We start from the raw sequence: 56,579 nt of genomic DNA on the forward strand, positions 1-56,579 counted from the left end.
TACAGCGCCACGCTGCCGCTGCTGCGGCCCGAACTGGCGCCCACGGTGAGCATGATCGACGACCAGCGCAAGATTGCCCTGTCGCGCCTGGGTGACAAGCTGCGTGTGGCTGGCACCATCGAGCTGGGCGGTTTTGACTTGGCATTGGACACGCCGGTGGCGCGTGCGCGTTGCGAGCTGCTGGTCAAGCGCATCGAGCAGGTCTTCCCGGGGGTGATGGACACGCGCCTGCCCGAAGAGGGGGGCAATCCGGAGTTCTGGTGCGGCCTGCGCCCGGCAACGCCGACGAACATCCCGATGATTGGCCGCACGCCCGTGGGCAAGCTGTGGATCAACGCGGGCCACGGCACGTTGGGCTGGACGCATGGCGCGGGTTCGGGCCTGGCCATGGCAGAGCTGATCCACGGGGAGCGCCCGGCCATGAACTTCCGCTTCTGCGGGGAAGCAGCGCTGCCTGGGCGGCGGGCTGCGGCACCGGTGGGGGCGCTGGCCTGAGGGGGCACTTCGCCGAGAGGCTCTGGGGGCCAAGCCTGCCGCCGCGAGAGACGCTCGCCCGCGTAAACGGCTCCCAAACACAGAAATAGGCCCGCAACAGCACCCTCGGCAGCTTTGGCCGACAATCGTGGGCCTATGCCGTCCCCCAAACACTCTGCCGAGTCGCCTGCCGAAGACTACTACCCCGCGCCCGAAGCGCCCAACGCCCAGAGCTTGCGCGCTGCGCTGGGGCGTTTCGCCACGGGGGTAACGATTGTCACGGCCAAGGCTGGCAACGGCCGTCTGGTCGGTTTGACGGCCAACTCTTTCAATTCCGTCTCCCTCAACCCGCCGCTGGTGTTGTGGAGCCTGTCGCGCACGGCAGCGTCCATGGCCACCTTTGCCGAGGGCTCGCACTACGCCATCAACGTGCTCGGCGCGCACCAGCGCGAGCTGGCCGAGCGTTTTGCCACCAAGGGTGTGGACCGCTGGCAGGGCGTGCGCTACCAGGAGGGCGCAAGCGGTGCCCCGCTGCTGGAAGGCACCGTGGCGGTGTTCGAATGCTTCAACCGCAGCCGCTATGACGAGGGCGACCACGTCATCTTCGTGGGGGAGGTGGAGCGCTGCGCGCACCGCACGCACGTGCCGCCGCTGCTCTACCACGGCGGGCGTTTCTACACCGAGCACCCGCTGTGAGCCAGGCCCTGACCGCGCCCGCCCGCAAATCCCATCTCGACGGACTTGCCATCACCTTGCTGGTGGTGTGTTGCGCCTTCTGGGGTTTTCAGCAGATCCTCATCAAGTCGACAGTGGGGGAAGTGCCGCCACTGTGGCAGGCGACGCTGCGCTTCTGGGGCGCCACGGTGTTGCTGTGGCTGTGGTGCCGGCGGCGTGGCGTGGCCTTGTTTGCGCGGGACGGCACCCTTTGGCCTGGCCTGCTGGCCGGGTTGCTGTTTGCGGGCGAATTCACGGGTATCTACCTGGGCCTGATGCACACCACCGCGTCTCGGCTCACGGTGTTCCTCTATACCTCGCCCTTCGTGGTGGCGCTGCTGTTGCCGCGTTTCGTGCCCAGCGAAAAGCTGCGCACCGTGCAATGGATTGGACTGTGCCTGGCGTTCGCGTCGGTGGCCGTGGCGTTCAGCGAGGGGCTGAGCAACGGCAAGCCCTCGCAGTTGCTGGGTGACGCCATCGCCTTGGCTGCAGGCACCTTGTGGGGCCTGACGACCCTGACCATCCGCACCACGCGCCTGGCCACGGCCAGTGCGGAAAAAACGCTCTTCTACCAGGTGGCCGTGACGGCGGCGGTGGCGCCGCTGTTTTCGCTGGCGCTGGGTGAGCCCTGGGGTCTGAGCTATTCCGGGCACGCCTGGGGGTCGATCTTCCTGCAGACGGTGGTGGGCGCTTTTGCCAGCTACCTCACCTGGATGTGGATGCTGCGCCACTACCCGGCCACGCAGATGTCGTCCTTCGTGTTCCTGACGCCGGTGTTCGCCCTGCTGTTCGGCGTGGGGCTGCTGGGTGAGCCGCTGACGCTGAAACTGGTGCTGGCGCTGGTGGGCGTGGCGGTGGGCATCCTGCTGGTGAGCCGCCGCCAGTTGCGTTCCTGAAGCGTCAGGCCAGGTCCACGGCCTCGAAGGCGGGGTGGAGCTCGTCCACCCAATGGTCGACCTCGGTGGTGCCAATCTGCAGGTGCCGCAGGCATGGCTCGCCGTGCAGGCGCCAGTCGGCGGGTTCCGCCACGCCTTCGTGCTGCTGCACCAGGTATTCCGCGATCAACCCCATCGCCACCAGGTGGCGAATGGCGTCGGGAAAGCGCGCGTCTTGCAGGGCCGAGAAGTCGTGGTGCAGGCGGATGGCCACCGCCACCTCGGCAGGCAGGTGCCAAGTGCGTGCCACGATGGCACCCACCACGGCATGGTCTGTGCGGTGGTTGGCGTTCTCGGTCTGGGTGAAGGTGCGGTCCTTGCGGGCCAGCGCCTCGGTGATGGTGCTGCCGTAGCCCTTGACGCCGCGCAGCATCACCGGCATGCCCACGTGGCAGAACAGCCCGAAACTGTAGGCCAGCCCGGGGTTCATGCCATAGAGCTGGTGCCCGATGTGATCGCAGGCGATGGCCCGGCGGGTGGAGCTTTCCCAGAAATGCCCCAGCAGCGGTGACTGCACCTGCAGGGCGTGCCGGTTAAGGAAGCCGGTGAGCAGCTGCACGGCGGGGCGCAAGCCCAGGACGGTAAGGGCCTGACCTACGGTGTGCACGGGCTGGGCCAGGGCGTAGAGCGGGCTGTTGGCCTGGCGTATCAGGGCGGCGGCCATGGCCACGTCAGCACTGGCAATGCGGTCCAGTTCGGTGACGTCCGGTTCGCCGTGCGCGGTGGCTTCCTGCAACTGGCGCAGCAGCTCGGGGCAGGGCGGGATGATGATGTCGCGCACCGGGCCGGTCTTGCGGGCGCGGTCGAGTTCGTCCTGGATGTGTTGGGTCACGGCTTGCGGCAAAATCGAGAAAAAAGATAAAAACAGGCATCCGAGAACACCTCTAGTGCACACATTGTGCACGTTTTCATGAGGACGGGGCGTGAAATCGAGGTGCTCACCTTGCACCACCTGGGCGCGCAGCGCACCTTTTGCGTACTTTTTGAGTCATTTTTGTATTCAATCCTGTGAAAAGTTTGCGTACAAACTTGGCACGGGGATTGCATGAGGGCGTGCATGAGCCACGCCACCTCCTCTCCGCCGCTGGAACTGATCGCACTGACGAAGCGCTACGCCAACGGTGCCACCGCCGTTGACCGTATTGATTTGCGGATACCGGCAGGCAGTTATTGCTGCCTGCTGGGCCCTTCCGGGTGTGGCAAAAGCTCCACACTGCGCATGATCGCCGGGCACGAGGTGGTGACGGAAGGTGACATCCTGCTGGGCGGGCGCAACATCACCGACTTGCCTGCCGCCGAACGCGGAACGGCCATGATGTTCCAGAGCTACGCGCTCTTTCCGCACCTGAGCGCGCTGGACAACGTGGCCTTCAGCCTGAAGATGCGCGGCATGGGCGCGGCCGAGCGCCGGGCGCAGGCACAGGCCCTGCTGGAGCGCGTGGCCATGGGGCACCTGGCCCAGCGCAAGCCGGGCGAACTGTCGGGCGGGCAGCAGCAGCGCGTGGCGTTGGCGCGCGCGCTCATCATGCGGCCGCAGGTGCTGTTGCTGGACGAACCCCTGTCCGCACTCGACCCCTTCCTGCGCGTGCAGATGCGCGCCGAATTGCGCAGCTGGCAGCGAGAACTGGGGCTCACCTTCATCCACGTGACCCACTCGCAGGAAGAGGCCATGGCCCTGGCCGACCAGATGGTGGTGATGAACCATGGCCGCATCGAACAGGCGGCCAGCCCGCGCGAGGTGTTCAACCAGCCAGCCACCGAATTTGTGGCCAGCTTCATGGGCGGGCATAACGTGTTCGACAGCCCGGACGGGCGCGTGGCCGTGCGTGCCGACCGCCTGGCGGTGCACCTGGATCAGGCCGAAGCGCAGTGGGGGCCGCACGCCCATGGGCAGGTGCGCGACATCGAATACCAAGGCACCTACGTGCTGCTGGGCGTGGAGCCCGCGCAGGGCGGCCGCAGCATCCAGGTCAGCTTGTCCGAGGCTGATTTCCAGCGCGTGCCAGTGGCCGTGGGGCAGCCGGTGTGGCTGTCGTGGCAAGCCGAACAGGCCCACCCGCTCAAGCCCGCGCAGCCTTGATTCCTTTCCTTCAACCGCTGCCTGACGGTCTCAGGTCTTTCATCCCACAAGGAGTGCACGTCCATGTCGAACACCGTTGACAACACCAGCGCCGAACCTCAGCGCCGCCAACTGCTCAAGGGCGCGGCGGCCATCCTGGCCACCGGCATGTTCCCGGCCATCCACGCGCAAGAGAAGGTGACGCTGCGCTACCTGGGCACCGCGGTCAACCAGGACAAGGCCATTGCCGAGAAGTTCGAGGCCGACACCGGTATCAAGATCCAGTACGTGGCCGTGACCACCGACGAAGTCACCAAGCGCGCCATCACCGCGCCCAACAGTTTCGACCTGATCGACACCGAGTACTTCTCGCTCAAGAAGATCATTCCCACCGGCAACCTGCAGGGCATCGATACCAAGCGCATCAAGAACGCCGACAAGATCACCACGCTCTTCACCAAGGGTGAAGTGGGCGGCAAGAAGGTGGGCGACCAGGGCACGGCACCCAAGAAGGTGATGTACCTGGACAAGCCCGGCAGCAAGGCGTTTTCTGCCGCGCCCACGCAGTTCATGACGCTGATCCCCACCGTTTACAACGCCGACACGCTGGGTATCCGCCCCGACCTCATCAAGCGCCCCATCAGCTCGTGGGCCGAACTGCTCAACCCCGAGTTCAAGGGCAAGGCCGCCATCCTCAACATCCCGTCCATCGGCATCATGGACGCGGCCATGGTGGTGGAGGCCATGGGCCTGTACAAGTACCCCGACAAGGGCAACATGACCAAGGCCGAGATCGACCTGACGATCAAGACGCTGATCGAGGCGAAGAAGTCGGGCCAGTTCCGCGCGCTGTGGAAGGACTTCAACGAAAGCGTGAACCTGATGGCATCGGGCGAGGTGGTGATCCAGTCGATGTGGAGCCCGGCGGTGACGGCGGTGCGCACCAAGGGCCTGGACTGCGTGTTCCAGCCGTTGAAAGAGGGCTACCGCGCCTGGGCGGCGGGCTTCGGCATTCCGAAGACGCTGTCGGGCAAGAAGGCCGATGCGGCCTACGAGTTCATCAACTGGTTCCTGGACGGCTGGGCCGGTGCCTACCTGAACCGCCAGGGCTACTACAGCGCCGTGCTGGACACCGCCAAGGCCAAGATGGAGCCCTACGAGTGGGCCTACTGGATGGAGGGCAAGGCAGCCACCAAGGACATCAAGAGCCCCAACGGCGACCTGTTGGCCAAGGCGGGCAGCGTGCGCGACGGCGGCAGCTATGAGCAGCGCATGGGCGGCATTGCCTGCTGGAACGCGATCATGGACGAGAACGAGTACATGGTTCGCAAGTGGAACGAGTTCGTGGCGGCGTGATGGACACCCCCTGCGCCGCTTCGCGTCTTCCCCCTGAAGGGGGACGCTCCCAGTGGCCCGGCAAAGCCGGTTCCACGGGAGCCCTGGGTGGACGCCGATCTGGCCGGGGGGTGCACCCCTGGTGGCAGGCGCTGCCGTTTTCGGCGGTGTTCGTGGTGTTTTTCCTCGTGCCCCTGGGGCTGGTCGTCATGGTCAGCTTCTGGGACTTCAACGAATACGAGTTGCTGCCAGCGTTCACCTGGCGCAACTACGTGTCGATGTGGGAGGGGTGCGGCCGCCTGACGGACCACGGCGATTTCTGCGTCACGCTGTCCACCTACCTGTCAACGCTGAAGTTCACGCTGCTGGCCTGGGGGCTGACGCTGGTGCTGGGTTTTGCGCTGGCGTATTTCCTGGCATTCCACGTGCGCAGCGCGGGGATGCAGACGCTGCTGTTTGTGCTGTGCACGGTGCCGTTCTGGACGTCCAACGTCATCCGCATGATTTCGTGGGTGCCGCTGCTGGGGCGCAATGGGTTGGTGAACCAGGCGCTGCAGGGCGCGCACCTGACCGAGGCGCCGCTGGACTGGCTGCTGTTCTCGGACTTTTCGGTGCTGCTGGCCTACGTGCACCTGTACACCATGTTCATGATCGTGCCCATCTTCAACTCGATGATGCGCATCGACCGTTCGTTGCTTGAAGCCGCCAGGGACGCGGGTGCCAGTGCCTGGCAGACGCTGTGGAACGTGGTGGTGCCGCTGTCGCGCACGGGCATTCTCATCGGCTCCATCTTCATCGTCACCATCGTGATGGGGGACTTTGTGACGGTGGGCGTGATGGGCGGACAGCAGATTGCGTCCATCGGCAAGATGATTCAGGTGCAGACCTCGTACCTGCAGTTTCCGCTGGCGGCGGCGAATGCGGTGGTGCTGTTGCTGACGGTGCTGATGATCATCTGGGGCCTGACCCGGGTGGTCGATATTCGCAAGGAGCTGTGAGGGTGCTGTCTTGCTGTCACGCTGTGTGGGCGGGCTGCGGCATGCCTGGCCCTGCGGGGGCTCATCCAGGGTGGTCGGCTTTGCCGACTGCGCTGTGTCTGACGGCCTGGGGCTGGCGCGGCGGAACTCACTGCGCGTTTCTGGCGAAACGCTCCGCTCGAACAGCCGCCGCGAGTCAGTTACGAAGCGCGCTACGCGCGCCCAGCCCCAGACCGCCAGACACAGCCACCCCGGAAAATCGCCCTCACAGGGCCAGGCCTACCGCAGCAGCCAACACTGTTGATGCACAACCAGTGGTGTGCCTGTACTTCGTCGGCCAAGACGGGCCAGCCCAGGCTTTGGCGCGCCGTTGCGAGGTGCCGAGAAGCGCAGATGCCGTGGCCAGCGCGCGCAGCGCGCTTCGTCCTCATATTTGCGGCGGCTGTTTGAACGGAGCTCACAAAGTGAGCGCAGTGAGTTCCGCCGCGTGGCCACGGCGTCGAGCATCGCAGGGAAGCCCCTGCTTTGCAGGGGCCGCCTCGCGTCAAGCGCCGGGGCCTGGGCTGGCCCGTCTTGGCTCGCCAACCAACTGCAAGCACCCTGACAACAATCGAAGTGGAATGGATAACTGACATGTCCAGAGTTCGCGAACCCCGCGCCCCCGGCTTCTGGCCGCTGGCCATCCTGTTCGGCCTGTTCGTGCTGTTCCTGTACGGGCCCATGCTCACCATCTTCGTGCTGAGCTTCCAGGGCCCCGAAGGCGGGCTCACCTTCCCCATGCGCGGCACCTCGCTGCACTGGTACCGCCAACTCGCCGAAGGGCTGGGCGTGGTGGATATTGGTGCAGCTTTCAAACGCTCGCTGGCGCTGGGTGGCACGGTCATGGTGCTCACGGTGGTGCTGTCTCTGCTGGCGGCGCTGGCCTTTCGCAAGCGGCTGCGTGGCGGCAACGCGGTGTTCTACGTCACCGTGGCCAGTCTGATCATGCCGTCCATCGTGGTGTCGCTCGGTATCGGTCTGCAGTTCCGCCTCATCGACACGGCCCTGCGCAGCGTGTTCGAGCACTGGGAAATGACCGCCTGGCTGGAAGAGTTCAACACCAGCCTGGGCCTGTTCAGCTCCGCTCTGGGCGCACACCTCACCTGGACGCTGCCATTCGGCCTGCTCATCATGTTCGCCGTGTTCAACCGCTTCAACCCGGCTTACGAGGAAGCTGCGCGCGACCTGGGCGCCACGCCATGGCAGACCTTCTGGCATGTGGTGATGCCGCTGATCGCGCCTTCGGCCATTGGTGTGGGCATGTTCGGCTTCACCCTGAGCTGGGACGAGATCGCGCGCACCTCGCAGGCCATCGGCGACGTCAACACCCTGCCGCTGGAGCTGCAGGGCCTGACCACCACGGTCACCACGCCCGCCATCTACGCGCTGGGCACGTTGACCACGGTGGTGTCCTTCGCCGTCATGGGATTGGCGATACTCGCCACATGGGCACTCAGAAAACGTCAAAGAAGCCAGGCTTGAGCATGGAGACAGAAACCCCCACAGCTGCCGCGACAGACGCGCAGATGTACGAACGCATCGTCTCGGCGGTGCTGGATCACCGCTTGCTGCCCGGCACCAAGCTGGTGGAAGACCGGCTGGCAGAGGCCTTTGGCGTGTCGCGCACACGCATCCGGCCCGTGCTGGTGCGGCTGGCCAACGAGAGCCTGGTCACCATGATCCCCAACCGGGGTGCCTTCATCGCGCAGCCCACGCCGCAGGAGGCGCAGGAAGTGTTCGAGGCGCGGCGCCTGATCGAACCCACGTTGGTGGAGCGCTTCCTGGAGCGTGCCAGCGACGCGGACATCGCCAGCCTGCGCGAGCTGATCGACGCCGAGGAAGCCGCGCGCGCCGAGGGCGAGCAGCAGCGTGCCATCCGCCTGTCGGGCGAGTTCCACCTGCGCATTGCCGAGGTGTCGGGCCATGCCACGCTGGGGCGCATCCTGCGCGAACTGGTGTCGCGCACCTCGCTCATCCTCATGACCTATGGCCCGGCGGGCAATGTGCAGCGCCAGCACGCTGCCACCTGCGGCTGCGACGAGCACCGCGCGCTCATCCAGGCCATGCGCCTGCGCGCCACGCCTGAGGCCACGCGGCTGATGCGGGAACACCTGTTGCGCATCGAAGCCGGGCTGGTGTTCCCCGACAGCGCGCCTGGCACGGGCGACCTGGCTGACATCCTGCGCCTGTGAACACAGCATGACGCGACGCCTCCTCATCATCAACCCCAACACCTCGGCGGACATCACCGGCGCGGTGGCCAGCCTGGTGGCACAGGCCAGCCCGCCAGACGTGGCCGTGCAGGCGGTGACCGCGCGCTTCGGCGCCCCCTACATTGCCAGCGAGGCCAGCTACGCCGTGGCCGCGCACGCCACATTGGATGCCTGGCGCCACGCCACGCAAGGGCAGGCTGGCGGGGCGGTTGGCGGGCCGGACGGCATCGTCATTGGCTGCTTTGGCGACCCGGGGCTGCATGCCCTGCGTGAACTGGCGGCCTGCCCGGTGACCAGCCTGGCCGAAGCGGCGCTGGCCGAGGCCGCACGCCATGGCCGTTGCGCCATTGTTACCGGCGGGCATGCCTGGAAGCCCATGCTGCAACGTCTGTTGCCCGCGTTGGCCTGGGGTGAACAGGTGCAGGACATTGAAACCGTGGAGCTCAGCGGCGCGCAACTGCGTGCCGACCCTGTTGCCGCGCAGGATCTGCTGGTGGCGGCCTGTCACCGGGTGCTGGCGCGCCAGCCATTGGAGGCCATCATCATCGGCGGGGCCGGGCTGGCGGGCATGGCGGCGGCCATGCAGGCGCGCGTGCCCGTGCCACTGATCGACAGCGTGGCCGCAGCAGCCAACTGGGTCTGGCAGGCCGAGCCGTCGGCAGGCCAGGGCTGCCCGGCCTGGCTGGAGGGCGCCGCAGCCTGATTCAGCCGTTGGGGCTGCCCGCGTGCCGCTGCTGGTGTGCGTTGGCAAAGGCCACGTACCACGCCAGGCAGCCGGGGTTGGCCATGGCGTCGCGGTTGACCACCTTGTTCAGCGGCTGGCCCAGCAGCAGTTTCTTGATCGGCAGCTCCTGCTTCTTGCCGCTCAGGGTGCGCGGTATTTCGGCGACTTGCACGATCTCGTCGGGCACGAAGCGCGGCGACAGCGTGCTGCGGATGGCCCCAGCGATACGTTCGCGCAAGGTGTCGTCCAGCGTCACACCCGGGCGGAGCACCACGAACAAAGGCATGTAGCTTTCGCGGCCCAGGTACTCCAGGTCGACCACCATGGCGTCCAGCACCTCGGGCAGGGCTTCCACGGCGGCGTAGATTTCGCTGGTGCCCATGCGCAGGCCGTGGCGGTTGATGGTGGCGTCGGACCGGCCGTAGATGACGCAGCCGCCGTCCGCGCCCACCTTCAGCCAGTCGCCATGGCGCCAGACGCCGGGGTACATGTCGAAGTAGCTGGAAAGGTAGCGCTGCTTGCCTTCGTCGTTCCAGAAGTACAGCGGCATGGACGGGATGGGCTGCGTGCACACCAGTTCGCCCACCTCGCCGACGAGGGGGCGGCCATCTTCGCTCCAGGCCTCCACGGCGCAGCCCAGCTGGCGGCATTGCATTTGGCCCGGCACCTCAGGCAGTTCGCGGTTGCCACCGATGAAAGCCCCGCAGAAGTCGGTGCCGCCCGAGATGTTGCACCACCAGACAGAGCCCCCACGCTCCTCCGCTGCGCGGGTCGCTGCCCCCCGAGGGGGCTGATTCGCCTTGGGGCGGCCCTGCGGCGAATCGACCTCGTTCCCACCTGTTGACTCCAAACTGGCGAACTGCGCGCTGCCCCAGCGTTGCACGTCCTCGGCCAGGGGGGAGCCGGTGGTCCCCAGCGCGCGGATGCGGTGCAGGTCAAACCCATCAGCCCGCAGAGCCTGCAGGTCCACGCCCGCCTTCATGCAGTTGGTGTAATAGGCCGCGCCAGCGCCAAAGAAGGTGACCTTGTGCCGCGCGGCAAAGCGCCACAGCACGTTCCAGTCGGGCTGTTCCTTGCTGCCGCCGGGGTTGCCGTCGTACAGCACGATGGTGGCGCCCGCAGCCAGGCCGGTCACCTGGGCGTTCCACATCACCCAGCCCGTGGAGCTGTACCAGTGGAAGCGTTCGCCCAAGCTGTTGGCAGCAAAGCTGGGCCCCACGTCGTTGTGAAGCACCATGGCCGACAGCAAGGTGAGCAGGATGCCGCCGTGCCCATGCACGATGGGCTTGGGCAGGCCAGTGGTGCCGCTGGAGTAGACCACCCACAGCGGGTGTTCGAACGGCACCCACTCGGGCTCGAAGGCGGCGGTGGCAGCGTTGTCGCGGTCGGTCAGGGTGTCGAAGTCGGCGGCGCCGGGCACGCGTTCGGCGGCGTAGGGGGTGCGCAAGGTCACCACGTGCTGCAGGCTGGGCAGGCCGTCGCGCAGTTCGGCCACGGTCGCCGAGCGGTCCATCGGGCGCCCGCCGTAGTGCACGCCGTCGGCGGCGATCAGCACCTTGGGTTCGATCTGGCTGAAACGGTCCAGCACGGCGGCGGTGCCCATGTCGGGCGCGCACACGCTCCAGACGGCGCCAATGCTGGCGCAAGCCAGGAAGGCGACCGCCGTCTCGGGCACGTTGGGCAGGTAGGCGGCCACGCGGTCGCCGCGCTGCACGCCCATGTCCTTCAACGCCAATGCCAGGGACGCCACCTGGCGGCGCAGGTCGGGCCACTGCAGCATGCGCACCCGGCCGCGTTCGTCCTCGCTGATGATGGCGGGTTGCCCGGCAGCGTGCGCCGCGTCACAGTGCCGCAGCACCTGCCGGGTGTAGTTCACCTGCGCGCCGGGGAACCAGTGGAACTCGGGCATGGGGCCACCCGTCAGCACGGCGCTGTGCGGCGTGGGCGACTGAAGCTCAAAGTAGTCCCAGATGCTCTGCCAGAAGGCGCTCAGGTCGGTGGTGGACCAGCGCCACAGGGCGTCGTAGCTGTCGAACGTCAGCCCCCGCTGCTCGCGCAGCCAGTTCTGGTACAGGCGCATCTGGGGCACGTAGGGCGGCGCGGGGGTGGCGCTGGCGGTTTGCATCTTTGGGTCTCCTCAGCGGGGAGCATAGGGCAACGGTCAATACTGTTTCTATCGCCTGGGTGTCAGGGGCGCAATACCCTGGCTTGCATGCCCTTGTTTTGTGCAGGCAGAATCTCGCCACTTTCCAAACTTCGAGGAGTGAGATTCACCATGTTCCAATGGACAGAAAAATCCGACGCGGCCCTGCAGGCGGGCGGCGTCATCGGCCCCGATGAGCGTCTGCCCTGGCCGCAGACCACCGTCATGGGTGTGCAGCACCTCATCGCCATGTTCGGCGCCACGGTGCTCGCGCCCATCCTCATGGGCTTTGACCCCAACGTCGCCATCCTCATGAGCGGCATCGGCACGCTCATCTTCTTCGTCATGACCGGCGGCAAGGTGCCCAGCTACCTGGGTTCCAGCTTCGCCTTCATCGGCGTGGTGATCGCGGCCAGCGGCTACGCGGGGCAGGGGCCCAACGCCAACATCGGCGTGGCGCTGGGCGGCATCATCGCCTGCGGTTTGCTGTACTTTGTCATCGGCGCCATCGTGCAGGCGGTGGGCACGGGCTGGATCGAGCGCTTCATGCCCCCGGTGGTCACCGGATCGGTGGTGGCGGTCATCGGCCTGAACCTGGCGGGTATCCCCATCAAGAACATGGCGCCCACGGGTTTTGACGCGTGGATGCAGGGCGTCACCTTCGTGTGCGTGGCGCTGGTGGCGGTGTTCACCAGCGGCATGGTGCAGCGCCTGCTCATCCTCATGGGTCTCATCATTGCCAGCGTCATCTACGCGGTGCTCACCAACGGCATGGGTCTGGGCAAACCCATGGACCTGAGCGGCATTGCCAACGCGGCGTGGATCGGCCTGCCCAACTTCAGCGCGCCGGTGTTCAGTGCCAACGCCATGCTACTGATCGCGCCCGTGGCCATCATCTTGGTGGCCGAGAACCTGGGCCACATCAAGGCCGTGACCGCCATGACCGGCAAGAACCTGGACCAGTACATGGGCCGTGCCTTCATGGGCGACGGCGTGGCCACCATGGTCGCGGGCAGTGCCGGGGGCACGGGCGTCACCACCTACGCCGAAAACATCGGCGTCATGGCCGCCACCAAGATCTACTCCACCGCCATCTTCGTGGTGGCGGGCACCATGGCCATCGTGCTGGGTTTCAGCCCCAAGTTCGGTGCCGTCATCCAGGCCATTCCGCTGGCCGTCATGGGTGGCGTGTCCATCGTGGTGTTCGGGCTCATCGCCATCGCGGGTGCCAAGATCTGGGTGGACAACCGCGTGGACTTCTCCAACAACAAGAACCTGCTGGTGGCCGCCATCACCCTGGTGTTGGGCACCGGCGACTACACCCTCAAGTTCGGTGAATTCGCGCTGGGCGGCATCGGGACGGCCACTTTCGGGGCCATCCTCCTGCACGCGCTGCTTAACCGCAAGAGCTGACCAGTCGCGCGCCACACCAAGGCCTGCTCGCCCGCCGGGGCGGCAGGCCTTTTTTCTGTGCGCAGGCTTCGTCAGGGTAAACCCGCTGGGCCGCAGTAACCGGCTATTACCCCTTGTGCCACCTGCCCGCCAACAATCAAGGCCTGATCCACGCTATCCAAGGAGACTCCGATGGGCAAGAGGCTGTTGATGATTTGCGGCGACTACTGCGAAGACTACGAAACCATGGTGCCCTTCCAGGCACTGCAGGCCGTTGGTCACACGGTGCACGCGGTGGCTCCCGACAAGAAAGCCGGCGACTGGATCCATACGGCCATCCACGACTTCGAGGGCGCCCAGACCTACAGCGAGAAGCCCGGCCACCGCTTCACGCTCAACGCCAACTTTGCCGACGTGAAGCCCGAGAGCTACGACGGCTTGGTGATCCCCGGCGGGCGTGGCCCCGAGTACCTGCGCATGCACGCCAGCGTGGTGGCCATGGTCAAACACTTCACCGGCAGCGGCAAACCAGTGGCGGCCATCTGCCACGGCGCCCAGCTGCTGGCTGCCACAGGCGACATCAAAGGCCGCACCATCTCGGCTTATCCGGCCTGCCAGGTGGAGGTGGAGCTTGCGGGCGCCACATACGCGCCCATCGCGGTGGACCAGGCGGTCACCGACGGGCCTTTCGTCACCGCGCCAGCGTGGCCAGCACACCCTGCGTGGATTGCGCAGTTCCTGGAGGTGCTGGGCACCCGTATCAGCCACTGATGCCAAAAACCGCCCGGGCGGCGCACAATGCGCGCTGGATCACCGCGCAGGAGTGTCGTCATGTGTGAAATCTTCATCAGTGCCGATCCCGACAGCTACGCCAGCCGTACCCGCTCGGTGCGGTTGCATGGCGTGGTCACCAGCATCCGGCTGGAGAACCTCTACTGGGATGTGCTGGCCGAAATCGGCGAGCGCGACGGCATGACCGTGGTTCAGCTGATCGAGAAGCTCTATGACGAACTGGTTGCTGCACGTGGTGAAGTGGGCAACTTCGCGTCCTTCCTGCGGGTGAGCGCCCTGCGGTACATGGCCTTGCAGGCACATGACCGCATCCCCATGGACAAGGCCGTGCCCATCCGCTCGCTCGACGCCCGCGCTGTCCTGCAGGCGCTGCCGTCACATTGGGCACTGACCCCTTCGGGGGCCCGGCACCACGGAGATGCCGGACCACCCGCCGATCAGTCGATCTTCACGTACTCGTAGTCCACCGGCTGCTGGTTGATGCCCATGCGTGGCGGGGCGATCCAGCTGGCGTATTCGCCGGGCTGGTGGCAGGGCTGCATCAGCGAGTTGATGAAGGCCATGTCGGCGTCGTTGGGCAGCCATTCGCCCTGGCCAGCTTGCCACTCGGCTTCGGTGAGCAGGCGGCCGTCGGGGCTGATGCGGTGGCCCGCGAACTCGCCGATGCGGCGGTTGAAGCCCTTGTGCGGCTGGGTGATGCGGAAGTCGATGCCCGCCTTCTCGATCACCTTGTTCCAACGGTCGATGCCGCCCTGGCAGTCGGCGATGTAGTCGTCCAACAGGCGGCTGTTGATGGCGCGCAGCGCAGGCACGTCTTCCTTCACCAGCTTGCCATCCACCACGCGCTCCACGGCGTAGGTGTCGTTCTGCAGTTCGTGGTCGTCCTTCAGGTTGGCTTCGTTGAAGCGGCCCTTCAACCCGGCGCTGAAGGCGTCGGCGGCGTTGGACGAAATCTCGGAGCCGAACAGGTCGCGCGTCACGCTCATGTGGAAGTTGGCCTTGCGCTGCAGCAGCGGCAGGTCCACCACGCCCAGCTTGCGGATGGCTTCCACGTCGTACGGGTCTTTGATGCCTGCCTTGACCATGGCGTTGCAGGTGGCCTCGATGGTGCGGCCCACGCCGGTTTCGCCCACGAACAGGTGGTGCGCCTCTTCCGTCAGCATGAAGCGGCAGCTGCGGCTCAGCGGGTCGAAGCCGCTTTCGGCCAGCGCGGCCAGCTGCATCTTGCCGTCGCGGTCGGTGAAGTAGGTGAACATGAAGAAGCTCAGCCAGTCGGGCGTGCGCTCGTTGAAGGCGCCCAGGATGCGCGGGTTGTCCTGCTGGCCGCTGCGGCGCTCCAGAAGGGCCTGGGCTTCCTCGCGGCCGTCCTTGCCAAAGTACTTGACGAGCAAGTACACCATGGCCCACAGGTGGCGGCCTTCTTCCACGTTCACCTGGAACAGGTTGCGCATGTCGTACAGGCTGGGCGCGGTCTTGCCCAGGTAGCGCTGCTGTTCAACGGATGCAGGCTCCGTGTCGGCCTGGATGACGATGAGGCGGCGCAGCAGCGAACGGTATTCACCGGGCACCTCTTGCCAGGCGGGCTCGCCCTTGTGGCGGCCGCAGGGAATGGTGCGGCCTTCCACCTTGGGCGCCAGCAGAATGCCCCAGCGGTACTCGGGCATCTTCACGTAACCGAACTTGGCCCAGCCCGCCGGGTCCACGCCCACGGCGGTGCGCAGGTACACGTCAGCTTCCTGGAAGCCGTCGGGCCCCATGTCCTTCCACCAGTCCAGGTAGCCGGGGTGCCAGCTTTCCAGCGCGCGCAGCAGCGTGCGGTCCGACGACAAATCCACGTTGTTGGGAATGGCGTCGTCGTAGCTCACTTCAACAAAACGGTCACTGTTGACCGACTCTGGGGCTTCGATCAGGGTGTCTTCCTGGCTCATGCGGGTCTCCTGGGTGGTTGATATGCACTTTAGTGCTTCTGTCTTTGAAGCGATGTGCAGTATCGTGCTTAATTTTGGGCGGGGATTTGAGCCAGATCAAACCGCGTGCAAAAGACCAGGTGCTTTGCACGGCCGGTGCGGCGGCGTAAACTTGAGCGCATTCAGGAGCTTTTCCCGGTGAACATCCTTTCCATCGCCCAGTCGGGCATGCAGTCTGCGCAGCTTCGGCTGGACAGTTCGGCCCACAACGTGGCCAACCTGCCCACCGAGGGCTTCCGCCGCCAGGAGGCGGTGGCCGAGGCTGTGCCCGAAGGCGGCGTGACCACGCGCCTGCAGAAAGCGCAGCAGCCCGGCGTGAATCTGGAAGAGGAAGTGGTGGAGCAGATGTCGGCCAGCTTTGCCTACAAGGCGAACCTGCAGGTGTTGCGCGTGGCCGACCGCACCATGGGTGCCTTGTTGAACGAAAAAGCCTGAACCCAAAAAAGAAACGCCGGCATGTAGCCGGCGCTGAAGTATTCTGCATCTCTGGGGACGCTGGATTTCTGTTGTTCGAGTTTGGGTTGTCTCCTCGGTCCTCTCGCGTGTGACTGTCAGGGCGCACCCTCCAGTCAGCGAGTGGTTACATTCTAGGTACATGCACCAAGCCTGGGCATAGGGAATAACCCGGTATTTTCGTGATTCATGCTGTCGGACGTCTGACAGCCCCTACACGCCCGACAAGATCCAGCGTGCCGCCTTCTCGGCCATCATCAAGGTGGGGCTGTTGGTGTTGCCGCTGGTGATGGTGGGCATGGCACCGGCGTCCACCACACGCAGCCCGGCAATGCGCCCGCCGCGTCCGTCGCGCACGCGCAGGTGGCTGTCCAGCACGGCGTTCTGGTCGCCATCGGCCCCCATGGCGGTGGTGCCCACGGGGTGGAAGATGGTGGTGGCGATGTCGCCCGCCAACCGGGCCAGTTCCTCGTCGCTCTGGTATTGCAGCCCGGGCTTGTATTCCTCGGGCTGGTACTTGGCCAGGGCCGGTTGCGCCACGATGCGCCGCGTCAAGCGCAGGCTGTCGGCGGCCACCTGGCGGTCTTCAGGGGTGCTCAGGTAGTTGGGCGCAATGGCGGGCGCGTCTTGAAAGTTGGCGCTGCGTATGCGCACGGCGCCCCGGCTGGTGGGGTTGAGGTTGCACACGCTGGCCGTGAAGGCCGGGAAGCTGTGCAACGGCTCGCCGAAGGCATCCAGGCTCAACGGCTGCACGTGGTATTCCACGTTGGGGTCGCGCATGTCTGGCGAGCTGCGGGTGAAGGCACCCAGCTGGCTGGGCGCCATGCTCATGGGGCCGCTGCGGCGCAGGGCGTATTCCAGCCCTATCCTGGCCTTGCCCCACAGGCTGTTGGCCAGGGTGTTGAGCGTTTTCACGTTGCGCACCTTGAACACAGCGCGAATCTGCAGGTGGTCTTGCAGGTTGCCGCCCACGCCGCGCACGTCGGCCTGCACGGCAATGCCGTGTTGTTGCAGCAGATCTGCCGGGCCGATGCCCGACAGCTGCAGTATTTGCGGTGAGCCAATGGCGCCCGCGCTCAAGGTCACCTCGCGCGTGGCGCGCACGGTGTGCAGCTGGCCGTCGCGCACCACTTCGGCACCCGTGCAGCGCAGGCTGCCGTCGGCGGCGGTTTCCAGCAGCAGGCGTTTCACCTGCGCGCCGGTCCATACCGTCAGGTTGGTGCGCTGGCGCACGGGGCGCAGGAAGGCCTTGGACGCATTCCAGCGCCAGCCCGCCTTCTGGTTCACCTCAAAGTAGCCCACGCCTTCGTTGTTGCCACCGTTGAAGTCACCGGTGGCGGGAATGCCCGCCTGCTGCGCGGCCGCGGCAAAGGCGTCCAGGATGTCCCAGCGCAGGCGCTGCTTTTCCACGCGCCATTCCCCGGTGCTGCCCAGTTGCCGGTTGCCGTGCAGGGCGGCAAAGGCGGGGTCGCTCATCCCCTCGTGTTCCGCGTCAAGCCGGTAGTGGTTCTCGTGGGCCTTGAAGTCGGGCAGGCAGTTCGACCAGGACCAGGATGCGTCTCCCGTCAGGCGGGCCCACTGATCGTAGTCGCGCGCCTGGCCCCGCATGTAAATCATGCCGTTGATGCTGCTGCAGCCACCCAGCGTCTTGCCGCGCGGGTAGCGCAGGCGCCGGCCGTTCAGGCCGGGGTCGGCCTCGGTCTGGTAGAGCCAGTCGGTGCGCGGGTTGCCTATGCAGTACAGGTAGCCCACGGGGATGTGGATCCAGTGGTAGTTGTCGGGCGGGCCCGCTTCCAGCAGCAGCACGCGCCGGGCCGGGTCGGCGCTCAGGCGGTTGGCCAGCAGGCAGCCAGCGGTGCCCGCACCCACCACGATGTGGTCAAAAGTCAAGGCGTCGTCCACATGGTCTCCTCAGTGGTATCTGAACTTTGTATAGGAAGGCTTGCCAATTTACCCATAAGCCGGGCATTGCACCAGTCAGAATTTCTTGGGCGTGACATAAATCCTATTAATATCGGTTGGTGGACATCCCCGCCTTGCGCATCTTCGTCACCGTTGCCCGGGAGGGCAGCCTTTCGCGCGCCGCCGAACGCCTGCACTTGACGCAACCCGCCGTCAGCCTGCAAGTGAAGACCCTGCAGGAGCGGCTGGGCCTGCGCCTGTTCGAGCGCACACCGCGTGGCATGCGCCTCACGCCAGACGGCGCGGCGCTCCTGCCCCTGGCGGACCGTGTGCTGGAGGCGCAGCGCGAATTCGTGGGCGGTGCGCAGCGGTTGCACTCGCAGGTGCGCGGCACGCTGTCCATCGGCACCATCCTCGACCCCGAGTTCACCCGCCTGGGCGCCTTTCTGCGGCAGCTGGTGGAGTCCGCCCCGCAGGTGGAGACAGTGCTGCGCCAGGGCATGAGTGGCGAGGTGCTGGCGCGGGTGGAGGCAGGCGAGCTGGACGTGGGCTTTTACCTGGGCGACCCGAACGAGGGCCGCCCGGCCGAGGCGTATCGCGTGCGCCTGCTCACGCCCTTCACCTACCGCGTGCTGGCGCCGGCCGGCTGGGGCCCACAGGTGCAGGGGCAGGACTGGCGGGCCCTGGCCAGTCTGCCGTGGATCGAGACGCCCGCCGCCTCGGCCCACCACCGCTTGCTGCACAAGGTGCTGGCGCCGCAAGGCCTGCGCGTGCGCCGCGTGGCCCAGGTGGACCAGGAGGCATCCATGCTGGACCTGGTGCGCTCCGGCGTGGGGCTGAGCCTGGTGCGCGATTCGGTGGCCATCCGCGAGGCGCAAGCGCGCGGCCTCGTCATCGCCGACCGGGTGCAGCTGGATTGCGTGCTCAGCTTCATCTGCCTGGCTGGGCGGGAGCAGGAGCCCGCCATTCAGGCGGCCTGGGCGGCGCTGGAGGGGGTGTGGGGGTGAGCTGACCCGGACGGCTTATCCGAATAACTCCGCGTGGGTGCCCGTGCGAACAAACACAACCAACCCATGCTTGCCAATATCGTCAAGCGTGTAGATCAGCAAAAAGTCGCCGCCGATGTGGCATTCCCTATGGTTGGCCCAGTTTCCGGTCAGCGGGTGGTCCAGCCATTCAGGCGGAAGCGGTCCGTCATTGGAAACCAGCAGCGTCATGGCTGCTTTCAGGCGGTTCATGTCATACCGGCCCGAATGCGACAGGCGTTGCCAGTCTTTAAGAAATTCCTTGGTGTAGTCGGACGCGCGAGGCAGGGCTGCCCGCTTACTGGTTGCCGGTTTCTTCAAGCTCATCGATCAGGGCGTTGGCAGTGGCAAAGCGGGCGCGGCGGTTCTGAACGATATCGTTGGCTTCGGCCATGGCGGCGCGGGTGGTGGCGTTTGGAGCTTTCAAGGCAAAAGGCAATTCCTTGTCAGCCACCACACGTGTAAGAAAGACCCGCACCGCGTCAGAAACCGTCAGCCCCATGGATGCCAGCGTCTCTGTTGCCTGAGCCTTGATGTTCTCGTCCACACGAACGTGGACCATGGTGGTTGCAGCCATAGCGGCCTCCTGATGCGATCGTATGAGATACATTGTATCTCTCATCAAAATCCTGCGCGCATATCGTTTTTTGATACGCAAGGCCTGCAGCATAGGGGCAAACCAACTACGGAACGCCCATGCTGTCACACCAACTCCTTGCTGCCACGCCGCTAGCGGGCGAATCTGATTCGCCACAAATGCTACTTTGCTGTAGCATGGGCCGAACAGCAGCGGGGAGGGAGCGGAAATGAGGTTCGCGGAACTGCCAGAGGCCGTGAGGGTGCTTTGGGCCAAGAGCGGGGAGCCGCAGGGGCATGGCTTGCTGGCCCATATGTTGGACGTGGCTGCCGTGGCCGAAGTCCTGCTTCAGCATGAGCCGCGCAGCACAGTCAACGCCATGGCCCAGCAGTTCGGCACGGGCGAGGATGTGTTCATCCGTTCTGCGGCGGCGTTGGTGGGCCTGCATGACTTTGGCAAGTCCATAGCCGGTTTCCAGACCAAGTGGCCGCCAGGGAAATTGCGTGTCGAGTCCACCGGGCTCAAGTTTTCCAAGACCGATGCAAACTACGCCGACCATGCTGCGGCCAGTGCGGCGTTGTTGCCGCCATACCTGTGTGCAACCGGGGCGGCGAGGGGCTGGGTTCTAAGTGCGTTGCAGGGCATCAGTGCCCACCATGGCTACAACCTCAACGTCACCGAAATCAAGGCAGCAACGTCGCCTTTTGAAGAAAAGGCCTGGGCGGCTGCACGGCAGGCGTTGTTCGCGGCCTATTGGCAGACGTTATCTCCCCAAGGTGTGCCCATGGGTGAGAGCCTGCCGCTTCCTGCAGTGGAGTGGCTGGCGGGCCTGACCAGTGTGGCCGACTGGATTGGCTCCAACGTTGACTGGTTTCCACTGGGCGAGCGTGCAGATTCGCTGGCAGACCACTTCGCTGAAGCCCGTTCCCGTGCCGAGGAGGCGTTACAACAGATTGGATGGACTCAAGCGCAACCGCTGTTGACAGAAGATAAGGGTGCGGACGATTTGATAGGGCGCATCGTTGGACGGACAGGCCTGGGGGTACGGCCCCTGCAGGCAGAAGGTGACCGCCTGCTGTCGGGGGCTGAGGGGCCGACGTTGTTGCTGGTTGAGGCCCCCATGGGCGAGGGCAAGACCGAACTGGCCTTCCTGGCCCACTTGCGTCTGCAGGCAGGCAATGCCCATCGGGGGTTGTACGTGGCATTGCCTACCCAGGCAACCGGCAACGCCATGTTCGACCGGGGCCTCACATTCCTGCGCGCTTTTGGCGAACAGCAGCGCCTGGACATACAGCTTGTGCATGGAGGCGCCATGCTGGATGAACGTGTGCAAAGACTCAGAGGCATCTACGGCGAGCGCAAGGACGACGTGTCTTGTTCGGCATGGTTCTCGCAGCGGCGCAGACCCTTGCTGTCGCCCTACGGTGTGGGAACCATTGACCAAGCCTTGTTTGCCACGCTGAACGTCAAGCACCACTTCGTCAGGCTGTGGGGCTTGGCCAACCGTGTGGTGGTGTTGGATGAAGTTCATGCCTACGACACCTACACAAGCGGTTTGATTGAGGCGCTACTGCGCTGGCTCAAGGCTCTGGGTTCCTCGGTGGTGCTGATGAGCGCCACCTTGCCGGAGAACAAAAGGCGTTCTCTTATGGCCGCTTGGGGCGTCAATGCGGATCAAGTGCCTGAATTGCCGTATCCCCGTTTGGTCATGGCCGACTCTCAAGGCGTGCAGGGTGCCACCTTCGCTGCGCGCACCTTGCCTGCCATCAGCTTGCACGCCGTGGCTGAGAGCGTCGAGGCCCTGGCGCAATGCGCACTGCAACAGCTTGAAAACGGCGGGCACGGCGCGGTGATTGTCAACACCGTTGACCGGGCTCAAAAGCTGTATCGCCAGTTGCAACCATTGCTGGGTGCGGACGTTCGTTTGATGTTGTTTCATGCCCGCTATCCCGCAGACGAGCGTGGCCAGCGTGAACGTGACGTGCTGGCGGCGTTTGGCCAGTCAAATCCATCTGTTCAACGGGAGGGCCGGGTGCTGCTGATTGCTACCCAGGTGGTGGAGCAAAGCCTGGACATTGACTTTGACTTTCTGATCACAGACTTGGCGCCTGTTGACTTGATCCTGCAGCGAGCGGGGCGCTTGCACCGGCATCAACGCACACGGCCCGCGGCGCACGCCCAGGCGCGGCTGTACGTTGCGGGGCTGGCACCCGAGCATTTGCCCGAACTGAAAAGCACCGCCTGGGAGTTCGTGTACGACCCGTACATCTTGGGCCGCACCTGGGCCTTGTTGTCGCGTGAGAGTGTCTTGACCCTGCCCGGAGACATCGACCGTCTGGTGCAGGCTGTTTACGGCGACGACCCCCTGCCCGAAGACTTGGATGCCGAGGCGCTTACCTACATCACGCAAGAAGCCTATGGCAAGCGGCTGGCGCACGAAAAAGACGAACGGCAAAAGGCGGTCAACATTGCCGTGGATGCCAAGGCCGAGCCGCAGCTCGCGTACCTGCAGCTACCGCGTGGAAGCGAAGAAGGCGAAGGACTGGGGCTGGTCAACAAAACCCGTTTGGGCGACGACGCCATCACCGTGGTGCCGGTGTATGCCGTCGAAGGCGGGTGGAGCGTTACCCCGGAGGGTGAGGCGTTTGATCCGCAACGGCCCATTGCTGATGCGTTGGCTCGTCGTCTGTATGGCCGCCAACTGAAGATCAACCGCAAGGGGCTGGTGGCCCACTTCGCAGCCGTGACCGCCCCTCCAGCTTTCGCTGAACACCCGTTGTTGCGTCATTTGAAGCCGATGGAGTTGTCCGCCGATGGTTTTACGGTCGCAGGTGATTGGCGTGTGCAACTTAACCAAGAGCTTGGTTTGACATATGGCGCGAACACTTCCAAGGAGGGAAATGCATGAGTCCTGGTTTCAACTTGTTGGACGAGCCTTGGCTCCCCGTTCGCATGGCGGATGGGCAGGTCAAGGACGTGGGGCTGCTGGAGTTGTTTGACCAGATCGAGCACGTCAGCGCATTGGCCGAAACCTCTCCGCCCAGTCTGGTGGCGCAGTACCGCCTTTTGCTGGCCATTACCCACCGTGCGTTCACGACGGAACACGGGCCATGGACCGAAGCGCACCGTGCCAAGTGGTTCCGCGAAGGGTTGCCTCAGGGCGTGGTTCAGGCGTATCTGAACAAATGGCGTGACCGGTTTTGGTTGTTCCATCCAGAACATCCGTTCATGCAGGTGGCAGCTCTGGCCGCGTTGCCAGAAACCAAAGACAAACTCAAGCCCTGGACCCAAATTTCCTTGGCCAGTGCGAATGGCAACACGCCAGTGGTGTTTGACCACTCCAGCGACGACGCGCCCCGTGCCATCCTGCCAGGTGTGGCCTTGCGGGAGCTGTTGGGCTTTTTGCAGTTCACGCCTGGCGGCTTGGTGCAGACATTGCGGGTTTCTGACAATGCCGGGCCGCTGAGCAATACCGCAGCGGTGGTGCCTGTCGGCGCCAACCTGCAGCAAACCCTTCTGCTGGCCTTGCATCCCGGCAGCACCAACAGTGATTTGCCCGCATGGGAGCGTGACGCACCGCAGCGCCATGAGCTTGTGGCCGAACCGGCCTTGCCAACCGGAGCCAACGACCGCTACACCCGCCTGAGCAGAGCGGTGCTTTTCCAGAGAACGCCTACAGGCCGCGTGCAGTGGTTGCATTTCGCCGTAGGCATGGCCATGGCCGACGACCAGAACGCGCCAGACCCGATGGCGAACTTTCGCGCAGGTAAAGACAAATTGGTGCGTGTCACCTTCACCGAGGGCAAGGCGTTTTGGCGGGATCTGCCAGCCCTGGTTCCAGATGCTGAAGGCAAGTTGAGCAAGCCCGCGACTGTGTTGGGTCTGGCAGCCAATCTACGGCTGATGCTGGGTGACGACAGTGACCAGCCCTTGCTTGTCGCCGGGTTGGCCAGCGACCAGGCCAAGCTTTTGCGTTGGCGATGTGAGCAGATGGCGTTGCCCCCGGCTTTGCTCAGCGACACCCGGCTGGCGGGGTTCCTTCGAGACAAAGTCCGTCAAGCCGAGGGACTGCACGATCGCATCAGGTCCCTGGGAACCACCATGTTTGCCGAAACCATGCCCGACCCGGACAGCAAGGACACCCGTGCCCGCGCCCGTGCCCTGCTGGATGGGGGCGCGGCCACGTCCGTGTTCTTCTCGCACGCCGAAAGGGCGTTGCCGCAGTTGCTGCAGCACATTGCCCACACAGATGCGGAAGAGGCAGAGAACCATTGGTCGGCCCGCTTGCTGGAGGCAGCGCAAGTCAGTTGGACGGTGCTGGCACAGCAGCTTGGGCGCACACCCCAAGCCATTCGGGCAGAGGCCCGGGGGTGGCCGCGTTTTCAAGGCGTGCTGCGCGAGTTCAGACCCGCCAGCCCCATCACTCAACCACCAGAGGAGGCGCAAGCATGAGTGACTTTGCCAACGACTTTTTGAAGCACTTGGCGGCGTTGTCTGAACGCCAGCCGGGTGCCCTGGCGGCGCTGCGCCGAAGCCTGGGGTTTGCCCCGGGAGCCTATCCGCCAGCGTATCCGTATGTGGAGCGTTTTGTGGCGGCAGAAAGCCATGCCAACCACCCACAACGCTTGGCACTGTATCTGGTGGCGGGGTTGTATGCCATGCACCCGCACCAAGCGTCCGCCAGCTTGGCCAGCAGTCTGGCCCAACTGATGCGCCAGCGCGGCAAAGACCAGGGCAGCAGCATCGAGAAGCGTTTCGTGGCTTTGCTGGGCGCCGATGCAGAGGACTTGCCCAACCACCTGCGCCAGATCGTCAGCCTGCTGTCTGCCGATGGTGTGGGCCTGAACTACGCCACGCTGCTCAACGACCTGAGTTTCTGGCTGAACACGGGCCTTGACCCGGAAAAGCGCGACCGTATCCGTCAACGCTGGGCCAGAGACTTTTACCGTGCACTGGCACCCGCCACCGAAGAACCATCCACTGTCAACCAAGATTGAGAGGCCTGTCATGCCCCTGTTTGTTGAATACCACCTGATCCAAAACTTTGCACCGTCCAACCTCAATCGCGACGACACAGGTGCACCCAAGGACGCCTTGTTTGGCGGGCACCGCCGTGCGCGGGTGAGCAGCCAGTGTTTCAAGCGCGCCATACGTTTGGCGTCCCAAGAACACGAACTGGTGGCGCCACAGTATCGTGGTGTGCGAACAAAGAAGTTGCTTGCGCTGCTGCAAGCCAAGTTGCCCGGACGTGATGCACAAGAAGCCCGAGGGAAGATTGAAGCCGCATTGGCGGCGGCAGGCCTCAAGCTCAAAGACGACGGGCAGACCGAGTACCTGTTGTTCCTGGGCGAAGGGGAAATTGCCGGTTTGGCGGAACTGATCGAACAGCATTGGGATGAGTTGGTTGCCAGCCCAGCAGGTGGCGAGAAGAAGGGCAAGAAAGAAGCCAAAGCCAGTGCGCCAGATGAGGTGAAGAAGAAAGCCAAGGCGCTGCTCAACGGTGGCAAGGCCGTGGACGTGGCACTGTTTGGGCGCATGCTGGCTGACATGCCCGAGGTGAACCAGGATGCAGCCTGCCAAGTGGCGCATGCCATCAGCACCCACAGGGTGGAGCGGGAGTTTGACTACTTCACTGCCGTGGATGACGTGGGCGGGCCGGAGGAAACCGGCGCCGGCATGATTGGCCAAGTCGAGTTCAACTCCGCCACGTTCTACCGCTATGCAGTCGTGGATGCCACCAAATTGCTGAAGAACTTGCAAGGCGACCAGGACTTGACCTTGGCCGCGCTGGAGGCGTTCACGCAAGCCAAGGTGCGTGCCGTGCCCACGGGCAAGCAAAACACCTTTGCGGCGCACAATATGCCCGCGTTTGTTGGTGTGTGCCTGCGGCATGCCGCGCCCTTGAACTTGGCCAATGCCTTTGAAAAACCCGTCGCGCCTGGGCGCGATCAGGCACTCAGCAGCCAGTCGGTGGCGGAACTTGCCAAGCACGAAGCATTGTTGGCTGGTGTGTATGCCGATCCGCGTGACCGTTGGGCTTATCTGGACCTGAGCGGTGCCTGGCCAGAGGGGCGGGGCGAGCAGCAGGCCAACCTTGCAGCCTTGGCCAGTTGGGTGAAAGAACAGGTCGCAGCGGAACAGGGGCGCTGAGCATGGCCACCTTGCTGCTGCGTTTGCAAGGGCCCATGCAGTCGTGGGGCACCACCAGCCGCTTTGACGAGCGCGACACGCAGTTGGAGCCCTCCAAATCGGGCGTCATCGGGTTGGTGTGTGCGGCCCTGGGCCGTGATCGTGCCGAACCCGTGGACGATCTGGCACGCTTGCGCATGGGCGCGCGCGTGGACCGCGAAGGCGTGCCCATGCGCGACTACCAGACCGCCACCGGTGTGATCAACGCGGAGGGTAAGGCCAAGGCGGATCGAACGGTCATCAGCCCGCGTTACTACCTGGCTGATGCCGTGTTTCTGGTGGGGTTGGAGGGGAACGACCAAGCGCTGCTGGAACGCATTTACTCAGCGTTGCAGGCACCCTACTGGCCGTTGGCCTTGGGGCGCAAGAGCTTTGTGCCCAGCATGCCGGTGGCCTTGTCCGACGCATTGTTGCCGCAGGAACTGCCCGCCGCGCTGCGCTCCTGGCCAAGGCTGGTGCCTGGTGATGAACAGCAAACGCTACGCCTGCTGTTGGAGCATGCAACAGAAGGCGCCGTGCGACTGGATCAGCCCGTAGGAACTTACAGCGACCGGCGCTTTGGGCCGCGTTTTGTCAAACAGGAAATGCTGCATGTACCTGACACGATTGATTCTTGATCCCCGGTGTGCGCAAGCACGCCGGGACTTGGCAGACGCCTACGACATGCACCGCACGCTGTCGCGCGCCTTTGTGATGGGCGATGCCGAACAGCCAACGCGCTTCTTGTGGCGGCTGGAGCGCGACACCAATCCTTGGACGCATCCCACGGTATTAGTCCAGTCTCGTCATGCCGGGGAGTGGGATTCGTTGCAATCCCTGCCGGGCTATCTGCAGAAACCGGCAGAGAGCAAAACGGTTGAGCTTGATAGGCACGTGCAGGCTGGCGCCTATCGCTTCCGCCTGATGGCCAACCCCACAGTGACGCGACTGGGCAAGCGCTATGGTTTGATGGACGAAGAGACTCAGCTGGAATGGCTAAAACGTCAAGGTGTGCGCCACGGCTTTGCCGTCAAGGCCGGTGTGGTGAGTGCATCTGACTTGCTGGAGAGCAAGCGCAAACCGGGGGGCAACGTCACTGTGCAGCAGGTGTGCTTCGATGGGGTGCTAGAGGTGCAGGAACCACCCAGCGTTCGGAACGCTTTGCTGGACGGCATAGGCCCAGCCAAAGCCTTCGGCTGTGGTCTTCTCAGCCTGGCCCGGGCATGATGCTTCCGCCCCTCAAACCGTTACCCATGAAAGACCGTGTGTCCTTGGTCTTCATCCAGTATGGGCAGATCGATGTGTTGGATGGGGCATTCGTGGTGATCGACCAGAACGGCGTGCGCACGCACATACCCGTGGGGTCGGTGGCCTGCATCATGCTGGAGCCCGGCACACGTGTGTCGCATGCGGCGGCGCATCTGGCGTCAACGGTAGGCACCTTGCTGGTTTGGGTGGGGGAGGCGGGTGTGCGCCTCTACGCCAGCGGCCAGCCGGGCGGCGCGAGGGCAGATAGGCTGCTGTATCAGGCCAAGTTGGCACTTGACGACGAATTGCGCCTGAAGGTTGTACGCAAAATGTACGAAGTGCGGTTTGGCGAGCCCGCACCCGCACGGCGTAGCGTGGAGCAACTCCGTGGCATTGAAGGCGCACGGGTGCGCGAGACGTACAAGCTGCTGGCGCGCGAGCACGGCGTGGATTGGCGGGCGCGAAACTACGACCGCCAGCAGTGGGACACGGCAGACGTGCCCAACAGGTGCTTGTCCGCGGCCACAAGTTGCCTGTATGGCATTACCGAGGCGGCGGTGTTGGCTGCCGGGTACGCGCCCGCCGTGGGGTTCATCCACACCGGCAAGCCGTTGTCGTTCGTGTACGACATAGCCGATCTCTTCAAGTTTGAGACGGTGGTGCCTGTGGCGTTTCGTGTGGCCGCGCGCAAACCACACCAGCCTGAACGGGAGGTTCGCTTGGCGTGCAGGGACATCTTTCGGTCAAGCAATCTGTTGACGCGGATCATCCCCGCTATTGAGGATGTGTTGGCAGCTGGGGGCGTGCTTCCACCGGAAGCGCCGACGGAAGCTGTTGCGCCAGCCATACCAAACCCGCAGGGCATAGGCGAAGCTGGGCACAGGGTGCAAGGATGACTTTTTTGGTGGTGGTCACGGAAAACGTGCCCCCGCGCTTGCGTGGGCGTTTGGCCATCTGGTTGCTGGAAGTGCGCGCGGGCGTTTACATCGGAGATGTGTCGAAACGCACCCGGGAGATGATCTGGGAACAACTTCAGGCCGGATTTGAAGATGGCAATGTGGTCATGGCCTGGGCGAGCAGCCATGAGTCGGGGTACGAGTTTCAAACCCTCGGGGAAAACCGCCGGATTCCGGTGGAGTTTGATGGGCTGAGGTTGGTCGCCTTTCAGCCTGTTGGCACGGGTGATCTTTAACAACTCAATTCGGTAAAATTTGACGAGGCATTTTTTCCTTTTGGAATCAAATGCTTGTGTTAAGTGTGTTCCCCGCGCATGCGGGGATGAACCGCGGAATGGACGCGTATGCTTCCCCTCCCACTTGTGTTCCCCGCGCATGCGGGGATGAACCGTCGCCCATCCACGGTGAACTTGGCAGCGTCCAGTGTTCCCCGCGCATGCGGGGATGAACCGGTTGAGCTAGATTCGCCGGAGGCGGCTTTGATGTGTTCCCCGCGCATGCGGGGATGAACCGCGAGGGCTGCAGCGCTCATGCGAACCTCACCTGTGTTCCCCGCGCATGCGGGGATGAACCGTACCCGGAAAAGTTCGAGTTCATGCTCGACAAGTGTTCCCCGCGCATGCGGGGATGAACCGGGGCTTGATCATTTTCGAGCATCAACTCGAACGTGTTCCCCGCGCATGCGGGGATGAACCGCGCCGCATTCCTGGCGACGATGAGGGAGAGCATGTGTTCCCCGCGCATGCGGGGATGAACCGGGTGGACGCCTCAAACACCAGCTTGCCTGAAAGTGTTCCCCGCGCATGCGGGGATGAACCGTAGGTTTGGGCCTCCCTTGGCGTCGTTCCGTCGTGTTCCCCGCGCATGCGGGGATGAACCGACCGCCGAACAGGCGGTTTTTTAATGCCAACTGTGTTCCCCGCGCATGCGGGGATGAACCGTCTGAACACGTCCAGGACATTCTGGATGTGTTGTGTTCCCCGCGCATGCGGGGATGAACCGTTCTTCAGCCCCCCGACGCTGCGCACCACGTCGTGTTCCCCGCGCATGCGGGGATGAACCGCCATCTGCCCTTGCCTGTCCGGTGTCGCGGGAGTGTTCCCCGCGCATGCGGGGATGAACCGGCTGTACGATGATCTGCCAATTCAATACGCAGGTGTTCCCCGCGCATGCGGGGATGAACCGCAATCGCCAGGACTTCGGGTTTGTCCGGCGTAGTGTTCCCCGCGCATGCGGGGATGAACCGCGCGAACTGTGCATACTCAACCGTTGATGCATGTGTTCCCCGCGCATGCGGGGATGAACCGCTGACGGGCCTTTACCTGGTCGGTGTCGCGGTGTGTTCCCCGCGCATGCGGGGATGAACCGCAAAATTGCATCCGCAATGCCTTTGCCTTCAGGTGTTCCCCGCGCATGCGGGGATGAACCGGCCATGAAACTTGTGGACGGCTCCATCGTGGCGTGTTCCCCGCGCATGCGGGGATGAACCGACGTCGGCAACCTGGGCGGCGGTGGCGGTGGCGTGTTCCCCGCGCATGCGGGGATGAACCGCCAGAACGGAAAATTTTACTTCTATAGAAGTTGTGTTCCCCGCGCATGCGGGGATGAACCGCCTGGGCCAGCACTTGGCGCATCAGGCAGTTCGTGTTCCCCGCGCATGCGGGGATGAACCGCGCTTCACCGACGCGCACCTCTTCCAGGGCTAGTGTTCCCCGCGCATGCGGGGATGAACCGGTCACGGAGTCGGCGCCTGCAACCTGCTTCCAGTGTTCCCCGCGCATGCGGGGATGAACCGTCGGACATGTACACATCAGCACCACCGATGATGTGTTCCCCGCGCATGCGGGGATGAACCGCCTACGCGCAGCCTGGGCGCGTTCTGGCCCCAGTGTTCCCCGCGCATGCGGGGATGAACCGTCCACAGCGTTGATGCCGCTGTAATTCTTCAGGTGTTCCCCGCGCATGCGGGGATGAACCGCAGGCGCCGCCGGATTACGCGGGCGCGTGTGCGTGTTCCCCGCGCATGCGGGGATGAACCGCCTTTTCCATGAACGGCGCTCACATCATTTATGTGTTCCCCGCGCATGCGGGGATGAACCGTGCTGATGCGAGGATGGTTCGGCGAGGTTCAGGTGTTCCCCGCGCATGCGGGGATGAACCGCGGTGGGAGGGCAGGGGGCGCACCAGTACTGGGTGTTCCCCGCGCATGCGGGGATGAACCGCAATCATGACCCCGACTTACTACGTGCAACACCGTGTTCCCCGCGCATGCGGGGATGAACCGGCTGGGGGTGTGCACCAGACGTTGGTGAATCAGTGTTCCCCGCGCATGCGGGGATGAACCGGCCTCCGACCACGTGGCCGCAAACTCGACGATGTGTTCCCCGCGCATGCGGGGATGAACCTACCGTGGCGGCATGTTTGCCGTCATTGAAGACGTGTTCCCCGCGCATGCGGGGATGAACCGTCGCGCAAGGAAGCCGACAGCCCGACCTATCGGTGTTCCCCGCGCATGCGGGGATGAACCGGCTGGTCAGGCCCGACGCGCGGCCGACGACGAGTGTTCCCCGCGCATGCGGGGATGAACCGGACGCCGGCGTAGGGCAGGAAACCCTGCTTGGCGTGTTCCCCGCGCATGCGGGGATGAACCGTCGCCGGCGTAGGCCACGGCGGCGGCGTCCGTGTGTTCCCCGCGCATGCGGGGATGAACCGATGGAATCCATGGCGGTGGGCAGGGTGCCGGAGTGTTCCCCGCGCATGCGGGGATGAACCGCCATTAGCCATTCCTCAGTGTTGCGACTTGCAGTGTTCCCCGCGCATGCGGGGATGAACCGCGACGCCGTACCAATTGGCGGCACACGCACGTGTGTTCCCCGCGCATGCGGGGATGAACCGTAGCCGGGCTGATCGATGTGGTGCAACCCGTCGTGTTCCCCGCGCATGCGGGGATGAACCGATGATGTCCGAGCTATTGGCCTGACTTGTCCGGTGTTCCCCGCGCATGCGGGGATGAACCGGTAGACAACTTCCTCAGTGGCGGCGGCTCCTGGTGTTCCCCGCGCATGCGGGGATGAACCGACGAAATCCACGCCCATGTGGCGATGGGTATCGTGTTCCCCGCGCATGCGGGGATGAACCGTGGAGTGCCTGGGCCATGTTTAAGGTTGCTGCGTGTTCCCCGCGCATGCGGGGATGAACCGCATCGGGTACCGTTGGAGTCGGCAACGATCCGTGTTCCCCGCGCATGCGGGGATGAACCGCGTTTTGACGATCCGGTCCGCTTCCGGGACTAGTGTTCCCCGCGCATGCGGGGATGAACCGCCCATCATCACCGTGACGGCAGGGCACTGCGCGTGTTCCCCGCGCATGCGGGGATGAACCGCGCGAGGGGTGCATCCATGTCCCGGCTGAGCGGTGTTCCCCGCGCATGCGGGGATGAACCGAAACGTACACGCAAACCGTTTGGCTGGCTGCTGTGTTCCCCGCGCATGCGGGGATGAACCGCGCGAGGGGTGCATCCATGTCCCGGCTGAGCGGTGTTCCCCGCGCATGCGGGGATGAACCGAAACGTACACGCAAACCGTTTGGCTGGCTGCTGTGTTCCCCGCGCATGCGGGGATGAACCGACAGCACCTCAGTACATCAGTACATTGGACTGGTGTTCCCCGCGCATGCGGGGATGAACCGGCACCCTCGTTCTCTTCCACCAGCCACTGCTGGTGTTCCCCGCGCATGCGGGGATGAACCGAAGTACTGGATGGTCTCGCGCGAGCTGGTGATCGTGTTCCCCGCGCATGCGGGGATGAACCGTTCATGGCCGACACCTCATTGAGCATGCGGTCGTGTTCCCCGCGCATGCGGGGATGAACCGCGTAACGAAGATATCGCCGTATGCATCTTTTTGTGTTCCCCGCGCATGCGGGGATGAACCGCGCGCCGTATCCAAGCGGCGGCGCATCTTCGCGTGTTCCCCGCGCATGCGGGGATGAACCGGACGGCAAGCCCGGCGAGAAGGCCTACCGCTTCGTGTTCCCCGCGCATGCGGGGATGAACCGGCCATAGGCGCAAGTGCCGCGGGCGTGGTGATGTGTTCCCCGCGCATGCGGGGATGAACCGAAGGCATCCGCCGCTACAGGATCGCCCCGCACGTGTTCCCCGCGCATGCGGGGATGAACCGGTGGCGGGGTCAAGGGCAAGGGTGCGTATGCCGTGTTCCCCGCGCATGCGGGGATGAACCGTCGGCGCGCACCCAGCGGATCGGCACGCCGGTGTGTTCCCCGCGCATGCGGGGATGAACCGATGCCGTTGGTGATGCTCTTGTTGGCCAGTGCGTGTTCCCCGCGCATGCGGGGATGAACCGCGATCAGGGCGCGGGCTGTGCAGCTGGTCAATGTGTTCCCCGCGCATGCGGGGATGAACCGAACCTACGGTCGATCCTGGCGCGCGTGGCGTGGTGTTCCCCGCGCATGCGGGGATGAACCGGCCATGGGTGCGGATACCCTACTGACTCTCACGTGTTCCCCGCGCATGCGGGGATGAACCGGTGTGTTTATGGAGTCCAACGGCTTTGCCCGTGTGTTCCCCGCGCATGCGGGGATGAACCGAACTAAATTCAGTTCTTGAGCAGGCTCCTAGGGTGTTCCCCGCGCATGCGGGGATGAACCGCCCTAGCCGTATGCATCACCGCGTCAGTCGCGGTGTTCCCCGCGCATGCGGGGATGAACCGTCGCGTGACGGCTGCCATGTCAGTTCAGGTCGGTGTTCCCCGCGCATGCTGGGATGAACCGCCGAGCACGAAAGGCGAATGGCGCAACTCAAGGTGTTCCCCGCGCATGCGGGGATGAACCGGCGGAGCGGAGTGCGCCCTCTGCGCATTCCTTGTGTTCCCCGCGCATGCGGGGATGAACCGACCACACAGGAAACACTTGTGCCATGAGCATTCGTGTTCCCCGCGCATGCGGGGATGAACCGCCAGCTATGACGCCTCAGTCAACTACGAAAAGGTGTTCCCCGCGCATGCGGGGATGAACCGACGACAGAGGGGAGCGGCGCCACTTCGCTGACGTTGTCCCCACGCATGCGGAAATGTATTGCTTCGCACAGGCAGTGATGTGTCTGTGAGTTTTGCGTGGGGGGCGTTACAGTAAGTACCGCCATGCCAACCACCCTCGACGCCCACATCAACGCCCTTGTGGAGCCGGTCTCCCGGGCTGTGGCCGGTGTGGTGTTCCACAGTGTCGAGGTGGCCGGAGTCAGCGTGCCCCTGATCGTCGGTTGGCTGATCCTGGCCGGGCTGGTTTTCACGGTGTATTTCGGCGGCATACAGGGGCGGGGCTTCCGCCATGCGCTGCACCTGACCCGGGGCGATTACACCGATCCCGCTGCCCGCCATGCGGGCGAGACCACGCATTTCCAGGCGCTGACCATGGCACTCTCCGGCACGGTGGGGCTGGGCAACATCGCAGGCGTTGCCGTGGCCGTCAGCCTGGGCGGGCCGGGGGCCACGTTCTGGATGATCGTGGCCGGTCTGCTTGGCATGGCCACCAAGTTCACGGAATGCGTGCTGGGGGTGAAGTACCGGCGTGAACACGCCGACGGAACGGTATCCGGCGGGCCCATGCACTACCTGTCGCGTGGTCTGGCAGATCGCGGCATGGCGCGCACCGGCAAGGTTTTGGCCGGGGTGTTTGCCATCTGTTGCGTGGGCGGGGCCCTGGGTGGCGGCAACATGTTCCAGGCCAACCAGGCCTTTGGGCAGGTGCTGGGTGTCACCGGCGGGGCCGAGGGGCCGCTGGCAGGCATGGGTTGGCTCTTCGGTGTGCTGCTGGCGGCATTGCTGGCCTGGGTGGTGGTGGGCGGCGCCGAAAGCATTGCCCGCACCACTTCGCGGCTCGTGCCTTTCATGGCGGGCGTTTACCTGGTCGCCGGCTTGGCGGTGCTGGTGGTGCACGCCGACCGCATTCCCTGGGGCTTGTGGCAGATCGTCTCGGGCGCTTTCTCGCCCGAGGGCGTGGCGGGCGGTGCGGTTGGCGCTCTGATACAGGGGTTCAAGCGTGCGGCCTTTTCCAACGAGGCGGGCATCGGCTCCGCCGCCATTGCGCATTCCACCGTTCGCACCCGTGAGCCGGTCACCGAAGGGTATGTGGCGCTGCTGGAGCCCTTCATCGACACGGTCGTCATTTGCACGATGACCGCGCTGGTCATCGTCATCAGCGGCAGCCTGGGCACAGGCCTGACGGGCGTGCAGCTCACGTCGGTCGCCTTTGCCAGCGTGATTTCCTGGTTCCCCTATGTGCTGGCGGTGGCGGTGGTGCTGTTTGCGTTTTCCACGCTGGTCACGTGGTTCTACTACGGCCTCAAGGGCTGGACCTACCTGCTGGGGCGCCGCGCGCGCTCGGTGTGGGTGTACCGTGCTGTCTTCTTTGCTTGCGTGGTGCTGGGGTCAAGCGCCGATCTGGCCCCCGTGATCGACTTTTCCGACGCCATGGTTTTCATCATGGCGGTTCCCAATGTGATCGGCCTGTACCTGCTGGCCCCCGTGGTGAAGCGCGAGCTGCGGGCCTACGAGGCCAGGCGGCGCAGCGGCGAGGTGCGCAGTTTTCGGGTGTCGCGCCGCGCCTAGGCCTGGTTGCGGGCGAAGAACAGCGCGCTCATCACCAGGCCGGTGAGTACGACGACGGCACGTACCCAGCTCGCTGGCAGGCGTTTAGACCAATGGGCGCCGGCGTAGCCGCCTGCGGTGGCCGACACCATCATCAGCACTGCGGGCCCCCAGGCGATGGCGCCCGCCAGCGCGAAGGTGATGACCGACAACACCGACAGCACCAACGAATTCAGGTTCTTGAGCGCGTTGGTGGTGTGCAGGTGCCTTTCCCCCGTCACGGTATAAAGCGCCATCAGCAGGATGCCGAGCCCGCCGTTGAAGTACCCGCCGTAGATGGCCACTGCCATCAGCCCCAGGCCGCGCCAGCGTTCGTAGGGGTGGGCCGTTTGCCCGTCGGCGGGCGAGGCGCGCCTAGCCAGCCACGGCCCGGCCACGAAGAGCAGCGTGGCGAACAACAGCAGCCAGGGCACCAGCCCGCTGAAGACGGCAGAGGGGGTGACCAGCAGCAGCAAGGCACCCAGAACGCCGCCCGTTGCGGCGATCAGTGTCTCGGCCCTGAGCCGGGCCCACGGCAGCCGCCGCAGTTCCGCCTTGAAGCCCAGCGTGCTGCCCAGGTAGCCGGGGCTCACCGCCAGGGCGCTCGTGGCATTGGCCACGATGGGCGGAACCCCCGTGAACACCAGGGCCGGGAAGGTGAGGAAACTGCCGCCGCCAGCGATGGCGTTGAGCACACCGGCCGCGAAGGCTGCGAACGCCAGCAGCGCGGCGTTTGAAAGGCTGTCCATGGGGGGTATCAGTCCAGAGGAAGGCGCACGTCTTCAAGCACCATCTGCTCGTAACGTGCCACGGCCACGGGCGGGCTGAACAGGTAGCCTTGCAGCTGGTCGCAGCCCAGGTCGCGCAGAAAGCCCATCTGCTCGCGGCTTTCCACGCCTTCGGCCACGATCTCCTGCCGCAACTGCTGCCCCATGGTCACGATGGCGCGTGCGATGGCGCAGTCGTTCGCCTGGGCGGGAATGCCCACCACGAACGAGCGGTCGATCTTGAGCGTGGTGATGGGGAATTTCTTGAGATAGGCCAGGCTGGAGTAGCCGGTGCCGAAGTCGTCCAGGGCGATGCCCAGCCCCATGGCGGCCAGTTCGTTCATGATGGGGGTGACTTCGTCGGCACCGCGCACCATCAGGCTTTCGGTGATCTCCAGCTTGAGCTGCTGGGGCTGCACCCCGTGCTCGCGCATCAGGCTGTCGATGCGCTTGGGCAACTGCTTGTCAAACTGCCTTGCCGACAGGTTGACGGCCATGGGCGGCATGTGCAGGCCGCGTTCGCGCCATTCCCGGATCTGCCTGCACGCCTCTTGCAGCACCCAGTCACCCAGTTCAAGGATGAGGCTGGTCTCTTCGGCCACCGGCACGAAGTTGCCGGGCGCCATGAGCCCGTGGCGGGGGTGTTGCCAGCGCAGCAGCGCCTCGGCCCCCACGATGCGGCCATTGCGCAGGCTGACTTTCGGCTGGTGGTACAAGAGCAGTTCACCGTGGGCCAGGGCGTGACGCAGTTCGTTTTCGATGCGAAAGCGCTCGTTGGCCTTCTGGTTCATTTCCTCGCTGAAGTAGGTGGGCTCGCCATCGGCCTGTTCCAGGCCACGCGTGTTGGCCACTTCGGCACAACGCAGCAGCGCAGCGGTTTCGGCGCCGTTGTCCGGGAACACGGCAATGCCGATGCTGGCCGGGCAGTGCACCTCGTGGCCAGCCGCCTGGTAGGCGGGCCGCAGCAAGGCGAGCAGCTTCTGGGCCACCAGGCCCGCATGCTCGCGCTTGCGCAAGCTGGGCAGCACCACGGCCAGCTTGTCGTGCCCCAGCCGCGCCAGAATGTCCTGCTCCCGCAGGCCGTCCTGCAGCCGGTCGGCCACCTGTTTCATCAGGTCGTCCCCGGCGTCATGGCCCAGTGTGTCGTAAACCCAGCCCAGGCGTTGAAGCTGCACCACCAGCATGCCAATGACCTCGCGGCTCCTGCGCGCCTGGTTCAGGTTCTGGTCCAGCAACTGGTTCAGCAGCAGGCGGTTGGGCAATCCCGTGACACTGTCGAAGTTGGCCAGGCGCTGCAGCCTTGCCTCGGTTTCCTTGTGGGCGCTGATGTCCGAGAAGATCGAGAACGCGTGGGTGATCTCGCCCTTGTCGTTGCGGGTGGTGCTGATGCACACCGACTGAGGGAATATCTCGCCGTTCTTGCGGCGGCCCAGGATCTCGCCCAGCCACAGCCCGGCGCCTTTCATTGCTGACTGGACGTGGGCGCGGAAGTCCAGCCCGTGCTTGCCCGAGCGCAGGATGTCCGGCGTCTGGCCGATCGCCTCCTCGGCGCTGTAGCCGGTGATGCGGGTGAAGGCCGGGTTGACCATGACGATGCGCTGGCTGGCGTCGGTGACCATCACGCCCTGGTGGCTGTCCTCGATGATGCTGACGTACAGGCGCAGCCGCTCCTCGGCGCTGTTGCTGCCATTGGCCAGTTCGGGTTCGTACAGCGCCTCCATGCCTGAAGGTTCGCCATCGGCGTCCCGCAGCAGACGCAGGGTCAGGTGGCTTGCAACCACCTTGCCGTCCTTGTTGCGGCGCACGATGTGCTGCCGGGTTTCGTCCACCCCGGGTTGCCAGGCGGCGAGCTCCGCCAGTTCGTCGCTGTCGGCGCCCGCCAGCAGCACCAGGTGTTTGCCTATGGCTTCTTCCGCGCTGAACCCGAAGAGTTCGGTTGCGCCGCCGTTCCAGCCCGTCACGTATCCCGCGAGGTCCAGGGTGATCCTGGGCACCGTGCTTGTGTCGAGGGTGGGTTCAGCGGCTGCCGCCATTGTCTTTGTCTCCGCCCGTCAGGCTGAGCATCCAGGAGCAGGCCTGGGGCAACAAAAGGTTGTGGTCGTTGATGTCCAGGCCCAGCTGCCCCAGCAAGGCGGCCAGCGCGGGGCCGTCTGCCTGTTCGCTGGCCTGCCAGGTGCGCAGCAGCAGGCCCAGGTCGCCCGCGTCTTCCAGCAGGGCCTGCCGGAGTTCGGTGGTCAGGTTCAGCGGCGGCAGCACCTGCGCCAGCGGTTGGCCGAAAAGCACGCCGAGCATGGAGAACATGCCCGCCATGAAGGCCTGGTCCTGCTGCGCACGGTCCAGCCCCGCTTCGTGTGCCAGCAGCTCCATGCCCCGGGCCCTGAGGGTCACATGGGCCATCAGCATGGCACTGCGGGGGTCGTCGTCGCGTGCCGCGAACAGCAGCAGGTTGACCCAGCGCCGCAGTTGCTGGCGCCCCAGCATCAGAATGGCCTGTGCGAAGCTTGTGACGACACGGCCGCTGCCCGTTCCCGCAGAGTTGACCAGCCGCAGCAGCTGGTACGAGAGCGTGGCGTCGTGCCGGAACACCTCTTCGATTTCATGCGTTTCGGCGTCGGATGCCACCAGTTGCAGCAGCCGCATGGCCTGGGTGCGCGAAGCCGACTGCGCCGAGGAGGGTTTGGCCGGTGGCTGCAGGTACCAGCGGCCAGCCAGCCAGTCTTTCCCGGCCGGGGCCAGGAAGCCGGTGTCGGATTCCGCCACCGCCGAGGATTCGGTAACCACCATCCCGGCGGCAACCAGAGCCTGCCGCACATCGGCGGGCCAGGGCGCCACCGATGTCGCATCCCAGAGGCACGGCACCTGCCGGGCCAGCGCAGCGACACAGTCCTGGGCGAACCAGGGCAGCAGGTCGGCGGGCCGCTCTGTTGCGGCGCGCCACTGCAATGCCCCCGGCTTGCCTTGCCGGTCGGCGAGCAGCCGGACATAAACCTGTGTGTCAGGCAAGGGTGGGGTCATGCGTGGATATCCTCCGCTCCTCTGTGGCGCAAACGAATATCGTACAACCTGACGAAGGTGGCGTGCCTACAATCGGCCGCATATTTCCAGTTTTCCACATGACGCACCCACCTCTGCACGCCCGGTCACCGTCACCCGCTTCTGCCGAGCCGCTGCCCGCGGGCGTCCCGCTTTACGTGGATCTGGACGGCTCCCTGGTGCGTTCAGACACGCTGCACGAGTCGGTGCTGCTGCTGTTGCGGCTGAGCCCCTGGTTCCTGTTGCGCATGCTCTGGTGGCTGCTGGGCGGCAAGGCGGCATTCAAGCGCCGGGTGGCCGAGCACGTGTGCCCGGCGCCGGACTGTCTGCCCTACCACGGCCCCTTCCTGGCCTGGCTGCGGGCCGAGCGCGAAGCGGGCCGAAAGCTGGTGCTGGCCACGGCGGCCGATGCGCGCATAGCCCACGCCGTGGCAGACCATCTGGGGATTTTTGACGCGGTGCTGGCCAGCAACGACGCTGGCGGCGGCGTGAACCTGAACCGCCACCGCAAGCGCGAAGCGATCGAGCAGCATGCGCGTGCTGCTGGCCATGACCGTTATGCCTACGCAGGCAACAGCCGCGACGACCTGCCTGTCTGGGCGGGGGCGAGTGCGGCCGTGGCGGTGGACACGCCTGCAGCGGTGTTGCACGAACTGCGGTCGCGCCACCCGCAGGCCAGGGTGTTCGGCAGCGACCCGGTCACCTTGCGCCACTGGCTCAAGGCTATCCGCCTGACGCAGTGGGCCAAGAATGCCTTGCTGTTCATTCCCTTGCTCGCTGCCCACCTGTGGGATCTGGGGGCCTGGGTGCAGGCGGGCTGGGCTTTCGTGGCCTTCGGCCTGTGCGCTTCGGCCACTTACCTCATCAACGACCTGCTTGACCTGCCCAACGACCGCCGTCACGCGCACAAGCGGCACCGCCCCCTGGCGGCGGCGCGCATCGGCATCGCGCCTGCCGTGCTGGCGGTGGCCGTGCTGCTGCCCGCCGCGCTGGCGCTGGCGTGGTGGGTGGCGCCACCGTTCCTGGCGGTGCTGGTGCTGTACACCGGGGTCACGCTGGCGTATTCCTTCCACCTCAAGCGCGTGGCGCTGCTCGACGTGCTGGTGCTCTCGGGCCTGTATACCTTGCGTCTGGTGGCCGGTGCCATGGCTGCAGGGGTGGAACTGTCCAACTGGCTGCTCGCCATCTCGCTGTTCCTGTTCCTGGGGTTGGCGCTGGTCAAGCGTTGCGCCGAACTGGAGGAAGTGCTGCTCGACACCGAGTCCAACCAGGCGCGCGGCCGGGGCTACCACCAGGACGATCTGCCGGGCCTGCGTGCCATGGGCGTGTCCAGCGGATTCATCACCGTCATGGTGCTGGCGCTCTACATCGACAGCCAGAACGGCCGCGAGCTGTATGTCCAGCCCGAATGGCTGTGGGGCGTGGCGCCGTTGCTGCTGTGGTGGATCATGCGCATCTGGCTCAAGACCGGACGGCGCGAACTCCACGGCGAAGACCCGCTGCAGTTTGCCCTGCACGACCGTTTCAGCTGGTGGACGCTGGCAGGCATGGGCGTGCTGGGTGCGCTGGCCACCTGGGGTATTTGACGGACGTTAGAGCGGAGACCTGCACATGACTGGCAAATTCCTTCCCCTGGTGCTCGCGGTGCTGTGCGTGACGCTGTCGGCCGCTGCCCAGCTGGCCATGAAGGTGGGCATGGCGCCACCGGCCGGCAGCAGCGTGGGCAACACCTACCTGCACGCGCTCACCAGCCCCTGGGTGTGGGTGGGCCTGGGCTTTTATGGCCTGAGCGCCGTGGCCTGGCTGTGGGTGCTGTCGCGCCTGGACGTGAGCCTGGCCTACCCGCTCGTGAGCCTGGGCTTTGTGCTCACCATGGCGGCGGGCGTGCTGTGGCTGGGCGAGCCCTGGTCGTGGCAGCGCGCGGGCGGTGCCTTGCTGATCGTGGCGGGCGTGCTGCTGATGGCTTCCGACGCCTGAACATGAACAACCCGCAGCGAAAGCCTTGCGAATGAATCCTTCCTTTGCTCCCATGTCTGGCGGTTTTGAGGCGGCACGGGCCCGTCGTGTGTTCTGGCTCACGTTCTGGGTCACCTTGCTGCTCAAGGTGGTGCTGGCGGCGGGCTTCCCCATGACGGGGGACGAGGCCTTCTTCTACCAGTGGGGCGTGTACCCGGCGCTGGGGTATTCCGACCACCCGCCCATGATCGGCTGGTGGCTGACCGCCCTGCGGCAGATCAGCGAGCACCCGCTGGCCCTGCGTTCGGCCACGCTGCTGGTCACCAGCGTCATTGCCCTGGGGGTGGTGGACCTGGCGCGCCGCTTCCTGCCCACGGAGCGCGAGGCATTGGCCTGGTGGGCGGGCGCGGTGTACCTGGCCATGCCGTGGTCTTGGCTCTTCGTGCTCGTCACCACCGACACGCCACTGGTGTTCTTCATGGCCGTGTCGGCCTGGTGCTTCCTGCGGGCCGAGGCTGCCGGTGGCCGCGCGGGCTGGTACGCATTGGCGGGCCTGTTCGTGGGCTTGGCGTTCCTGTCCAAATACTTTGCCGCCCTGCTGGGGCTGGCCTATGCCTTCTATGTGCTGGGCTGGCGGCGCGACCGCTGGTGGGCGCTGCCCTGGATGTTCCTGTTCGCCGCGCCGTCCATCGCGTTGAACCTGTACTTCAACGTCACGCACGGCTGGCCGAACATCATGTTCAACTTCTACAACCGCAACGAAGGCAGCCACTGGCAGTGGCAGACCTTTGCGGTGTACGTGGGCATGGCGCTGTACCTGTTCACCCCTTGGCTGCTGTGGCAGGGGTTGGCTGCGCGTGGCCGCTCGCTGCCCATGGGGCGTGTAGCAGCGGTGCTGTGGCTGTTCCCCATGGCCGTGTTCGCCTTGCTGGCTCTGCGCCGCAGCATCGGGCTGCACTGGGTGCTGGGCTTCGTGCCGCTGTTCGTGCTGTGGGCCGCCATGCGCCTGCACCCGGGGCAGCTGCGCCGCGCCTGGCGCTGGACGTTCGCCTTGTCCGTGCCGCACCTGCTGGCGGTGGTGGCCATTGCCTGGGTGCCGCTGGCGTGGTGGCAGACCAGCAAGCTGTACGAGAAAGCTGTGTTCCTGCGTGAAACCCCGGCCATCGTCCAGGCGCTGGAAAGCAGTCTGCCCGAAGGCGGCCGCCTGATGGCCTACGCCTACAGCCCTGCGGCCATCCTGTCGTATTTCCATGGCAGCTACGTGCCGGTGTATGGTGTGGGCCGCCACCATGCCCGCCAGGACGACCAGCTGGTGGACTTCCGCGAGTGGGAGGGCAAGACGGTGCACGTGTTCTTCCGCGACCCGGTGCAGCCCGAGGCGCACCAGGCCTATTTCGAACGCGTGAGCGTGCGTACCTTCGACGTGAAGGGCGTGACCTACCACGTGCTGCAGGGCGAGGGCTTTCGCTACCAGCCCTACCGCGAGCAGGTGCTGGCCGAAGCTGCCCGGCAGTTCCACGACTACCCGCGCTGGCTGCCTTTGTGGGGCAGCCCGTTCTGCGAGCGCTACGGCTTCAAGGACTGTTCGCCCGGACGCTGAGGCCGGTGGCGTTCTGCCAGCGGCCCTGATACGGCCGGGCTGTCCCGGTTCAGGGCGATGCGGGGATGATGTTGGCCACCGGCTCCGGGGCCAGCAGGCTGCCGTTGCGCAGGCCGCGCACCGTGGCAAGCACCAGCCCCACGATGACCAGTGACGTCACCGCCAGCATCAACACGCCGGCCGTCTGCATGGCTGGCTGGCCTTGCAAGGCCGCCAGCCGCAGGGTGAGTGCGGTGAAGGCGGCCAGCGGGAAGGACAGCGCCCAGAACGCCACGCCGAAGGGTTGCCCCACCATGCGCCTGGCCTGGGCACCCACCCACAGCAGGCTGAACAATGCCACGCCCCAGAAGCCTTGGGCCACCCAGGCGGGGGCCTGGAACTGCAGCATGCCCAGGCCGATCACCGCTGGCGGTGCCACGGTGATGAACCAGGTGGGCAGCAGGCGTTCCGGCAAGGGGCTGTGCGCCAGCCGCCGCGTGAGCACCAGCACCAGCACCACCGGCCAGAACAGCAGACCGATGCCGAGCTGCGCGGCAGACCACACCTCGTGCCCCAGCCCCACGCCCGCCAGCGGGGCCACCACGTTGCCCACCACCGGAATGAACAGCACGGGCGTGACGCCCGGCCACAAAGCCCCTGCCTGTGCCGATGTGCCCGCGTTGGGCATGGGCGCCAGCCAGCGGCCCAGCACCCACAGCGTGGCCCACAGCTGCAGCAGGCTGCCTGCCCACCATATGGCTTGCAGAACCGCCCCTTGCAGCCCCAGCGCATACCCGCAGGTGGCCAGCAGCAGCAAAGACACCGGTACCGTCGCCACGAAAGCGTGGCGCACCGGGTGCTTCAGGTCCTCTTCCAGCGCCTGCGGGTAGCGTTGCCAGCGCAGCAGGGACGCCGCCGCCAGCACCAGAAACACCAGCAGCGCCACGCCACTGAGCACCAGGGCCGCGCCCGTGGCCATCTCGCCCAGCGCCGCTTCCCCAGCCCGCCACGCCAGCGCCAGCCCGCACAACCCCATCACCAGCGAGAACCAGCCGGGCATCAAGAACTTCAAGGGGGTGGCGGATGATGTGGCCATGGTCGCGCAGGAGGAGAAGGGGTCAGCAGGACTTGCAGGGCAGGGCGCCCTCAGGCACGCCCAGCTTCTTCAGGATGATAGCCAGCGGGCAGAAGTTGGTGAAACCGAACTGCAACAGGTTCAGCCCCACGAAGGCCGTGAAGGCCAGGAACCACTGGCTCACGAACAGCGGGCTGGCGGGCGCGCCCAGCGCCACCGACACAAACACGAAAAGACCGGCAATCACGCGGATGTAACGCTCGACGTTCATGGCAAAACTCCTTTGAGAAGAAACGAGGGTTGGAAAAAAACAGGATGGATCAGGCCGCGGCCGGTGCCGGGTGCTTCTTGCGGTACACCGCGTAATACAGCACCGGAATCACCACCAGCGTCAATAGCGTGGACACGGCAATGCCGAAGATCAGCGACACAGCCAGGCCGTTGAAGATCGGGTCGTCCAGGATGAAGAAGGCCCCCATCATGGCGGCGATGCCCGTCAGCGCGATGGGCTGCGCGCGCACGGCGGCAGACTGCACCACCGCATCGGCAAAGGCCAGGCCGCGCGCCGTTTCCAGCTCGATGAAGTCCACCAGCAAGATGGAGTTGCGCACGATGATGCCCGCCAGCGCGATCATGCCGATCATGCTGGTGGCGGTGAACTGTGCGCCCAGCAGGGCGTGGCCCGGCATCACGCCGATGATGGTCAGCGGGATGGGGGCCATGATGATGAGCGGCGTGAGGTAGCTGCGGAACTGCGCCACCACCAGCAGGTAGATCAGGATCAGCCCCACGCCGTAGGCGGCGCCCATGTCGCGGAAGGTCTCAAAAGTGATCTGCCACTCGCCGTCCCATTTGATGGCGTACTGGCGGTAGGGGTCGCTGGGCTGGCGGATCCAGTATTCGCCCAGTTCGCCGGTGTTGGGCAGGGCGGCCTTGTCCAGCTGGCCGCGTATGCCGAACAGCCCGTACAGCGGCGAATCCGTCTTGCCAGCCATGTCACCCAGCACGTAGGTCACAGGCAGCAGGTTCTTGGTGAAGTGTGGCTGGTCGATGACGCCGCGCTCCACCGTCACCAGTTCCGACAAGGGCACCATGCGCCCGTTGCCCGCCCGCAAAGGCATGGCCAGCACGCTGTCCAGCCCCACCTGGGCCTCGCGCGGCAGTTGCAGGCGCACGGGCACGGCAAACTTGGCGTGGCCGTCGTGCAGGTAGGCAGCGTCGCTGCCCGACAGGGCGGTGTACACCGTTTGCGCGATGGTCTGCACGGGAATGCCCAGGGCCTCGGCGCGCGAGCGGTTGACGCGCAGGAACACGCGCGGTGCGTCCTCCTTGAGCGTGGTGTCTATACCCACGATGTCTGGCGTGTCGCCAAACGCCTGGGCCACGCGCCGGGCCAGGTCGGCGCGGCCAGCTTCGTCAGGGCCGTACACCTCCGCCACGATGGGCGACAGCACGGGCGGCCCCGGCGGCACTTCCACCACCTTCACGCGGCCGTTGTGGCGCTGGGCGATGTCTTCCAGGCCCGGGCGCAGGCGCTGGGCGATGGCGTGGCTCTTTTCCTTGCGCTCGTGCGCGTCCACGATGTTGACCTGCAGGTCGCCCTGCTCGGCGTCCGCGCGCAGGTAGTACTGCCGCACCAGGCCGTTGAAGGTGATGGGGCTGGCCGTGCCAGCGTAACCCTGCACGTTCGTGACCTCGGGCTGCTGCGCCAGGTAGGCGGTCATGTCCTGCAGCGCGGCGGCGGTGCTTTCCAGCGAACTGCCCGCGGGCATGTCCAGCACCACCTGGAATTCGCTCTTGTTGTCGAACGGCAGCATCTTCAGCACCACGGCCTGCACAACGGTCAGCCCCACCGACAGGAAGAGCGCCGCCACAATGCCGCCCAGCATGAGCCAGCGCTTGCGCGCACTTTGCAGAAAGGGTGTGAGCGTGCGGGTGAACAGCCGTTGCAGCCCGCCCGTCAGCTTGCTGGTGGCATGTGCGGTGTGGCCGTCAGCTTCCGGCCGCCGGGCCGTCCCAAGGCCGGGAGGCGCCCCCTCGGGGGGCAGCGAAGCGTGGGGGCCTCCGTGCATCAGTTTCAGGGCCAGCCAAGGCGTCACGGTGAAGGCAATGGCCAGCGAGATCGCCATGCCCATGCTGGCGTTGATCGGGATGGGGCTCATGTACGGGCCCATCAGACCACTCACGAAGGCCATGGGCAGCAGCGCCGCAATCACCGTGAACGTGGCCAGGATGGTGGGGCCGCCCACTTCGTCCACCGCGCGCGGGATGATCACCGACAAGGGAGCATCCGGCGTGAGCTGGCGATGGCGATGTATGTTCTCCACCACCACGATGGCGTCGTCCACCAGGATGCCAATGGAGAAGATCAGTGCGAACAGCGACACCCGGTTGAGCGTGAAGCCCCAGGCCCAGCTGGCGAACAGTGTGGCCGTCAGCGTCAGTATCACCGCCGCACCCACGATCACCGCCTCGCGCCTGCCCAGGGCCAGGCCTACCAGCAGAATCACCGAGCCGGTGGCAAACGCCAGTTTCTGGATCAGCTTGTTGGCCTTCTCGGCGGCGGTCTGGCCGTAGTCGCGTGTGATGGTGGCCTGGACGCCGTCTGGGATGATGGTGTTGCGCAGTTCGTCCAGGCGAGCGCGGGCGCCTGCGGCCACGTCCACGGCGTTTTCGCCGGGCTTCTTGGTCACGGTAATGGTCACGGCCGGGTAGCTCTGGCCAGCCTGCACGCCATCCACGGCGGCGTCGGCCGCGCCTGGGGTGAACCACACGTAGCGTTGCGGCAGCTTGGCGCCCGCTTCCACGCGGGCTACCTCGCGCAGATAGATGGGGCGGCCGTTGCTGGTGCCCACCACGATGTCGCCCACGTCCTGCGGCGTGCGCAGGAATTCGCCGGTTTCCACGGTCAGCATGTCGCTGCGCTGTGCGCCGGTGTCCAGCGTGTTGGCCACGCTGCCCGAGGGCAGCGCCTGGTTGGCCGAGCGGATGGCGTTGTGCAGCGCTTCCACCGGCACGCCACGCTCGCGCAGGCGGGCGGGGTCCAGCCACACCTGCACCGCCCGCCCTGGGCCGCCTATGGTCTGCACCTCGCGCGTGCCGGGCACGCGCTTGAGTTCCGTTTCCACCGAATAGGCAATGCGTTCCAGGTCGTGCGCACTGCTGGCGTCGGGGCTCCACAGGGTGGCGGCCAGCACCGGCACATCGTCAATGCCCTTGGGCTTCACGATGGGGGGCAGCACGCCCAGCCCGGCGGGCAGCCAGTCCTGGTTGGCGTTGAGCACGTCGTACAGGCGCACCAGAGCCTCGGTGCGCGGCACGCCCACCTGGAACTGCACGGTCAGCACCGCCACGCCGGGGCGTGCCACCGAGTAGGTGTGCTCAATGCCCTGGATCTGCGACAGCACGTGCTCCGCCGGGCCCGCCACCATCTTGGCCACGTCCGCGCTCGAGGCCCCGGGGAAGGGGATCAGCACGTTGGCCATGGTCACGTTGATCTGCGGTTCCTCTTCACGCGGCGTCACCAGCACGGCGAACAGGCCCAGCAGCAGCGCCACCAGGGCCAGCAGCGGGGTGATGGCGTTGGCCTGGAAGGCGCGCGCCACGGAACCGGAGAAGCCGAGCTTCTCGCGCGGGGTGTCTGTCTGCGGTGTCTGCATCACAGTGCCCTTCTCATTTGGCGGCTTGCGCGCCTGCAAGTCCGGCGCGCACGGGGTCCAGCGCCACGCGCTCGCCTGCTTTGACGCCCGACAGTACTTCCACCCCTGCCTCGCCATGGCTGGCACCGACGCGCACCGCGCGCAGCACAAAGCCGGTTTTGCCCTCCGGCGCTGCCACGTACACGGCCGTCAGCTCACCCCGGCGCAGCAGGGCGTTGGCGGGCAGCACCAGCTTCGTCTCGGTGCCCGAGACGAAGCGCACCTGCACCTGCTGGCCGGGCACCTGCTGGGCAGCGTGTTCGGGGCTCAGGTCCAGCCGCCATTCAATGGTTTGCGACACCGGGTCGGCGGCGGGCAGCCTCGTGCGCGCCATGGGCGCTACCCACTGGCCGCTGGGCAGCTGCACTTCAATGCGCTGCGCGCCCTGTGCCAGCCCGGCGCGGGACGCGGGCACGTGGGTCACGGCGCGCAGCGGCTGCGGAGCGTAGACCGTGAGCACGGGCACGCCAGGGGCAGCCAGGTCGCCGGCTTCGGCGTGCGTGGCCAGCACGTAGCCGTCGTAAGGCGCGGTCAGCCGGGTGAAGCCCTGCGCCAGCGCCGACTGCGTGGCCCCGGCCCGTGCCTGGGCGGTCCCTGCCTGCGCGGCGCGGAACTGGGCTTCGACCGTGTCCAGCGCCGCCTGCGAGATGAAACCCTGCGCCCGCAGGTCGCGCGTGCGCTGCAACTGGGCCTCGGCGTTGTGCAGCTGGGCTTCCGCCTGTGCCACGCCAGCCTGGGCCTGGGTCACCCCGGCTTGCGTCACCCGGTCGTCTATCACGGCCAGCACCTGGCCTGCGCGCACGCTGTCGCCCGCTTTCACGTTCAGCTGGGCAATGCGGCCGCTGGCCTGTGCCGACAGCGTGCTCTGCCTGACGGCCTGCAACGTGCCATCCAGCGTGAGGCCGGTACCCACCGGGCGCATGGCCACTTCGGCCACGGGCACGCTGGGCGCCTGCGCGGCAGCCAGGGGAGCAAAGCCCGCCAGCCCGCAGGCTGCCGCCAGCGACAGGGCGGCCAGGGCAGCACGGCGGCGTGGCTTCACGCTGCCAGACGGCGAGCGAACGGCGGTGAAAAGCGGTGAGCGGACAGAGGCAAACATAGGGCAATCTCCAATTGCCCCGCAGTATACCTATATACCCCCTGGAGTACAAGTCCAGGGGCAAGCCGAAGAAATGATCAGTCTGTGTCGTCCGTCGCGAAGGGCACTCGTTGCGCCACGGCGCACATCAGCTCGTAGCTGATCGTGCCGGCGGCCTGTGCAACTTCGTCTATGGGCAAGACGGCGCCGTGCCGGCTCACGCCCCAGAGCACCACTTCGTCACCCAGTGAACAGCGTGTTCCCGCCGCTTCCACCGGCCCCAGGTCCACCGCCAGCATGTCCATGCTCACGCGGCCCACCAGCCGCGTGCGTACGCCGTTGACCAGCACCGGAGCGCCGGTCTCGTTGCTGCCGGGGGCATGCCGGGGGTAGCCGTCGGCGTAGCCGCAGGCCACGATGCCGATGCGCATGGGGCCCGCCGCCACGTAGGCGGAGCCGTAGCCGACGCTGTCGCCAGCCTGCAGGTCCTGCGTGGCGATGAGCTGGCTGGACAGTGTCATGGTGGGGCGCAGCTCCCAGTGGGCGGCGCTGTGGGCGGGGTGGTCGGGCGCGCTGCCGTACACCGCAATGCCGGGCCGCACCCAGTCCGCCGCCAGTGCCTGCGCAGCCTGCTCGCTGCCCAGCTTGACGGACAGTGCGTGGCGCAGCGTGGCAGCGCTGTTGCACAGGCTGCGTTCGCCGGGCAGGTCGTGGGTTGCCGCCACGAAGGCCTGCACCTGGTGAGCGATGCCGTCGCCGCCGAAGCGGGTGCCGTCGGCATCGCTGAAGTGGGTCATCAGCGAAATCTCTTCCACCTGGGGCAGGGCGTTCAGGCGTGTCCAGGCCGCGCGGAAGGCGTCCGGGCGGAAGCCGAGCCGGTTCATGCCCGAGTTCATCTTCAGGAAAACGCGGTGCGGCTGCTGGGTCTTGTGGCTGCTCAGCCAGTCGATCTGCTCTTCGCAATGCACTACGTGCCACAGGTTCAGGCGCGAGCACAGTTCCAGGTCGCGGGCTTCAAAGGTGCCTTCCAGCAGCAGGATCGGGCCGCGCCAGTCGAGCGCGCGCAGGCGTTCCGCCTCGGCCAGGTCGAGCAGGGCAAAGCCGTCCGCGCCGCGCAGGGCGGGGAACACGCGTTCGACACCGTGCCCGTAGGCATTGGCCTTGACGACCGCCCAGACGCGGGCATCGGCGGCGGCGCGGCGCGCGCGCGCCAGGTTGTGGCGCAGGGCGCCCAGATGGACGGTGGCAAGGATCGGACGAGGCATGGCTGGTGCTTGTGGACGGTGTCGCTGGGAGGTGACAGGCAATGTAGGCTGGGCGTGCTATAACCGCGCATCGTTGGAGACGCGCGGGCCGCTCGCCGGACTGCCACTGTTGCACAAAAACCGCCTTCGGTCAGTCGTCACGCATAGAAATTCATCCCCATGAAGCGCGGTTTCTACACCATCATGACGGCGCAGTTCTTCAGCTCGCTGGCGGACAACGCATTGTTCGTCGTTGCCGTCGAGTTGCTGCGCAGCCGTGCGGCCCCGGAGTGGCAGAGCGCCGCGCTGGTACCCATGTTCGCCTTGTTCTACGTGGTGCTGGCGCCGTTCGTGGGCGCCTTTGCCGACGCACGGCCCAAGGGCCAGGTGATGTTCATCAGCAATGCCATCAAGGTGGTCGGGTGCCTGCTCATGCTCACCTCGGTCCACCCGCTGATGGCCTATGCGCTGGTGGGCCTTGGGGCGGCGGCCTACTCCCCGGCCAAGTACGGCATCCTTACCGAACTGCTGCCGCCATCCCAGCTGGTCAAGGCCAACGGCTGGATCGAAGGGCTCACCATCGCATCCATCATTCTGGGGGTGGTGCTGGGCGGCCAGCTGGTGGGGCCGGTGCTTTCCTCCAAGCTCATGAGCATCACGCTCCCGGGCGTTCACCTTGGCATAGACCGCCCGGCGGAAGCGGCCATCGTGGTGCTGGTGTTCGTTTACGGCCTGGCCGCCTGGTTCAACACGCGCATCCCGCGAACCGGCGCGCCTTTGCGGCACATGCCCTCGAACCCCCTGGCCCTGCTGCCTGACTTCTGGACCTGCAACAGCCGCCTCTGGCGCGACCGCCTGGGCCAGATATCGCTGTCCACCACCACCCTCTTCTGGGGCGTCAGCGGCAACCTGCGCTATATCGTGCTGGCCTGGGCGGCTGCGGCCCTGGGCTACAGCACCACCCAGGCGTCGTCGCTGGTGGGGGTGGTGGCCATTGGCACGGCGGTGGGGGCGGTCGTCGCCTCCATGCGCATGCGCCTGGAACACGCCACCCGCGTCATGCCGTTGGGCATCGCCATGGGGGTGCTGGTGGTTCTCATGAACTTCATCGACAACGTCTGGGTGGCGGCGCCCTTCCTGATTCTGCTGGGTGGCCTGGGGGGCTTCCTGGTCGTTCCCATGAATGCCCTGCTGCAGCACCGCGGTCACAACCTCATGGGGGCCGGGCGCTCCATTGCCGTGCAGAACTTCAACGAGCAGGCCTGTATCCTGGGCCTGGGGGCCGCCTACAGCTTTTCCACGGGCATGGGCATGTCGGCGTTTGGTGCCATCACGGCCTTTGGTCTGGTGGTTGCCGGTGTCATGTGGCTCATCCAGCGCTGGCACGCCCACAACGAGCGGGTTCACCCGCACGAACTGGAGCGCCTGCTGGAGATCGCCCGCCGGGACGACCTGCACGGCTGAGCCGGGGCCGGTCCCTCACAGCCACCGCAGCAGCAGGCCCACCACCTGCGGCAGTGCCACCGCGCTGAACAGTGCGGTCAATCCCATGGCCAGACCAGCGAAAGCGCCCATCTCCTCGCTCACCTGGAAAGCCCGGGCCGTGCCGATGCCGTGAGCGGCGGTGCCAAGTGCGAATCCCCGCACGATGGGGTTTTCGATGCGCATGGCATCGAAAAGGAAACGGGCCGTGGCCGCGCCGACGATGCCTGTGCTTACCACCAGCACGGCGGTGAGCGAGGGCAGCCCGCCCAGCTTTTCTGCGATGCCCATGGCCACGGGCGTGGTCACGGACTTTGGCGCCAGAGACGCCAGCGTGGCCCGCGAAGCTCCCAGCAGATGGGCAAGAAGTACGGCGCTGACGGTGGCGGCCAGGGTGCCCGTTACTAGCCCTGCCAGCAAGGGCAGCCAGAGCCGCCGCAGCCGGTCCAGCTGTTCGTACAGTGGCACGGCCAGCGCCACCGTGGCCGGTCCCAGCAGAAAGTGAACAAACTGCGCACCTTCGAAATAGGTACCGTAGGGCGTGTCCGTGATCCACAGCAGCGTGCCCAGCGTCGCGATGGAGATGGCCACCGGGTTGGCGAGCGGGTTGTGGCCGCTCAGCTCATGCAGCCTGTAGGCCAGCACGTAAACCAGTAGCGTGACGGTCAGCCCCAGCAGCGGCGACGCCGAGAGGTAGACCCAGATATCGCTGAAGCTGGCAGGTGTCATGGCGCGTCAGGCGGCCGTTGGGGCCTCTGCGTTCTGCCCATCAGCCACACCACCGTGAGTGCGGTGACGGCCATGCCCACCCAGGTGCTGAGCAGCACCGCCACGCCGATGGCCCAGGCTTCTTCTCCCAGGCGCTGGAGGTGCAGCATCACCCCCACGCCGGCTGGCACGAACAGCAGCGACAGGTGTTGCAACAGCCCGTTCGCCACCCCCTTGAGGGCGGGCAGCCACCGCGGGCGGGCAGCCAGTGCCAGCAGCAGCGCGCTCATGCCCAGTACCGGCCCAGGTACCGGCAGGTCCAGCCACCGAGCCACCACCTCGCCCACCAGCTGCAGGCCGAGCAAGGTGGCGAGTGCGGTCAGCATGCGGTGGGCGTCAGCCGCCGTGGGTGCGGTCCAGCGCCGCGTCCAGCACTTCCACCCAGTGCTTCACCGGGGTGCTGGTGCCGCTTTGCAGGTGGGTGATGCAGCCGATGTTGGCCGACACGATGGTCTCCGGCTCAATCGCCCCCAGGTGCCCGAGCTTGCGGTCGCGCAACTGTGTGGACAGGCCAGGGTTGAGCACGGAATAGGTGCCTGCGGAGCCGCAGCACAGGTGCGATTCGTTGCGCGCCACCTGCACGTCGAACCCCAGCTCTCCCAGGTGCTTTTCCACACCGCCGCGCAGCTGCTGGCCGTGCTGCAGGGTGCAGGGTGGGTGGAAGGCCAGCCGCGCGGGTTCCTCTGTCTGGCGGAGCTGGCCTTTCAGCGCAGGCACCAGTTCCGGCAGCAGTTCACTCAGGTCGCGCGTCAACTCGCTCACACGGGCTGCCTTGCTGGCGTAGGCCGGGTCGTGGCGCAGCAGGTGGCCGTACTCCTTCACGGTCACACCACAGCCGGAAGCGTTCATCACGATCGCTTCCACGCCCGTCGAGGCGGCCGGATCAATCCAGGGCCACCAGGCGTCAATGTTGGCGCGCATCTGCTCCAAACCGCCCACCTGGTCGTTCAGGTGGAACCGCACGGCACCGCAACAGCCCGCCTGGCTGGCCACCACGGTCTGTATGCCTGCGGCGTCCAGTACCCGTGCAGTGGCGCTGTTGATGTTGGGCATCATCGCGGGCTGCACACAGCCTTGCAGCATCAGCACCTTGCGTGCATGCTTGCGCTCGGGCAGGCTGCCTGCGTCCTGGCGCCGCGGCACCTTGGCCTGCAGGCTGGGTGGCAGCAGGCCGCGAACGGTCTGTCCCAGCTTCATCGCCGGGCCGAACAGGGGCGACGGCAAACCTTCCTTCAGCAGCCAGCGCACGGCGCGCTCCCCCAGGGGGCGCTCTACCTTGGCCTCCACCACCTTGCGGCCGATGTCCACCAGGTGGCCGTAGTCCACACCGCTCGGGCAGGTGGACTCGCAGTTGCGGCAGGTCAGGCAGCGGTCCAGGTGCAACTGGGTCTTGCGCGTCGGTTGCGCGCCCTCCAGCACCTGCTTGATCAGGTAGATGCGCCCGCGCGGGCCATCGAGCTCGTCACCGAGCAGTTGGTAGGTGGGGCAGGTGGCTGTGCAGAAGCCGCAATGCACGCACTTGCGCAGGATGGCTTCGGCGGCGGCGCCGTCCGGTGTTCCCTGGAATTCGGGTGCGAGGTGGGTTTGCATGTGGTCTTGCCTCGCGTCAGATGCCGAAGCCCCAGCGGCCGGGGTTGAACACCCCGGCGGGGTCGAACGCCTGTTTCAGGCGCCGTTGGATGGTCAGTTGAGCCGCATCGGGCGCGGTGAAGCGGCCCGCCGCGTCAGGCGCGGCCGTTGGCGCACGCCACAGCGTGGCATGGCCGCCTGCTTGGCGTGCGGCCTCCTGCAAGGTGCCGCGTGCCTCCAGCGGTGCCCACAGCCAGCGCAAGCCTCCGTGCCACTCCACCAGGGGGCTCCATGGCAGGTTCATCGCCGGGGCGGTGGGTGCGACGGACAGGCGCCAAAGCCCTGCGTCTGCCGCAGGTGCCCGGAAAAAAGGCAGGGTCTGGTCACGGCAGGCCGTCCAGTCGCGCGCCGCCTGTTGCCAGTCCATGCGCTCACCCAGGGCGTCGCCCAGCATGCGGTGGCAGGCGGCTTCCACCGCAGCCACTGCGCCGCGCAGCCGCACGAAGAGCAACTCTCGTGCAGGAGATTCGGTGTCGTCGCGCACCCAGCAGCTGGCGTTGATGGGCAAGGGCTGGGCACGCCACCGGGCCAGTTGCTGCAGGGCACTGTCCTGCGGCAGTTCAAAGCACAGCGTGGCTTCCGATGGCGCAACCGGCAGCACTTTCAGTGAGACTTCGGTGATCACGCCGAGCGAGCCCAGGCTGCCTGCCAGCAGGCGGCTCACGTCGTAGCCAGCCACGTTCTTCATCACCTGCCCGCCGAAGGTCAGGTGCTCGCCGCGCCCGTTGAGCACTTGTGCGCCGAGCACGAAATCGCGCACCGCGCCCACGCTCGCGCGAGACGGCCCGCTCAGCCCGGCGGCGACCATGCCGCCCACCGTGGTCTCCGGCCCGAAGTGCGGTGGCTCGAACGCCAGGCACTGACCTTGTTCTGCCAGCGCCGATTCCAGCTCGCTCAGCAGCGTGCCGGCCCTGGCGGTCACCACCAGCTCCGATGACTCGTAGGCCACGATGCCGGCGTGGGCTCGCGTGTCCAGCTCGATCAGGTCTGCGGGCAGGGGCTCGCCATAGAAGGCCTTGGTGTTGCCTCCGCGTATGCGCAGGCCGCGGCCGTTCTGGCTGGCGTCCCGGATGGCTTCGGCCCAGCCGGCCAAGACGCCGGGCAGAGCGGCGCCAGGCCCTGCGACAGGCGTTCCGGAGGAGGGAAGGGGTATGTCCGACATGGCCGCAATGGTAGCCTTGGCACTGGCGCGGCGGCGTGAATTTTTTTAACGCCGGGGTTCAGTCCCAGTAAAAGTTCACGGGCAGTCCCGGTGTGTCCACGCTCATCGAGAACACCGTGCCGCTGTCGGGGTAATGCGCCAGTTCCGTGCTGCTGCGTTTCAGCCGGGCGGTGGTCAGGTACAGGGTGCGCAGGTCACTGCCCCCGAAGCACACCATCGTGGGGCATTGGGCGGGCGTGGGGTATTCGGCAATCAGCTCACCCTTCGGGCTCAGGCAAAGCACCCGGGCGCCCTCGTACATGGCAATCCAGTAGCGGCCTGCGCTGTCCACGGCGGCGCCGTCCGGGCGGCCGCCGTAGCCCAGTTCCGCCGCGCGCTCGAACGTCCAGTCCGCTGGTTTGGGGGCAAACCGCGCCAGTGGGTTGACCGGCCCCAGCTGGGGGGGCCACTGCCCGGGCTGGGGCAGGTCGTAGCGGAAGACGTTGTGCCTCGATGTGTCTGCCCAGTACATCGTGCGGCCGTCGGGTGACCAGCCCAGGCCGTTGGACACCATGACGCCGGTTTCGACCATGCGCAGCTCGGGGTGCGGGCCGTCCATGGTGTGCAGGCAGTACAGCGCGCCGTCTGGACGGTCCCGGGCATCCACCGCCGTGCCGACCCAGAACCGCCCCCAGACGTCGCATTTGCCATCGTTGAAGCGGATGCGCTGGGGATCGTAGGGGGCTGCCGCGATCTTCTGCGGGATGTCGTGCCAGGTGAACGACTGATAGATGCCGTCGCGCATGGCGATGAGCAGGGCGCCGCTGCGGCAGGGGGCGATGCTTCCCGGTTCCTGCGGCAGATCCCAGTACTCCAGGTGTTCGCTGGGAACGTGCAGCCGCCAGACCCTCTTGAGGGCGATGTCCACCCAGTAGAGCCGCTGTTCCTTCGGGTGCCAGAAAGGCGACTCCCCCAAGGCGCAAGGAGCATCCACCACGCGCTGCCAGATGCTTTGTGCCGGACTCTTGTTCGTGTTGGTGCTCATCGGGGTCCTCCTGCGGCGGTGCTTTCGCTACACTGGCTGCATGTTGTGGGTCAAATCATTCCATATCGTATTCATTGCCAGCTGGTTCGCGGGTCTTTTCTACCTGCCACGCATCTTCGTCAATCTGGCCATGGTCGATGCCGGAAGTGTCGCAGAGCGCGAGCGCCTGCTGCTCATGGCGCGCAAGCTGCTGCGTTTCATGACGGTGCTGGCCGTGCCTGCCCTCGCCCTGGGCCTGTGGTTGTGGCTGGGCTATTCCGAGCAGATTGCTTTGGGCGGCTGGATGCATGCCAAGCTGTTTGTCGTGGTTCTTCTGCTGGGCTACCACCATGCGTGCGCACGTCTGCTGCGCAAGTTCGAGCGCAACGAAAACCGCCGCAGTCACACCTGGTATCGCGTCTTCAATGAAATCCCGGTTGTCCTGATGATCGTCGCGGTGCTGCTGGTGGTTGTCAAGCCCTTCTGAGGCTTGCGAAACGCGAGCGAGGCATGAACCAGCCGCGGCCGCTGTCTCTGGCATGGCCCTTTGCCGCAGTCTTTGCTGCGCTCATCGTCTATGCCTCTCTCTACCCTTTCGCGGGGTGGCGCTCGCAGGGCATCTCGCCTTGGGTGTTCCTGACCGCGCCCTGGCCACGCTACTGGACGGCGTTCGATGTCGTCGCCAACCTGTTGGGCTACATCCCCCTGGGCTTCCTGCTGGCGCTGGCCACCGCCCGTACCGGCCGGGGCCGGGGGGCCTGGTGGGTGGGCGCCATGGTGCCCGCCCTCTTGTCGCTGGGCCTTGAAATGACGCAGAGTTACCTGCCGCAGCGTGTGCCATCAAACGTCGACTGGCTGCTCAACGCGCTCGGTGGCTGTCTGGGTTCGGCGCTGGCGCTGCTGCTGTTGCGGTGGCGGGTGCTGGGTTCCTGGAACCAGTTCCGTGCCCGCTGGTTCGTTGGCCATACCCAGGGCGGAGTCATGCTGCTGCTGCTCTGGCCCCTGGCGGCGCTCTATCCCACGTCTGTCCCCTACGGCCTTGGGCAGGTCTGGTTCCGTGCCGAGGCCGCGCTGGTGCTGCTTTTCGAAGGCTCGCCGCTGGCGGGCTGGTTGCCTGCGGTTGCGCCTTCCCTGCCGCTCAGTGCCCTGGCCGAGGCCGCTCTGGTCGCGCTGTGCGTCTGGGCGCCCGTGCTGCTGGGCTATGCCGTTCTGCGCACGGTCGGTCAACGGCTGGTCTTCGGCCTGGTCTTCCTGGCCACTGCCATGGCTGTGGGGGGACTGTCCGCCGCGCTGACCTACGGGCCTGTCCATGCCTGGTCCTGGCTGACACCACCCGCCAGCCTGGGGGTCTCGGCGGCGCTGGCCATGGCCG

48 protein-coding genes and 1 CRISPR repeat array (2 of these 49 only partly in view) are annotated in these 56,579 nt (G+C 65.9%); of the genes, 29 read left to right on the forward strand and 19 right to left on the reverse strand.

Annotation, left to right across the window (positions count from 1 at the left end):
- The 3 genes from ACYVHH_RS07205 to ACYVHH_RS07215 form a co-directional block, all read left to right on the forward strand.
- Window positions 1-495 carry the end of a D-amino acid dehydrogenase gene (locus tag ACYVHH_RS07205; protein WP_460564457.1) on the forward strand. The gene continues 843 nt to the left of window position 1, outside the view, so 495 of the gene's 1,338 nt are visible here — the last part of the coding sequence; its start codon lies beyond the left edge, outside the window; it ends in the stop codon at window positions 493-495.
- Window positions 496-630: 135 nt separating this feature from the next.
- Window positions 631-1,170 (forward strand): flavin reductase family protein, encoded by a 540-nt coding sequence (locus ACYVHH_RS07210; protein ID WP_460564458.1) that lies wholly within the window; start codon window positions 631-633, stop codon window positions 1,168-1,170.
- Entirely contained in the window at window positions 1,167-2,084 is a 918-nt protein-coding gene (locus ACYVHH_RS07215) for a DMT family transporter (protein WP_460564459.1), read from the forward strand. The genes ACYVHH_RS07210 and ACYVHH_RS07215 overlap by 4 nt, the downstream gene beginning before the upstream one ends.
- A gap of 4 nt (window positions 2,085-2,088) precedes the next feature.
- Here the strand turns inward: ACYVHH_RS07215 and ACYVHH_RS07220 are convergent, their stop codons facing one another.
- Window positions 2,089-2,955, reverse strand: a complete 867-nt coding sequence (locus ACYVHH_RS07220; protein ID WP_460564460.1) for an HDOD domain-containing protein — start codon at window positions 2,953-2,955, stop codon at window positions 2,089-2,091.
- Between the two features lie 225 nt (window positions 2,956-3,180).
- On the opposite strand from ACYVHH_RS07220, the gene ACYVHH_RS07225 reads away from it, so the two are divergent.
- The 6 genes from ACYVHH_RS07225 (at window position 3,181) to ACYVHH_RS07250 (ending at window position 9,449) form a co-directional block, all read left to right on the forward strand.
- Window positions 3,181-4,203, forward strand: coding sequence for an ABC transporter ATP-binding protein (locus tag ACYVHH_RS07225; protein WP_460564461.1), 1,023 nt, complete (start codon window positions 3,181-3,183; stop codon window positions 4,201-4,203).
- 63 nt (window positions 4,204-4,266) lie between these two features.
- On the forward strand, window positions 4,267-5,538 hold the full coding sequence (locus ACYVHH_RS07230) for an ABC transporter substrate-binding protein (RefSeq protein ID WP_460564462.1): 1,272 nt from the start codon (window positions 4,267-4,269) through the stop codon (window positions 5,536-5,538).
- Window positions 5,538-6,515 carry an ABC transporter permease gene (locus ACYVHH_RS07235; protein ID WP_460564463.1) on the forward strand — a complete coding sequence of 326 codons (978 nt, stop codon included), beginning with the start codon at window positions 5,538-5,540 and terminating at the stop codon, window positions 6,513-6,515. Before ACYVHH_RS07230 ends, ACYVHH_RS07235 begins: the two co-directional genes overlap by 1 nt.
- Before the next feature lie 612 nt (window positions 6,516-7,127).
- Window positions 7,128-8,015: an ABC transporter permease gene (locus ACYVHH_RS07240; protein ID WP_460564464.1), complete on the forward strand. Its 888-nt coding sequence runs from the start codon at window positions 7,128-7,130 to the stop codon at window positions 8,013-8,015.
- A gap of 2 nt (window positions 8,016-8,017) precedes the next feature.
- A complete protein-coding gene (locus ACYVHH_RS07245; protein WP_460564465.1) occupies window positions 8,018-8,725 on the forward strand; it encodes a GntR family transcriptional regulator in 708 nt (235 codons plus the stop codon).
- 7 nt (window positions 8,726-8,732) lie between these two features.
- Entirely contained in the window at window positions 8,733-9,449 is a 717-nt protein-coding gene (locus ACYVHH_RS07250) for an aspartate/glutamate racemase family protein (RefSeq protein WP_460564466.1), read from the forward strand.
- Window position 9,450: 1 nt separating this feature from the next.
- Here ACYVHH_RS07250 and ACYVHH_RS07255 read toward each other — a convergent pair whose 3' ends face one another.
- Window positions 9,451-11,595: an acetoacetate--CoA ligase gene (locus tag ACYVHH_RS07255; protein WP_460564467.1), complete on the reverse strand. Its 2,145-nt coding sequence runs from the start codon at window positions 11,593-11,595 to the stop codon at window positions 9,451-9,453.
- A 150-nt stretch (window positions 11,596-11,745) separates the two neighbouring features.
- Here ACYVHH_RS07255 and ACYVHH_RS07260 point away from each other — a divergent pair, with 150 nt between their 5' ends.
- From ACYVHH_RS07260 to ACYVHH_RS07270, 3 genes are all read left to right on the forward strand, one after another.
- Window positions 11,746-13,026 carry a solute carrier family 23 protein gene (locus tag ACYVHH_RS07260; RefSeq protein WP_460564468.1) on the forward strand — a complete coding sequence of 427 codons (1,281 nt, stop codon included), beginning with the start codon at window positions 11,746-11,748 and terminating at the stop codon, window positions 13,024-13,026.
- 171 nt (window positions 13,027-13,197) lie between these two features.
- Entirely contained in the window at window positions 13,198-13,776 is a 579-nt protein-coding gene (locus ACYVHH_RS07265) for a DJ-1/PfpI family protein (RefSeq protein ID WP_460564469.1), read from the forward strand.
- Window positions 13,777-13,836: 60 nt separating this feature from the next.
- On the forward strand, window positions 13,837-14,259 hold the full coding sequence (locus tag ACYVHH_RS07270; protein ID WP_460564470.1) for a ribbon-helix-helix domain-containing protein: 423 nt from the start codon (window positions 13,837-13,839) through the stop codon (window positions 14,257-14,259).
- On the opposite strand, the gene boxB is transcribed toward ACYVHH_RS07270, so the two are convergent.
- Window positions 14,235-15,725, reverse strand: coding sequence for a benzoyl-CoA 2,3-epoxidase subunit BoxB (gene boxB, locus ACYVHH_RS07275; protein ID WP_460564471.1), 1,491 nt, complete (start codon window positions 15,723-15,725; stop codon window positions 14,235-14,237). The two genes, ACYVHH_RS07270 and boxB, sit on opposite strands and share 25 nt — an antisense overlap.
- A gap of 207 nt (window positions 15,726-15,932) precedes the next feature.
- Here boxB and ACYVHH_RS07280 point away from each other — a divergent pair, with 207 nt between their 5' ends.
- The gene (locus ACYVHH_RS07280; protein ID WP_460564511.1) at window positions 15,933-16,199 is read left to right on the forward strand and encodes a flagellar basal body rod C-terminal domain-containing protein; all 267 of its coding nucleotides are present in this window, start codon (window positions 15,933-15,935) and stop codon (window positions 16,197-16,199) included.
- A gap of 231 nt (window positions 16,200-16,430) precedes the next feature.
- Here ACYVHH_RS07280 and ACYVHH_RS07285 read toward each other — a convergent pair whose 3' ends face one another.
- Entirely contained in the window at window positions 16,431-18,119 is a 1,689-nt protein-coding gene (locus ACYVHH_RS07285; protein ID WP_460564472.1) for a GMC family oxidoreductase, read from the reverse strand.
- A 119-nt stretch (window positions 18,120-18,238) separates the two neighbouring features.
- Between ACYVHH_RS07285 and ACYVHH_RS07290 the strand changes: the two genes are divergently transcribed.
- Window positions 18,239-19,126: a LysR family transcriptional regulator gene (locus ACYVHH_RS07290; RefSeq protein ID WP_460564473.1), complete on the forward strand. Its 888-nt coding sequence runs from the start codon at window positions 18,239-18,241 to the stop codon at window positions 19,124-19,126.
- Between the two features lie 15 nt (window positions 19,127-19,141).
- On the opposite strand, the gene ACYVHH_RS07295 is transcribed toward ACYVHH_RS07290, so the two are convergent.
- Together ACYVHH_RS07295 and ACYVHH_RS07300 are read right to left on the reverse strand one after the other, a co-directional pair.
- Window positions 19,142-19,471 carry a type II toxin-antitoxin system YafQ family toxin gene (locus tag ACYVHH_RS07295; RefSeq protein ID WP_460564474.1) on the reverse strand — a complete coding sequence of 110 codons (330 nt, stop codon included), beginning with the start codon at window positions 19,469-19,471 and terminating at the stop codon, window positions 19,142-19,144.
- Complete coding sequence (locus ACYVHH_RS07300; protein ID WP_460564475.1) at window positions 19,443-19,721, reverse strand: type II toxin-antitoxin system RelB/DinJ family antitoxin; 279 nt, start codon at window positions 19,719-19,721, stop codon at window positions 19,443-19,445. The genes ACYVHH_RS07295 and ACYVHH_RS07300 overlap by 29 nt, the downstream gene beginning before the upstream one ends.
- A gap of 229 nt (window positions 19,722-19,950) precedes the next feature.
- Here ACYVHH_RS07300 and cas3 point away from each other — a divergent pair, with 229 nt between their 5' ends.
- The 9 genes from cas3 to ACYVHH_RS07345 all read left to right on the forward strand — a co-directional run bounded on the left by cas3 (window position 19,951) and on the right by ACYVHH_RS07345 (window position 34,715).
- Window positions 19,951-22,629 carry a CRISPR-associated helicase Cas3' gene (cas3, locus tag ACYVHH_RS07305; RefSeq protein ID WP_460564476.1) on the forward strand — a complete coding sequence of 893 codons (2,679 nt, stop codon included), beginning with the start codon at window positions 19,951-19,953 and terminating at the stop codon, window positions 22,627-22,629.
- Window positions 22,626-24,173 carry a type I-E CRISPR-associated protein Cse1/CasA gene (casA, locus tag ACYVHH_RS07310; protein WP_460564477.1) on the forward strand — a complete coding sequence of 516 codons (1,548 nt, stop codon included), beginning with the start codon at window positions 22,626-22,628 and terminating at the stop codon, window positions 24,171-24,173. Before cas3 ends, casA begins: the two co-directional genes overlap by 4 nt.
- Window positions 24,170-24,718, forward strand: coding sequence for a type I-E CRISPR-associated protein Cse2/CasB (gene casB, locus ACYVHH_RS07315; protein WP_460564478.1), 549 nt, complete (start codon window positions 24,170-24,172; stop codon window positions 24,716-24,718). The genes casA and casB overlap by 4 nt, the downstream gene beginning before the upstream one ends.
- A 10-nt stretch (window positions 24,719-24,728) precedes the next feature.
- On the forward strand, window positions 24,729-25,871 hold the full coding sequence (cas7e, locus tag ACYVHH_RS07320) for a type I-E CRISPR-associated protein Cas7/Cse4/CasC (protein ID WP_460564479.1): 1,143 nt from the start codon (window positions 24,729-24,731) through the stop codon (window positions 25,869-25,871).
- A gap of 2 nt (window positions 25,872-25,873) precedes the next feature.
- Window positions 25,874-26,527: a type I-E CRISPR-associated protein Cas5/CasD gene (gene cas5e, locus ACYVHH_RS07325; RefSeq protein WP_460564480.1), complete on the forward strand. Its 654-nt coding sequence runs from the start codon at window positions 25,874-25,876 to the stop codon at window positions 26,525-26,527.
- On the forward strand, window positions 26,502-27,116 hold the full coding sequence (gene cas6e, locus ACYVHH_RS07330) for a type I-E CRISPR-associated protein Cas6/Cse3/CasE (protein ID WP_460564481.1): 615 nt from the start codon (window positions 26,502-26,504) through the stop codon (window positions 27,114-27,116). The genes cas5e and cas6e overlap by 26 nt, the downstream gene beginning before the upstream one ends.
- Before the next feature lie 26 nt (window positions 27,117-27,142).
- Window positions 27,143-28,033, forward strand: coding sequence for a type I-E CRISPR-associated endonuclease Cas1e (gene cas1e / locus ACYVHH_RS07335; protein WP_460564482.1), 891 nt, complete (start codon window positions 27,143-27,145; stop codon window positions 28,031-28,033).
- Window positions 28,030-28,329, forward strand: a complete 300-nt coding sequence (gene cas2e / locus ACYVHH_RS07340) for a type I-E CRISPR-associated endoribonuclease Cas2e (protein ID WP_460564483.1) — start codon at window positions 28,030-28,032, stop codon at window positions 28,327-28,329. The genes cas1e and cas2e overlap by 4 nt, the downstream gene beginning before the upstream one ends.
- Window positions 28,330-28,394: 65 nt before the next feature.
- A CRISPR array of direct repeats spans window positions 28,395-33,125; the repeat unit is 29 nt; unit sequence GTGTTCCCCGCGCATGCGGGGATGAACCG.
- A 123-nt stretch (window positions 33,126-33,248) separates the two neighbouring features.
- The gene (locus ACYVHH_RS07345; protein ID WP_460564484.1) at window positions 33,249-34,715 is read left to right on the forward strand and encodes an alanine/glycine:cation symporter family protein; all 1,467 of its coding nucleotides are present in this window, start codon (window positions 33,249-33,251) and stop codon (window positions 34,713-34,715) included.
- Here the strand turns inward: ACYVHH_RS07345 and ACYVHH_RS07350 are convergent.
- From ACYVHH_RS07350 to ACYVHH_RS07360, 3 genes are read right to left on the reverse strand one after another with little or no spacing between them, the layout of a single operon-like run.
- Window positions 34,712-35,482: a sulfite exporter TauE/SafE family protein gene (locus ACYVHH_RS07350; RefSeq protein ID WP_460564485.1), complete on the reverse strand. Its 771-nt coding sequence runs from the start codon at window positions 35,480-35,482 to the stop codon at window positions 34,712-34,714. The two genes, ACYVHH_RS07345 and ACYVHH_RS07350, sit on opposite strands and share 4 nt — an antisense overlap.
- An 8-nt stretch (window positions 35,483-35,490) precedes the next feature.
- The gene (locus ACYVHH_RS07355) at window positions 35,491-37,533 is read right to left on the reverse strand and encodes a putative bifunctional diguanylate cyclase/phosphodiesterase (RefSeq protein WP_460564486.1); all 2,043 of its coding nucleotides are present in this window, start codon (window positions 37,531-37,533) and stop codon (window positions 35,491-35,493) included.
- Window positions 37,517-38,515 carry an EAL and HDOD domain-containing protein gene (locus ACYVHH_RS07360; protein WP_460564487.1) on the reverse strand — a complete coding sequence of 333 codons (999 nt, stop codon included), beginning with the start codon at window positions 38,513-38,515 and terminating at the stop codon, window positions 37,517-37,519. Before ACYVHH_RS07360 ends, ACYVHH_RS07355 begins: the two co-directional genes overlap by 17 nt.
- A 98-nt stretch (window positions 38,516-38,613) precedes the next feature.
- On the opposite strand from ACYVHH_RS07360, the gene ACYVHH_RS07365 reads away from it, so the two are divergent.
- From ACYVHH_RS07365 to ACYVHH_RS07375, 3 genes are read left to right on the forward strand one after another with little or no spacing between them, the layout of a single operon-like run.
- On the forward strand, window positions 38,614-40,119 hold the full coding sequence (locus ACYVHH_RS07365; RefSeq protein ID WP_460564488.1) for a UbiA family prenyltransferase: 1,506 nt from the start codon (window positions 38,614-38,616) through the stop codon (window positions 40,117-40,119).
- Window positions 40,120-40,144: 25 nt separating this feature from the next.
- Window positions 40,145-40,510: an EamA family transporter gene (locus ACYVHH_RS07370; protein WP_460564489.1), complete on the forward strand. Its 366-nt coding sequence runs from the start codon at window positions 40,145-40,147 to the stop codon at window positions 40,508-40,510.
- 31 nt (window positions 40,511-40,541) lie between these two features.
- On the forward strand, window positions 40,542-42,089 hold the full coding sequence (locus ACYVHH_RS07375; protein ID WP_460564490.1) for an ArnT family glycosyltransferase: 1,548 nt from the start codon (window positions 40,542-40,544) through the stop codon (window positions 42,087-42,089).
- A gap of 49 nt (window positions 42,090-42,138) precedes the next feature.
- Here the strand turns inward: ACYVHH_RS07375 and ACYVHH_RS07380 are convergent, their stop codons facing one another.
- From ACYVHH_RS07380 to alr, 5 genes are all read right to left on the reverse strand, one after another.
- Window positions 42,139-43,164 carry an SLAC1 anion channel family protein gene (locus ACYVHH_RS07380; RefSeq protein ID WP_460564491.1) on the reverse strand — a complete coding sequence of 342 codons (1,026 nt, stop codon included), beginning with the start codon at window positions 43,162-43,164 and terminating at the stop codon, window positions 42,139-42,141.
- A 22-nt stretch (window positions 43,165-43,186) separates the two neighbouring features.
- A complete protein-coding gene (locus ACYVHH_RS07385; protein ID WP_460564492.1) occupies window positions 43,187-43,414 on the reverse strand; it encodes a YgaP family membrane protein in 228 nt (75 codons plus the stop codon).
- A gap of 49 nt (window positions 43,415-43,463) precedes the next feature.
- A complete protein-coding gene (locus tag ACYVHH_RS07390; RefSeq protein WP_460564493.1) occupies window positions 43,464-46,802 on the reverse strand; it encodes an efflux RND transporter permease subunit in 3,339 nt (1,112 codons plus the stop codon).
- 13 nt (window positions 46,803-46,815) lie between these two features.
- Entirely contained in the window at window positions 46,816-47,940 is a 1,125-nt protein-coding gene (locus ACYVHH_RS07395; protein ID WP_460564494.1) for an efflux RND transporter periplasmic adaptor subunit, read from the reverse strand.
- Between the two features lie 77 nt (window positions 47,941-48,017).
- A complete protein-coding gene (gene alr / locus ACYVHH_RS07400; RefSeq protein ID WP_460564495.1) occupies window positions 48,018-49,184 on the reverse strand; it encodes an alanine racemase in 1,167 nt (388 codons plus the stop codon).
- Window positions 49,185-49,343: 159 nt separating this feature from the next.
- On the opposite strand from alr, the gene lplT reads away from it, so the two are divergent.
- Window positions 49,344-50,627 (forward strand): lysophospholipid transporter LplT, encoded by a 1,284-nt coding sequence (gene lplT / locus ACYVHH_RS07405; RefSeq protein ID WP_460564496.1) that lies wholly within the window; start codon window positions 49,344-49,346, stop codon window positions 50,625-50,627.
- A gap of 15 nt (window positions 50,628-50,642) precedes the next feature.
- Here lplT and ACYVHH_RS07410 read toward each other — a convergent pair whose 3' ends face one another.
- The 5 genes from ACYVHH_RS07410 to ACYVHH_RS07430 are packed head-to-tail and all read right to left on the reverse strand — an operon-like array spanning window position 50,643 to window position 55,228.
- Window positions 50,643-51,374, reverse strand: a complete 732-nt coding sequence (locus ACYVHH_RS07410) for an LrgB family protein (protein ID WP_460564497.1) — start codon at window positions 51,372-51,374, stop codon at window positions 50,643-50,645.
- A complete protein-coding gene (locus tag ACYVHH_RS07415) occupies window positions 51,371-51,739 on the reverse strand; it encodes a CidA/LrgA family protein (protein ID WP_460564498.1) in 369 nt (122 codons plus the stop codon). Before ACYVHH_RS07415 ends, ACYVHH_RS07410 begins: the two co-directional genes overlap by 4 nt.
- A 10-nt stretch (window positions 51,740-51,749) precedes the next feature.
- Complete coding sequence (gene glcF / locus ACYVHH_RS07420) at window positions 51,750-53,003, reverse strand: glycolate oxidase subunit GlcF (RefSeq protein ID WP_460564499.1); 1,254 nt, start codon at window positions 53,001-53,003, stop codon at window positions 51,750-51,752.
- A 16-nt stretch (window positions 53,004-53,019) separates the two neighbouring features.
- Window positions 53,020-54,204, reverse strand: a complete 1,185-nt coding sequence (gene glcE / locus ACYVHH_RS07425) for a glycolate oxidase subunit GlcE (protein ID WP_460564500.1) — start codon at window positions 54,202-54,204, stop codon at window positions 53,020-53,022.
- A gap of 58 nt (window positions 54,205-54,262) precedes the next feature.
- On the reverse strand, window positions 54,263-55,228 hold the full coding sequence (locus tag ACYVHH_RS07430; protein ID WP_460564501.1) for an SMP-30/gluconolactonase/LRE family protein: 966 nt from the start codon (window positions 55,226-55,228) through the stop codon (window positions 54,263-54,265).
- A 40-nt stretch (window positions 55,229-55,268) separates the two neighbouring features.
- On the opposite strand from ACYVHH_RS07430, the gene ACYVHH_RS07435 reads away from it, so the two are divergent.
- Together ACYVHH_RS07435 and ACYVHH_RS07440 are read left to right on the forward strand one after the other, a co-directional pair.
- Window positions 55,269-55,694: a CopD family protein gene (locus tag ACYVHH_RS07435; protein WP_460564502.1), complete on the forward strand. Its 426-nt coding sequence runs from the start codon at window positions 55,269-55,271 to the stop codon at window positions 55,692-55,694.
- 23 nt (window positions 55,695-55,717) lie between these two features.
- Window positions 55,718-56,579, forward strand: partial view of a VanZ family protein gene (locus ACYVHH_RS07440; protein WP_460564503.1) — the 5' portion only. It continues 263 nt past the right edge of the window; only the first 862 of its 1,125 coding nucleotides appear in the window; the start codon lies at window positions 55,718-55,720; the stop codon falls past the right edge of the window.

This window comes from Hydrogenophaga aquatica, assembly GCF_054780915.1.

Coding starts and splice junctions, on each gene's coding strand:
- ACYVHH_RS07210 (WP_460564458.1), top strand. CDS start 631: ATGCCGTCCCCCAAACACTCTGCCGAGTCGCCTGCCGAAGACTACTAC.
- ACYVHH_RS07225 (WP_460564461.1), top strand. CDS start 3,181: ATGAGCCACGCCACCTCCTCTCCGCCGCTGGAACTGATCGCACTGACG.
- ACYVHH_RS07230 (WP_460564462.1), top strand. CDS start 4,267: ATGTCGAACACCGTTGACAACACCAGCGCCGAACCTCAGCGCCGCCAA.
- ACYVHH_RS07235 (WP_460564463.1), top strand. CDS start 5,538: ATGGACACCCCCTGCGCCGCTTCGCGTCTTCCCCCTGAAGGGGGACGC.
- ACYVHH_RS07240 (WP_460564464.1), top strand. CDS start 7,128: ATGTCCAGAGTTCGCGAACCCCGCGCCCCCGGCTTCTGGCCGCTGGCC.
- ACYVHH_RS07245 (WP_460564465.1), top strand. CDS start 8,018: ATGGAGACAGAAACCCCCACAGCTGCCGCGACAGACGCGCAGATGTAC.
- ACYVHH_RS07250 (WP_460564466.1), top strand. CDS start 8,733: ATGACGCGACGCCTCCTCATCATCAACCCCAACACCTCGGCGGACATC.
- ACYVHH_RS07255 (WP_460564467.1), bottom strand. CDS start 11,595: ATGCAAACCGCCAGCGCCACCCCCGCGCCGCCCTACGTGCCCCAGATG.
- ACYVHH_RS07260 (WP_460564468.1), top strand. CDS start 11,746: ATGTTCCAATGGACAGAAAAATCCGACGCGGCCCTGCAGGCGGGCGGC.
- ACYVHH_RS07265 (WP_460564469.1), top strand. CDS start 13,198: ATGGGCAAGAGGCTGTTGATGATTTGCGGCGACTACTGCGAAGACTAC.
- ACYVHH_RS07270 (WP_460564470.1), top strand. CDS start 13,837: ATGTGTGAAATCTTCATCAGTGCCGATCCCGACAGCTACGCCAGCCGT.
- boxB (WP_460564471.1), bottom strand. CDS start 15,725: ATGAGCCAGGAAGACACCCTGATCGAAGCCCCAGAGTCGGTCAACAGT.
- ACYVHH_RS07280 (WP_460564511.1), top strand. CDS start 15,933: ATGCAGTCTGCGCAGCTTCGGCTGGACAGTTCGGCCCACAACGTGGCC.
- ACYVHH_RS07295 (WP_460564474.1), bottom strand. CDS start 19,471: ATGAGCTTGAAGAAACCGGCAACCAGTAAGCGGGCAGCCCTGCCTCGC.
- ACYVHH_RS07300 (WP_460564475.1), bottom strand. CDS start 19,721: ATGGCTGCAACCACCATGGTCCACGTTCGTGTGGACGAGAACATCAAG.
- cas3 (WP_460564476.1), top strand. CDS start 19,951: ATGAGGTTCGCGGAACTGCCAGAGGCCGTGAGGGTGCTTTGGGCCAAG.
- casA (WP_460564477.1), top strand. CDS start 22,626: ATGAGTCCTGGTTTCAACTTGTTGGACGAGCCTTGGCTCCCCGTTCGC.
- casB (WP_460564478.1), top strand. CDS start 24,170: ATGAGTGACTTTGCCAACGACTTTTTGAAGCACTTGGCGGCGTTGTCT.
- cas7e (WP_460564479.1), top strand. CDS start 24,729: ATGCCCCTGTTTGTTGAATACCACCTGATCCAAAACTTTGCACCGTCC.
- cas5e (WP_460564480.1), top strand. CDS start 25,874: ATGGCCACCTTGCTGCTGCGTTTGCAAGGGCCCATGCAGTCGTGGGGC.
- cas6e (WP_460564481.1), top strand. CDS start 26,502: ATGTACCTGACACGATTGATTCTTGATCCCCGGTGTGCGCAAGCACGC.
- cas1e (WP_460564482.1), top strand. CDS start 27,143: ATGAAAGACCGTGTGTCCTTGGTCTTCATCCAGTATGGGCAGATCGAT.
- cas2e (WP_460564483.1), top strand. CDS start 28,030: ATGACTTTTTTGGTGGTGGTCACGGAAAACGTGCCCCCGCGCTTGCGT.
- ACYVHH_RS07345 (WP_460564484.1), top strand. CDS start 33,249: ATGCCAACCACCCTCGACGCCCACATCAACGCCCTTGTGGAGCCGGTC.
- ACYVHH_RS07350 (WP_460564485.1), bottom strand. CDS start 35,482: ATGGACAGCCTTTCAAACGCCGCGCTGCTGGCGTTCGCAGCCTTCGCG.
- ACYVHH_RS07355 (WP_460564486.1), bottom strand. CDS start 37,533: ATGGCGGCAGCCGCTGAACCCACCCTCGACACAAGCACGGTGCCCAGG.
- ACYVHH_RS07360 (WP_460564487.1), bottom strand. CDS start 38,515: ATGACCCCACCCTTGCCTGACACACAGGTTTATGTCCGGCTGCTCGCC.
- ACYVHH_RS07365 (WP_460564488.1), top strand. CDS start 38,614: ATGACGCACCCACCTCTGCACGCCCGGTCACCGTCACCCGCTTCTGCC.
- ACYVHH_RS07370 (WP_460564489.1), top strand. CDS start 40,145: ATGACTGGCAAATTCCTTCCCCTGGTGCTCGCGGTGCTGTGCGTGACG.
- ACYVHH_RS07375 (WP_460564490.1), top strand. CDS start 40,542: ATGAATCCTTCCTTTGCTCCCATGTCTGGCGGTTTTGAGGCGGCACGG.
- ACYVHH_RS07380 (WP_460564491.1), bottom strand. CDS start 43,164: ATGGCCACATCATCCGCCACCCCCTTGAAGTTCTTGATGCCCGGCTGG.
- ACYVHH_RS07385 (WP_460564492.1), bottom strand. CDS start 43,414: ATGAACGTCGAGCGTTACATCCGCGTGATTGCCGGTCTTTTCGTGTTT.
- ACYVHH_RS07390 (WP_460564493.1), bottom strand. CDS start 46,802: ATGCAGACACCGCAGACAGACACCCCGCGCGAGAAGCTCGGCTTCTCC.
- ACYVHH_RS07395 (WP_460564494.1), bottom strand. CDS start 47,940: ATGTTTGCCTCTGTCCGCTCACCGCTTTTCACCGCCGTTCGCTCGCCG.
- alr (WP_460564495.1), bottom strand. CDS start 49,184: ATGCCTCGTCCGATCCTTGCCACCGTCCATCTGGGCGCCCTGCGCCAC.
- lplT (WP_460564496.1), top strand. CDS start 49,344: ATGAAGCGCGGTTTCTACACCATCATGACGGCGCAGTTCTTCAGCTCG.
- ACYVHH_RS07410 (WP_460564497.1), bottom strand. CDS start 51,374: ATGACACCTGCCAGCTTCAGCGATATCTGGGTCTACCTCTCGGCGTCG.
- ACYVHH_RS07415 (WP_460564498.1), bottom strand. CDS start 51,739: ATGCTGACCGCACTCGCCACCTTGCTCGGCCTGCAGCTGGTGGGCGAG.
- glcF (WP_460564499.1), bottom strand. CDS start 53,003: ATGCAAACCCACCTCGCACCCGAATTCCAGGGAACACCGGACGGCGCC.
- glcE (WP_460564500.1), bottom strand. CDS start 54,204: ATGTCGGACATACCCCTTCCCTCCTCCGGAACGCCTGTCGCAGGGCCT.
- ACYVHH_RS07430 (WP_460564501.1), bottom strand. CDS start 55,228: ATGAGCACCAACACGAACAAGAGTCCGGCACAAAGCATCTGGCAGCGC.
- ACYVHH_RS07435 (WP_460564502.1), top strand. CDS start 55,269: ATGTTGTGGGTCAAATCATTCCATATCGTATTCATTGCCAGCTGGTTC.